Source organism: Actinokineospora sp. NBRC 105648 (assembly GCF_030269645.1).
Classification (GTDB): domain Bacteria; phylum Actinomycetota; class Actinomycetes; order Mycobacteriales; family Pseudonocardiaceae; genus Actinokineospora.
In genome coordinates this window covers 1-41,183 of record NZ_BSTR01000064.1, presented here as the reverse complement: position 1 = coordinate 41,183, position 41,183 = coordinate 1, and the positions used below count along the sequence as shown (strand labels likewise).

Annotated in this window: 41 protein-coding genes; 29 read left to right on the top strand and 12 right to left on the bottom strand. The window is 73.2% G+C overall.

All coding sequences use genetic code 11. The features are described 5' to 3' along the window. Positions 1 to 153 (bottom strand): helix-turn-helix domain-containing protein (locus QSK30_RS37055; RefSeq protein ID WP_352231662.1); only part of this gene is annotated, 153 nt, incomplete at its 3' end. A gap of 253 nt (positions 154 to 406) precedes the next feature. On the opposite strand from QSK30_RS37055, the gene aroC reads away from it, so the two are divergent. The 5 genes from aroC (at position 407) to QSK30_RS33380 (ending at position 6,411) form a co-directional block, all read left to right on the top strand. Then, the gene (gene aroC / locus QSK30_RS33400; RefSeq protein WP_285509126.1) at positions 407 to 1,597 is read left to right on the top strand and encodes a chorismate synthase; all 1,191 of its coding nucleotides are present in this window, start codon (positions 407 to 409) and stop codon (positions 1,595 to 1,597) included. Beyond that, entirely contained in the window at positions 1,594 to 2,124 is a 531-nt protein-coding gene (locus QSK30_RS33395; protein ID WP_285509125.1) for a shikimate kinase, read from the top strand. Before aroC ends, QSK30_RS33395 begins: the two co-directional genes overlap by 4 nt. Next, the gene (gene aroB / locus QSK30_RS33390; RefSeq protein WP_285509123.1) at positions 2,121 to 3,230 is read left to right on the top strand and encodes a 3-dehydroquinate synthase; all 1,110 of its coding nucleotides are present in this window, start codon (positions 2,121 to 2,123) and stop codon (positions 3,228 to 3,230) included. The genes QSK30_RS33395 and aroB overlap by 4 nt, the downstream gene beginning before the upstream one ends. Beyond that, positions 3,227 to 3,658, top strand: coding sequence for a type II 3-dehydroquinate dehydratase (aroQ, locus tag QSK30_RS33385; RefSeq protein ID WP_285509121.1), 432 nt, complete (start codon positions 3,227 to 3,229; stop codon positions 3,656 to 3,658). Before aroB ends, aroQ begins: the two co-directional genes overlap by 4 nt. A 1,247-nt stretch (positions 3,659 to 4,905) precedes the next feature. Continuing rightward, entirely contained in the window at positions 4,906 to 6,411 is a 1,506-nt protein-coding gene (locus QSK30_RS33380; protein WP_285509119.1) for a glycoside hydrolase family protein, read from the top strand. 2 nt (positions 6,412 to 6,413) lie between these two features. On the opposite strand, the gene QSK30_RS33375 is transcribed toward QSK30_RS33380, so the two are convergent. Continuing rightward, positions 6,414 to 6,845: a B-4DMT family transporter gene (locus tag QSK30_RS33375; protein ID WP_285509117.1), complete on the bottom strand. Its 432-nt coding sequence runs from the start codon at positions 6,843 to 6,845 to the stop codon at positions 6,414 to 6,416. A 64-nt stretch (positions 6,846 to 6,909) separates the two neighbouring features. Between QSK30_RS33375 and QSK30_RS33370 the strand changes: the two genes are divergently transcribed. Genes QSK30_RS33370 through nusB form a run of 3 tightly spaced genes read left to right on the top strand, consistent with a single transcriptional unit; the run spans position 6,910 to position 9,036 of the window. After that, complete coding sequence (locus QSK30_RS33370; protein ID WP_285509115.1) at positions 6,910 to 7,995, top strand: M24 family metallopeptidase; 1,086 nt, start codon at positions 6,910 to 6,912, stop codon at positions 7,993 to 7,995. A gap of 56 nt (positions 7,996 to 8,051) precedes the next feature. Continuing rightward, positions 8,052 to 8,615 (top strand): elongation factor P, encoded by a 564-nt coding sequence (gene efp / locus QSK30_RS33365; RefSeq protein WP_285509114.1) that lies wholly within the window; start codon positions 8,052 to 8,054, stop codon positions 8,613 to 8,615. 1 nt (position 8,616) lies between these two features. Continuing rightward, positions 8,617 to 9,036 carry a transcription antitermination factor NusB gene (gene nusB / locus QSK30_RS33360; RefSeq protein ID WP_285509112.1) on the top strand — a complete coding sequence of 140 codons (420 nt, stop codon included), beginning with the start codon at positions 8,617 to 8,619 and terminating at the stop codon, positions 9,034 to 9,036. A 975-nt stretch (positions 9,037 to 10,011) separates the two neighbouring features. Here the strand turns inward: nusB and bldD are convergent. Further along, on the bottom strand, positions 10,012 to 10,500 hold the full coding sequence (gene bldD / locus QSK30_RS33355; RefSeq protein WP_018686187.1) for a transcriptional regulator BldD: 489 nt from the start codon (positions 10,498 to 10,500) through the stop codon (positions 10,012 to 10,014). 252 nt (positions 10,501 to 10,752) lie between these two features. Here bldD and pyrR point away from each other — a divergent pair, with 252 nt between their 5' ends. The 14 genes from pyrR (at position 10,753) to QSK30_RS33285 (ending at position 26,046) form a co-directional block, all read left to right on the top strand. Beyond that, the gene (pyrR, locus tag QSK30_RS33350; RefSeq protein ID WP_285509111.1) at positions 10,753 to 11,343 is read left to right on the top strand and encodes a bifunctional pyr operon transcriptional regulator/uracil phosphoribosyltransferase PyrR; all 591 of its coding nucleotides are present in this window, start codon (positions 10,753 to 10,755) and stop codon (positions 11,341 to 11,343) included. Then, a complete protein-coding gene (locus tag QSK30_RS33345) occupies positions 11,340 to 12,290 on the top strand; it encodes an aspartate carbamoyltransferase catalytic subunit (RefSeq protein ID WP_285509109.1) in 951 nt (316 codons plus the stop codon). Before pyrR ends, QSK30_RS33345 begins: the two co-directional genes overlap by 4 nt. After that, positions 12,287 to 13,579, top strand: coding sequence for a dihydroorotase (locus QSK30_RS33340; RefSeq protein ID WP_285509108.1), 1,293 nt, complete (start codon positions 12,287 to 12,289; stop codon positions 13,577 to 13,579). Before QSK30_RS33345 ends, QSK30_RS33340 begins: the two co-directional genes overlap by 4 nt. Next, complete coding sequence (locus tag QSK30_RS33335; RefSeq protein WP_285509106.1) at positions 13,576 to 14,118, top strand: PH-like domain-containing protein; 543 nt, start codon at positions 13,576 to 13,578, stop codon at positions 14,116 to 14,118. Before QSK30_RS33340 ends, QSK30_RS33335 begins: the two co-directional genes overlap by 4 nt. Next, positions 14,111 to 15,244 (top strand): glutamine-hydrolyzing carbamoyl-phosphate synthase small subunit, encoded by a 1,134-nt coding sequence (gene carA, locus QSK30_RS33330; protein ID WP_502871927.1) that lies wholly within the window; start codon positions 14,111 to 14,113, stop codon positions 15,242 to 15,244. The genes QSK30_RS33335 and carA overlap by 8 nt, the downstream gene beginning before the upstream one ends. Further along, a complete protein-coding gene (gene carB / locus QSK30_RS33325; RefSeq protein ID WP_285509104.1) occupies positions 15,237 to 18,566 on the top strand; it encodes a carbamoyl-phosphate synthase large subunit in 3,330 nt (1,109 codons plus the stop codon). Before carA ends, carB begins: the two co-directional genes overlap by 8 nt. Beyond that, positions 18,563 to 19,393, top strand: coding sequence for an orotidine-5'-phosphate decarboxylase (gene pyrF / locus QSK30_RS33320; RefSeq protein ID WP_285509103.1), 831 nt, complete (start codon positions 18,563 to 18,565; stop codon positions 19,391 to 19,393). Before carB ends, pyrF begins: the two co-directional genes overlap by 4 nt. A 364-nt stretch (positions 19,394 to 19,757) precedes the next feature. Further along, positions 19,758 to 20,075: an integration host factor, actinobacterial type gene (gene mihF, locus QSK30_RS33315; protein WP_018686179.1), complete on the top strand. Its 318-nt coding sequence runs from the start codon at positions 19,758 to 19,760 to the stop codon at positions 20,073 to 20,075. Further along, entirely contained in the window at positions 20,072 to 20,692 is a 621-nt protein-coding gene (gmk, locus tag QSK30_RS33310) for a guanylate kinase (protein ID WP_285509101.1), read from the top strand. Before mihF ends, gmk begins: the two co-directional genes overlap by 4 nt. Beyond that, on the top strand, positions 20,689 to 20,976 hold the full coding sequence (gene rpoZ / locus QSK30_RS33305) for a DNA-directed RNA polymerase subunit omega (RefSeq protein WP_285509099.1): 288 nt from the start codon (positions 20,689 to 20,691) through the stop codon (positions 20,974 to 20,976). Before gmk ends, rpoZ begins: the two co-directional genes overlap by 4 nt. After that, positions 20,973 to 22,205 carry a bifunctional phosphopantothenoylcysteine decarboxylase/phosphopantothenate--cysteine ligase CoaBC gene (coaBC, locus tag QSK30_RS33300; RefSeq protein ID WP_285509098.1) on the top strand — a complete coding sequence of 411 codons (1,233 nt, stop codon included), beginning with the start codon at positions 20,973 to 20,975 and terminating at the stop codon, positions 22,203 to 22,205. The genes rpoZ and coaBC overlap by 4 nt, the downstream gene beginning before the upstream one ends. 88 nt (positions 22,206 to 22,293) lie before the next feature. Next, a complete protein-coding gene (gene metK, locus QSK30_RS33295) occupies positions 22,294 to 23,475 on the top strand; it encodes a methionine adenosyltransferase (RefSeq protein WP_285509129.1) in 1,182 nt (393 codons plus the stop codon). Positions 23,476 to 23,563: 88 nt separating this feature from the next. Beyond that, the gene (locus QSK30_RS33290) at positions 23,564 to 23,956 is read left to right on the top strand and encodes a DUF5313 family protein (protein WP_285509097.1); all 393 of its coding nucleotides are present in this window, start codon (positions 23,564 to 23,566) and stop codon (positions 23,954 to 23,956) included. A gap of 20 nt (positions 23,957 to 23,976) precedes the next feature. Then, complete coding sequence (locus QSK30_RS33285) at positions 23,977 to 26,046, top strand: primosomal protein N' (protein WP_285509095.1); 2,070 nt, start codon at positions 23,977 to 23,979, stop codon at positions 26,044 to 26,046. Positions 26,047 to 26,052: 6 nt separating this feature from the next. Here QSK30_RS33285 and QSK30_RS33280 read toward each other — a convergent pair whose 3' ends face one another. Together QSK30_RS33280 and QSK30_RS33275 are read right to left on the bottom strand one after the other, a co-directional pair. Further along, the gene (locus QSK30_RS33280) at positions 26,053 to 27,282 is read right to left on the bottom strand and encodes a hypothetical protein (protein ID WP_285509094.1); all 1,230 of its coding nucleotides are present in this window, start codon (positions 27,280 to 27,282) and stop codon (positions 26,053 to 26,055) included. Further along, entirely contained in the window at positions 27,279 to 27,878 is a 600-nt protein-coding gene (locus tag QSK30_RS33275) for an RNA polymerase sigma factor (protein ID WP_285509128.1), read from the bottom strand. The genes QSK30_RS33280 and QSK30_RS33275 overlap by 4 nt, the downstream gene beginning before the upstream one ends. 103 nt (positions 27,879 to 27,981) lie before the next feature. On the opposite strand from QSK30_RS33275, the gene def reads away from it, so the two are divergent. The 6 genes from def to QSK30_RS33245 are packed head-to-tail and all read left to right on the top strand — an operon-like array spanning position 27,982 to position 33,045. Further along, entirely contained in the window at positions 27,982 to 28,527 is a 546-nt protein-coding gene (gene def, locus QSK30_RS33270) for a peptide deformylase (RefSeq protein WP_285509092.1), read from the top strand. Further along, on the top strand, positions 28,527 to 29,453 hold the full coding sequence (gene fmt / locus QSK30_RS33265) for a methionyl-tRNA formyltransferase (RefSeq protein ID WP_285509091.1): 927 nt from the start codon (positions 28,527 to 28,529) through the stop codon (positions 29,451 to 29,453). Before def ends, fmt begins: the two co-directional genes overlap by 1 nt. Continuing rightward, complete coding sequence (locus QSK30_RS33260) at positions 29,450 to 30,877, top strand: RsmB/NOP family class I SAM-dependent RNA methyltransferase (protein ID WP_285509090.1); 1,428 nt, start codon at positions 29,450 to 29,452, stop codon at positions 30,875 to 30,877. Before fmt ends, QSK30_RS33260 begins: the two co-directional genes overlap by 4 nt. Beyond that, complete coding sequence (locus tag QSK30_RS33255) at positions 30,874 to 31,380, top strand: flavoprotein (protein WP_285509089.1); 507 nt, start codon at positions 30,874 to 30,876, stop codon at positions 31,378 to 31,380. Before QSK30_RS33260 ends, QSK30_RS33255 begins: the two co-directional genes overlap by 4 nt. A gap of 4 nt (positions 31,381 to 31,384) precedes the next feature. Next, positions 31,385 to 32,365: an asparaginase gene (locus QSK30_RS33250; RefSeq protein WP_285509088.1), complete on the top strand. Its 981-nt coding sequence runs from the start codon at positions 31,385 to 31,387 to the stop codon at positions 32,363 to 32,365. A 32-nt stretch (positions 32,366 to 32,397) separates the two neighbouring features. Further along, the gene (locus QSK30_RS33245) at positions 32,398 to 33,045 is read left to right on the top strand and encodes an O-methyltransferase (RefSeq protein ID WP_285509086.1); all 648 of its coding nucleotides are present in this window, start codon (positions 32,398 to 32,400) and stop codon (positions 33,043 to 33,045) included. On the opposite strand, the gene QSK30_RS33240 is transcribed toward QSK30_RS33245, so the two are convergent. From QSK30_RS33240 to QSK30_RS33210, 7 genes are all read right to left on the bottom strand, one after another. Next, positions 33,028 to 33,774 (bottom strand): HNH endonuclease family protein, encoded by a 747-nt coding sequence (locus tag QSK30_RS33240; protein WP_285509084.1) that lies wholly within the window; start codon positions 33,772 to 33,774, stop codon positions 33,028 to 33,030. The genes QSK30_RS33245 and QSK30_RS33240 overlap by 18 nt on opposite strands. Then, positions 33,771 to 35,138, bottom strand: coding sequence for an AAA family ATPase (locus QSK30_RS33235; RefSeq protein ID WP_285509082.1), 1,368 nt, complete (start codon positions 35,136 to 35,138; stop codon positions 33,771 to 33,773). Before QSK30_RS33235 ends, QSK30_RS33240 begins: the two co-directional genes overlap by 4 nt. Before the next feature lie 10 nt (positions 35,139 to 35,148). Then, positions 35,149 to 36,000, bottom strand: coding sequence for a phosphotransferase (locus QSK30_RS33230; RefSeq protein ID WP_285509080.1), 852 nt, complete (start codon positions 35,998 to 36,000; stop codon positions 35,149 to 35,151). 93 nt (positions 36,001 to 36,093) lie between these two features. Further along, the gene (locus QSK30_RS33225; protein WP_285509078.1) at positions 36,094 to 36,591 is read right to left on the bottom strand and encodes a DUF2690 domain-containing protein; all 498 of its coding nucleotides are present in this window, start codon (positions 36,589 to 36,591) and stop codon (positions 36,094 to 36,096) included. Positions 36,592 to 36,750: 159 nt separating this feature from the next. Next, positions 36,751 to 37,683 carry a phosphotransferase family protein gene (locus tag QSK30_RS33220; RefSeq protein ID WP_285509077.1) on the bottom strand — a complete coding sequence of 311 codons (933 nt, stop codon included), beginning with the start codon at positions 37,681 to 37,683 and terminating at the stop codon, positions 36,751 to 36,753. Positions 37,684 to 37,718: 35 nt separating this feature from the next. After that, on the bottom strand, positions 37,719 to 39,017 hold the full coding sequence (locus QSK30_RS33215; RefSeq protein ID WP_285509075.1) for an LLM class flavin-dependent oxidoreductase: 1,299 nt from the start codon (positions 39,015 to 39,017) through the stop codon (positions 37,719 to 37,721). Next, on the bottom strand, positions 39,014 to 39,985 hold the full coding sequence (locus QSK30_RS33210) for an LLM class flavin-dependent oxidoreductase (RefSeq protein WP_285509074.1): 972 nt from the start codon (positions 39,983 to 39,985) through the stop codon (positions 39,014 to 39,016). Before QSK30_RS33210 ends, QSK30_RS33215 begins: the two co-directional genes overlap by 4 nt. Before the next feature lie 157 nt (positions 39,986 to 40,142). Here QSK30_RS33210 and QSK30_RS33205 point away from each other — a divergent pair, with 157 nt between their 5' ends. Next, the gene (locus QSK30_RS33205; RefSeq protein WP_285509072.1) at positions 40,143 to 40,829 is read left to right on the top strand and encodes a GNAT family N-acetyltransferase; all 687 of its coding nucleotides are present in this window, start codon (positions 40,143 to 40,145) and stop codon (positions 40,827 to 40,829) included. Positions 40,830 to 41,183 lie beyond the last annotated feature (354 nt).

Below are 41,183 nucleotides of genomic sequence, written 5' to 3'. Positions count from 1 at the left end.
CACCACCGCCCGATACCCCTCACGACCACCGTGTCGGGCCACCTCCCGCGACACGACCGAGGGACCACGCCCGATCAGGACGGCGATCTCCCTGTACTCCAACGACTCCGCCAGACCACGCGAGATCTCCTCCCGCTCGGCCAAGGTCAACATCCTGCGCACGACAGGGAATCCTTCCCCACCGAACATCAAGATCAGATGCTACGACCGCCTGAACCTGCCAGGTTCTGCGGCTGCGCGGTGCGGGCGTCGAGGGCGAGAATGCCCAGGTGCCCTCACAGCGGCGGCTTGGGATCCGAGTCGAGCAGCCGCGCGGTACCGGTGCCGCTCAAGTGTGCCGAGGCCGACAAGGGTTTCGCCTTGGGCGGGGAGCGGCCGTCCACCCCGACATGACAGGATCGATACCGTGCTGCGCTGGATAACCGCTGGAGAGTCACACGGACCCGCCCTGGTCGCCGTCCTGGAGGGCATGGTGGCCGGCGTCGAGGTCACCACCGCCGACCTCGGCGACCAGCTCGCCCGGCGCAGGCTGGGCTTCGGCCGCAGCCCGCGGATGGGCTTCGAGACCGATGCCGTCGAGTTCCTCGGTGGTGTCCGGCACGGGCTCACCCAGGGCGGCCCGATCGCCGTGCGGATCGACAACGCCGAGTGGCCCAAGTGGGAGAAGGTCATGTCCGCCGACCCGGTGGACCCGGCCGAGCTCGCCGAACTCAGCCGCAACGAGCCGCTCACCCGCCCGCGCCCCGGCCACGCCGACCTGCCCGGGATGCAGAAGTACGGCTTCGACGAGGCCCGGCCCGTCCTCGAGCGGGCCAGCGCCCGGGAGACCGCGGGCCGCACCGCGCTGGGCACCGTCGCGCGCGCGTTCCTGCGCCAGGTGCTCGGCGTCGACATCATCAGCCACGTCGTCTCCATCGGACAGGCCGCGGCCCCCGAGGGCCCGCTGCCCGGTCCACAGGACCTCGCGGCGATCGACGAGAGCCCGGTCCGCGCGTTCGACCAAGCGGGCACCGACGCCATGGTCGCCGAGGTCGAGGCGGTCAAGAAGGCCGGTGACACCGTCGGCGGCGTCATCGAGGTCATCGCCTACGGGCTGCCCCCGGGTCTGGGCTCGCACGTGCACTGGGACCGCCGCCTCGACGCGCGGCTCTCCGGCGCGCTGATGGGCGTGCAGGCCATGAAGGGCGTCGAGATCGGCGACGGGTTCACCACCGCCCGCCGCTGGGGCAGCCAGGCCCACGACGAGATCGACCGCGCCGAGGGCACCGTCGCCGGGGTCAGCAGGCGGTCCAACCGCGCGGGCGGGCTGGAGGGCGGCATCACCAACGGCGAGCCGCTGCGCGTCCGGGTCGCCATGAAGCCGATCTCCACCGTGCCCCGCGCGCTGTCCACAGTGGACGTCACCACCGGCGAGGCGGCGGTGGCCATCCACCAGCGCTCCGACGTCTGCGCCGTGCCGCGCGCGGGCGTGGTGCTCGAGTCCGTGGTCGCCCTGGTGCTGGCCGAGACCGCGCTGGAGAAGTTCGGCGGCGACTCGCTGGCCGAGACCAAGCGCAACGTCGAGGGCTACCTCGACGCGCTGCGGAACCGCTGGTGAGGCCGGTCGCGGTGGTCGTCGGCCCGCCCGGTGCGGGCAAGACAACCATCGGTGCGGCCCTGGCCGCCGCGCTCGACGTCGAGTTCCGCGACACCGACGCCGACATCGAGGCCGCGGCGGGCAAGCCGATCACCGACATCTTCACCCAGGACGGCGAGCCCGCGTTCCGCGCCGCCGAGGCGGCGGCCGTGGCCACCGCACTGGCTGAACACCCGGGCGTCCTTGCCCTTGGCGGCGGCGCCGTCCTGGCCGCCGACACCCGTGCCCTGCTCGCCGAGCACACCGTTGTCTTCCTCAACGTCGGCCCGAGCGAGGGCCTGCGCCGCACCGGGCTGTCCACCGCCCGGCCGCTGCTCGCCGGGGTCAACCCGCGGGCCACCTTCAAGGGGCTCCTCGACGCCCGGCTTCCGCTCTACCGCGAGGTCGCCACCGTCGAGGTCGCCACCGACACCGCCTCGCCCGAGCAGATCGTCGCCGACCTGGTCGAGGCGCTGAGCCCGTCCGCACCACCGAGGGGGAGCGAGTGACCGCCCAGCCCCAGCGCATCCGCGTCGCCAGCGACCGGCCCTACGACGTCGTCATCGGCACCGGCTTGCTCGACGAGCTGGTCGACACCGTGCGGGACGCGTCCAAGGTCGCGATCATCCACCAGCCCACCCTCGCCGCCACCGCCGAGGCCACCCGCGAGGAGCTCGTCAAGGCGGGTGTCGACGCCCACCGGGTGGAGATCCCCGACGCCGAGGACGGCAAGGCCCTCTCCGTCGCCGCGTTCTGCTGGGAGGTCCTGGGCCGCATCGGCCTGGACCGCCAGGGCGTCGTGCTGGCCATCGGCGGCGGCGCGGTCACCGACGTCGCCGGGTTCGTCGCCGCCACCTGGATGCGCGGCGTGCGGCTGGTCAACGTCCCGACCACACTGCTCGGCATGGTCGACGCCGCTGTCGGCGGCAAGACCGGCATCAACACCGACGCGGGCAAGAACCTGGTCGGCGCCTTCCACGAGCCGTCGGCGGTCCTGGTCGACCTGGCCACCCTGACCACCCTGCCGCGCAACGAACTGGTCGCGGGCATGGCCGAGGTGATCAAGGGCGGTTTCATCGCCGACCCGGTGATCCTCGACCTGATCGAGGCCGACCCCCAGGCCGCGCTCGACCCGACCGGCCCGGTGCTCGCCGAGCTGGTCCGCCGCAAGATCCAGGTCAAGGCCGACGTGGTCGCCGCCGACCTGCGCGAGTCCAGCCTGCGCGAGGTCCTCAACTACGGCCACACCCTCGCCCACGCGATCGAGCGCCGCGAGCGCTACCGCTGGCGCCACGGCGCCGCGGTGAGCGTGGGCCTGGTCTTCGCCGCCGAACTCGCCCGCCTCGCCGGTCGCCTCGACGACGCCACCGCCGACCGGCACCGCGCGGTCCTCACCGCCGTCGGCCTCCCGGTCGCCTACGACGCCGACGCGCTCCCGCAGCTGGTCGAGTACATGCTCGGCGACAAGAAGACCAAGTCCGGCATCCTGCGCTTCGTGGTCCTCGACGGCCTCGCCAAGCCTGCCCGTCTCGAGGGCCCGGACCCGTCCCTGCTCGCCGCGGCCTACTCGGCGGTCGCCACGACCGCCCCCTCCACCGGAGGAGTACTGCTGTGAAGGTCCTCGTCCTCAACGGCCCCAACCTCGGCAGGCTGGGCACCCGCGAACCCACCGTCTACGGCAACACCACCTACGCGGACCTGGTCACCCTGTGTGAGGAAGCCGGTCGCACCCTGGACCTCGACGTCGAAGTCCGCCAAACCGACCACGAGGGCGAAATGCTCGGCTGGCTACACGAGGCAGCCGACCACAACACCCCAGTAGTACTGAATGCGGGCGCCTGGACGCACTACTCCATCGCCGTCCGCGACGCCGTCGCACAACTGCGCGCACCACTGGTCGAGGTGCACATCTCCAACGTGCACAAGCGCGAGCAGTTCCGCCACCACAGCTACATCTCCGAACTCGCCGCAGGCGTCATAGTCGGCCTAGGCGTCGACGGATACCCCCTCGCCCTGCGCTGGCTCGCCACCAACGCCCGCTAACCCTCCTCAACACTCGACGGTCACGGCCAACCACACGACCCAGCGGTCGTTCACCTGGCGCTCGCCCCAGTGGATGCGCCCGCCCATCCACGGCCGACCGCGTGTGCGACACCTCCGGCCCCCTCGGCCGACCAGGCGACCAGGTTTCCGTTCTCCAGCAAGAGAACCACCACTCACCACACAGACATCGGCGACCCACACAGACCTCGGCGACCCGAGACCAAGCCGCCGAAGAAGCAGCGCCCGTTCTGGCGTGCTCACCCGACGGTCTCCGCCCATCCATGTCCACGATCCACACCAGAGCCGCCAACAAGCCCGCTTCCGGACACCCGACACGGCTTCCCCACAACCCGGCACGGTGACTTCCCGACAACCCGGCACGGTGACCTGACAAACTCGGCAAGGCTGCTCGACATCCCGAACACGACTGCCCGACAACCTGGCACGGCTGCCCGACCTGATCCCGGCACATCTGCCCGCCACAGCCGCTGCCCATACCGGCCGCCCGCCACCGCCGCTGCCCATACCGCCGCCGGACCTGCCAGCTACCCGAATGTCCCCACGAAGCGCTCTCCAGCCCGCAGGACGCATCCGCTCCAGTTGGTCGCTTCAGCTGGTGTCGCCGTCACCACCACCCTGCCGCCAGCCGTACGGATTTGACCGGAGGCGGCCTGGCGGAAGGCGGGCCGTATGGGTCCGGCTACTCCCAGCGTGGCGCTCCCTTGCCAACCCGGCGCCCGCTCCTCAGCCCGGGCGACCCCTCCCCAGCCCGGCGACCTGCCCTCGGCGACTTGCCCGCAGGGACACAGGCCTTCCAGCAAGGGGCGGGCCGCCGTGGGGCCACGACGGGTGCGCGTGGTTACGGCAACGGGGGACCGGGGCGGATGTGGTGGTGGGGCTTGGAGCGGGGAATGCGGTACTGCTGCTCGTCTGCTGGGCTCCTCTGGTGCTGGACCGGCCACTCGCGGTCTTGTGGTGTTGCCTGTCCCCGCCGCGCGCACTGCATATATGGCGAACGTTCGAACTAGTGTTCGAAGTTCCCGATTTCGACCACTCGACCAGGTGTATCTCCGGTAACTCTGTGGAGTCGGTCGGAGCGGTCTTCGGAACCGACAACGTCGGTTCGCTGTTGTCGGTTCCTCGGACTGTGGTGCAAGCCTCAGGTTCACTCGACTCCGGGATGTGTGGCGGTCGGATACCTACACTGTGTCCACCGCTTCACCGGTAGGGGAGGTTCCCGCGTAGTCATGGTCACCCGGGCTCGGCGTGCCGCTGTGGCGATCTTCCTCGGGATCGTCGTGGCAGGGTGCTCGGCGCCCACGCCCCCGCCGGTGCCCTCGCCCGCCGCGCGGGTCGAGACCTCGCCTGCCTCGCCGGGGCCGGTGCCGCCGCCCAGTCAGGAGCCTTCGCCCGATCAGGTGGGGTTGGGCACGGACCGTCCTCGGCGCAGTGCCGAGGTTGTCGCCGCGGGGGCGGCGGACGCTGTCTACAACTACGCGCCCACTCTGATGGTTGATGAGGGGCGTTATCGGATGTGGTGGTGCAGTCAGCTCGGTGGGGCGGGGCCGCCGGGGGACGACATCCTGCTCGGCGACGCGCCCTCGCCCGACGGGCCGTACGGGAATCCGCTTTCCGCTGTGTTCAGCGGAAACCCAGGCTCGTTCGACGGCATGCACACCTGCGACCCGTCCGTGATCCGGGTCGGCGGGACCTACTACCTCTACTACACCGGCGCCGCGGGCAACCACGCCAACGGCAACGCCATCGGGCTCGCGACCAGTCCGGACGGTCGCACCTGGACCAGGGCCAACGACGGCAAGCCGATCGTCACCTCGTCCCGCGACGTCATCCGGGCGAACACCTACGGTGCCGGACAGCCCGCCGTGGTGCACCTCGATGGTTGGTTCTACCTGATGTTCACCGACACCACCGGGAAGGCGGCGGGGTGGAACGGTGCGGGGCAGTTCGTGATCCGCGCCAAGGACCCCACGTTCGTCACCGGTGTCGAGTTGCTCAGTCCCGGCGGTTTCCGCAAGGCCAACGGCACCGCCGACCGCCTGCGCTCGGTTGTCGACGCCTTCAGCGTCGACTTCATGTGGGTCGACGCCCTCGACGCGTTCGCCATCGCCCACGAGACCCAGGACGGCACCACGATCACCTTCTGGGACCGGGACTTCCGCCGCGCCCCCTACCTCCCGGTGTTGATCCCCGGACCGTGGCAGGAGGGGCCCGGACTGGTCCGCGACCCCGAGGGCCACAGCCCGCGCTCGGTCGAGGCGCCCTGCGACCGGGTGCCCGTCGACCTGGTGCGCGCCACCCGCACTCTCGACGCGCCGACCGACTTGACCCACTTCGGCGCCGACCTCACCGGCACCCGCGCCTGCGCCGACCCCGACCGCGCCCTGCGCGCCCTGGAGGGCTACGCCGTCCCGTCGCCGCAGCGCACCATCGACCTCATCCGCGATGGGCGTGTCGTGCGCGTGGAGAGGCGGTCGGTCGCGGAGCGGCTCGCGGTGCGCGTCCTCGACGAACGGGTCGTCGCGCTGGACACCGTCCCGGTCGCCGCCCGGCTCAGCGCCGCCGCGACCGCCGTGCGCGCCGGGGCCCGGGTCGGGTTCGTGCTCGACGACGACCGGCTGTGGACGATCCCCGACCCGGCGGTCGCCACCCTCAACTCCTCGACCATCGCCACGGTCACCCAGGGCCAGTTCGACTCCTACGAACGCGGCCCCGACCTCGCCGCCGCCCGCTGAGGTCAGGGGGACGGCGCCGGGGTCTCCTCGTCCTCGTCCCGCCGGTCGCCCGCCAAGCGCGGCCCGACGACCAAGCCGAGGGCCGCCGGCACCAGCACCAGCAGCGCGGTGAACGCCGCGCCGCCGGTCAAGGCCTGTCCCAGCGCTCTGACGCCGGTCTGGTCCACGAACACCGCGCGCCCGATGACGCTGAGCACCGCCGAGCCCCACCCCGCGACGAGCGCCGCGATCACCCACGCGCGGCCCCGGTCGGGCACGTCGAGCCACCCGTCCACCGCCGCCCACACCGCCGCGACCGCTACCAGCGCGGCCAGCGCCAACGCCTCGACCGTGCCGGTGCCGGTGGGGTCGCCCGCCCGCACCGCGGCGACACCGACTGCGACCGCCGCGTGCACGACCGCCAACACCACGCCCCGCACCAGCCAGGTTCGCATTACCCAAGAGTAGGGCCCGGATGACCTGGCGACGCACCGGCGCGCTGCCCCTAAGCTCGACCCCATGCCCGAGTCGCACCTCCGGCGCCGCGCGGCGCTGCGCACCAGCCTCCGCGAGCGCGGTCTGGACGCCCTGCTCGTCACCGACCTGCGAAACCTCCGCTACCTGACCGGTTTCACCGGTTCCAACGGCGCCCTCCTGCTCGACGCCGAGGACGAGGCGGGCAGCACGTTCTGCACCGACGGCCGCTACCAGCAGCAAGCGGGCGAGCAGGTGCCCGAGTTGGCCCTGGTGGTCGACCGCGCCAGTGCCCTCGCCCTCGCCGCGGGCGCGGGCACCCGGCGCCGGGTGGGGTTCGAGAGCCAGCACGTCACCGTCGACGCCTTGGACGCGCTCGCCGAGACAGCGCGACCCGCCGAGTTCGTCCGGGCGCCGCACCTGGTCGAGGCGTTGCGGCTGATCAAGGACGACACCGAGGTCGAGGCGCTGCGGATGGCCTGCGCCGCGGCCGACCGAGCGCTCGCCGACCTGGTCGAGCAGGGCGGTCTGCGCCCCGGGCGCACCGAGCGCGAGGTCGCCCGCGACCTGGAGGGCCGGATGCTCGACCACGGCGCGAGCGGCCCGGCGTTCGCCTCGATCGTCGCCGCCGGCGCCAACTCGGCGGTGCCGCACCACCGGCCCACCGACGCCGTGCTCGCCGCGGGCGACCTGGTGAAGCTCGACTTCGGCGCGCTGGTCGAGGGCTACCACTCCGACATGACCCGCACCCTGGTCCTGGGCAACCCGGCCGACTGGCAGCGCGAGGTGTACGACCTGGTCGCCGCCGCCCAGGCCGCGGGCCGCGCCGCGCTGCGCCCGGGTGCCCAGGTGCGCGCGGTCGACGCCGCCGCGCGCGGGGTCATCGAGGACGCCGGGCGGGGCGAGCAGTTCGTGCACGGCCTCGGCCACGGCGTCGGGCTGGAGATCCACGAGGCACCCAGCCTCGCCAAAACCGGCGAAGGTACACTTTCGGCCGGAATGGCGGTCACCGTCGAGCCGGGCGTGTACCTGCCCGGGCTGGGCGGGGTCCGCATCGAGGACACGCTCGTCGTGCGGGACACCGGTCCCGAGCTCCTCACGCTGACCACCAAGCAGCTCGTGGTCGTCTGAGAGTCGAGTCTTGCAGGCTCAGGACGGCCGCGCGCGGACAACAGGAGATCCATCCAGTGGCCTCGACCAACGACCTGAAGAACGGCCTGGTGCTCAACCTCGAGGGCCAGCTGTGGACCGTCACCGAGTTCCAGCACGTCAAGCCCGGCAAGGGCCCGGCGTTCGTGCGGACCAAGCTCAAGCACGTGCTGACGGGCAAGGTCGTCGACAAGACGTTCAACGCCGGCGTCAAGGTCGAGACCGCCACCGTGGACCGCCGCGAGATGACCTACCTCTACAACGACGGCTCCGACTTCGTCTTCATGGACGGCGACACCTTCGAGCAGATCTCGATCAACGCCGAGACCGTCTCCGAGCAGTCCCGCTTCCTGCTGGAGAACGGCACCGCGATCGTCTCCTCGCACGAGGGCGTGCCGCTGTTCATCGAGCTGCCCACCTCGGTCGAGCTGATCATCGAGCACACCGACCCCGGTCTGCAGGGCGACCGCTCCACCGGCGGCACCAAGCCCGCGCGGCTGGAGACCGGTGCCGAGATCCAGGTGCCGCTGTTCGTCACCACCGGCGAGAAGGTCAAGGTCGACACCCGCGACGGGCGCTACCTCGGCCGGGTCAGCAACTGACGTGGGTGCCCGCAGCAAGGCGCGAAAACGCGCGGTCGACCTCCTGTTCGAGGCGGCCGTGCGCGGCGACGACCCGGTCACCCTGCTCGCCGACCGGGTCGGCTCGCCGGACGTGCCACCGGTCAGCGACTACACGATCACCCTCATCGAGGGGGTGACCGCGCACCGGGCGCGGATCGACGAACTGCTCACCGAGCACGCCGAGGGCTGGACGCTGGCCCGGATGCCCGCCGTCGACCTGGCGGTGCTGCGGCTGGGCCTCTACGAACTGCTCTGGGCCACCGACGTGCCCGACGCGGTGGCCATCGACGAGGCCGTCCAACTGGCGAAGTCCCTCTCGACTGACGACTCGCCGCGGTTCGTCAACGGCCTGCTGGGCCGGATCGCCGGAATCGCCGACCGCCTCCGCGCGACGCTCTGAACCGGTTGCCCCTGCGCGGCCTCTCTGAGCGGCTCGGCTCTGAACTGCGTGCCCTCTCTGACTGAACTGCTTGATGCGCGGCTGCCGCCCCCGGCAGCCGCGCTTCCGGCTGCGGCCGGAAGGCAGTGCGCACGCGGGATCCCCGGCGGTTCCGAATCGGCTGTCGGCGCCGTGATCGCCGGATGCTCACGTCGGCAGTCCGCAAGGAGTGACTCCCGGCAGCCGGATCGGGCCGCTGGGTCGCGAGCTCGGCCTTGGTCGACATGGGTTCGCGTGAGCGTGACAGTCGAATGTGGACGGTCGGAGGTCGGGACCGGCTCGGCTCGGCGGCCCCCTTGGGGCGCCCGGGTGCACATGCCTGTCCTGTCTGGCACCTGCCCGTTGATGCCTCGATTATTGCTCTGCCCGCGTGACCGGTCCGGCACCTGCCCGTGGGTGCCCCGGTCATTGCTCTGCCCGCGTGACCAGAGAGTGCTCTCGGCACCGCTGGCTCAGCGCGATGGCAGCCCCGAGGCGCGGACACCGACCGGCATCGCGGAACGCGCCACCCGCTGGAGCCGCTCGAGCCACTTCCCGAACCACGGCCCGAGCCCCAGCCCGAAGCCGAACCCAGAACGCCCCGCACGCCAACCCCCACGCGACGCACACCGGCGACCCCACGCGAAGCACACCGACCCCACGCGAAGACTTGCCGACCCCCACGCGAAGATCGCCGGCTCGCCGACAACCCCCTCAGAAAACGAGCCCCCACCCGACCCCGGGGGCCGTGCCCTGCGCCAGTCTATCGGGGGTGGGCGGCGGGGGGAGGGGGTGCCGCGGGGGTGTGGACAGGTTGGGGGATTGAGGAAAGCGGGGCGGGGGTGGGGAATGGGGGGTGAGCTGGGGGAGTGGCCGTGGGTGTGGCGGGGGTGGTGCGAGGATCACCCGACTGCGCAGCATCCCCGTCTGCGCGGTCGGGTGTCTCGACCGGCGAATCTAGTCCTCCTTGGACGGACGGGCCTCGGGCGGCAGCACGCCCCAGTCGATGAGCTGCTCGGTGAGCTCGCCGGGGGTCATGTCGTAGATGATCGCCAGCGACCGCAGGTCCTCGGTCCGGATGGAGAGCACCTTGCCGTTGTAGTCGCCGCGCTGGCTCTGGATGGTGGCGGCGTAGCGGGCCAGCGGGCCGACCTTCTCCGCCGGTAGCTGCTGCAGCCGCTCCAGGTTGATGACGATCTTGGTGGCGGGCTCGGCGCCGGAGGGCACGCGGCCCTCGGGCAGGAGTTCCACCACCGGTACGCCGTAGAAGTCGGCCAGCTCGGCGAGCTTCTGGACGGTGACGGCGCGGTCTCCTCGCTCGTACGAGCCGACCACGACGGCCTTCCAGCGGCCACCGGACTTCTGCTCGACGCCGTGCAGCGACAGCCCCTGCTGCTGGCGGATGGCGCGGAGCTTGGCCCCTAGCGCCTTGGCGTAGTCGCCCATGCGGCGGTTCTCCATTCGTTCGCCCCGTCGGCGCTAAGGACTGCCGCGGGTAGCTTCAAATCAACACGCAGAGTAATGGTTACCCAGAGTTGTCACCAGGTCAAGCCGTTCGCCCAGGACAGTCGTCGGAAGCGACGCAGACCACCCGGTCGGTGGGCCGCGCGCGCCTGATACCGTCGCGTCGATCCCAGGTCAGAGGGGTCGATAGACACCTTTAATGACCCGTCCAGAGAGGCGGGGAAGGAGTCCGCCGTGCCGCCGCGTCCCCGTGGCGCGCCGGAACCGGCCGGGCAGCGGGAGCTGCTCTCAGCCGGTGACGTCGCGCGCACCATCGCCCGAATGGCCCATCAGGTCATCGAGAAGACCTCGCTCGGCGCGTCCGGCGCACGCCCGGTCGTGTTGCTGGGGATCCCCACCCGGGGCGCGCCGCTGGCCCACCGGCTGGCCGCGCGGGTCGCTGAGTTCAGCGGGGTCGAGGTTCCGGTCGGCACGCTCGACGTCACCCTCTACCGCGACGACCTGCGGCGCAGGCCCACCCGCCCGCTCGGGCAGACCGCGCTGCCGCCCGGCGGCGTCGAGGACGCCCTGGTCGTGCTGGTCGACGACGTGCTGTTCTCCGGCCGCACCATCCGCGCCGCCCTCGACGCGCTGCGCGACGTGGGCAGGCCGCGCGCGGTCCAGCTGGCCGTGCTGGTCGACCGCGGTCACCGCGAGCTGCCCATCCGCGCGGACTACGTGGGCAAGAACGTGCCCACAGCGCGCACCGAGGAGGTCCACGTCCTGTTCACCGAGACCGACGGCCGCGACGCGGTCCGGCTGCACCGGGCGGGTGATCCGGAGTGAGGCACCTGCTGGGCACCGACGGGCTCGACCCGGCCACCGCACTGGCCATCCTGGACACCGCCGACGGTCTCAAGCGGACACTGCTCGGCCGCGAGGTGCGCAAGCTGCCCACGCTGCGCGGCCGCACCGTGATCACCATGTTCTTCGAGGACTCCACCCGGACCAGGGTCTCCTTCGAGATCGCCGGGAAGTGGATGAGCGCGGACGTGGTCAACGTCTCCTCGAGCGGGTCGTCGGTGAAGAAGGGCGAGTCCCTGCGCGACACCGCGCTGACGCTGGCCGCCGCGGGCGCCGACTGCGTGATCGTGCGCCACCCCGCCTCCGGCGCCGCCCACCGGCTCGCCTCCTGGCTGGGCCACACCGGCACCAGCGTGGTCAACGCCGGTGACGGCACGCACGAGCACCCCACGCAGGCGCTGCTGGACATGGCCACGCTGCGGGACCGGCTCGGCGGGGTCGAGGGCAGGCGGATCGGCATCGTCGGTGATGTGCTGCACAGCCGGGTCGCCCGGTCCAACGTGCACCTGCTCACCTCGTTCGGCGCCCAGGTCGTGCTGGTCGCCCCGCCGACCCTGCTGCCCACCCGGATCGCCGACTGGCCGGTCGGCGCGGCGGGTTCGCTGACCGTCGCGCACGACCTCGACCCCGAGTTGCCGACGCTGGACGCGGTCATGATGCTGCGGGTGCAGGCCGAGCGGATGCACGGCGGCTTCTTCCCCTCGGCGCGGGAGTACGCGATCACCTACGGCTTGAGCGAGGCGCGGGCGGCGATGCTGCCCGAGCACGCGGTCGTGCTGCACCCGGGGCCGATGCTGCGCGGGATGGAGATCTCGGCCGCGGTGGCCGACTCCCCGCGCGCGGCGATCACCGAACAGGTCGCCAACGGCGTGCACGTGCGGATGGCCGTGCTCTACCACCTGCTCGCCGGAGAGGAAGAAGCTGTATGAGCGCACTGGTCATCAGGGGCGCCACGCCCTACGGCGAGGGCGCGCCGGTGGACATCGCCGTCCGGGACGGCGTGATCACCGCCATCGGGTCCGCTGTGGACGCCGACGGCGCCCAGGTGCTCGACGCGGGCGGGCTGGTCGCGCTGCCCGGCTTCGTCGACCTGCACACGCACCTGCGCGAGCCCGGCCGCGAGGACACCGAGACGATCGAGACCGGCTCGCGGGCCGCGGCGCTGGGCGGCTTCACCGCCGTGTTCGCCATGGCCAACACCGACCCGGTCGCCGACAACGCCGTGGTCGTCGAGCACGTGTGGCGGCGCGGCCGGGAGGTTGGCCTGGTCGACGTGCACCCGGTCGGCGCGGTCACCGTGGGGCTCAAGGGCGAGCGGCTCGCCGAGCTGGGCACCATGGCCCGGTCCGCGGCCCAGGTCCGGGTGTTCTCCGACGACGGGCTCTGCGTCGCCGACCCGCTGATCATGCGCCGCGCGCTGGAGTACACCCGCGCGCTCGACGCGGTGATCGCCCAGCACGCCGAGGAGCCCCGGCTCACCGTCGGCGCCCAGGCGCACGAGGGTGAGCTGGCCGCGCGGCTCGGGCTGGCGGGCTGGCCGTCGGTGGCCGAGGAGGCCATCGTGGCCCGCGACTGCCTGCTGGCCCGGCACGTCGGCGCCCGGCTGCACGTCTGCCACGTCTCCACCGAGGGCACCGCCGAGGTGCTGCGCTGGGCCAAGGCCCGCGGCACCCGGGTCTCGGCCGAGGTCACCCCGCACCACCTGCTGCTCGACGACGAGCGGCTGAGCAGCTACGACCCGGTCAACAAGGTCAACCCGCCACTGCGCACCGCGGCCGACGCCAAGGCGCTGCGCCAGGCGCTGGCCGAGGGCACGATCGACTGCGTGGCCACCGACCACGCCCCGCACGCGAGCCAGGACAAGGACTGCGAGTGGTCCGCGGCCCGGCCGGGCATGCTGGGCCTGCAGACCGCGCTGCCGATCGTGGTGCGCACCATGGTCGAGCCGGGCCTGCTGGACTGGCGCGGGGTGGCGCGGGTGCTGAGCGAGCGACCCGCCGAGATCGGCGGGCTGCCCGACCAGGGCCGCCCGATCGCGGTCGGCGAGCCCGCCACGCTGGCGCTGGTCGACCCGGCCGGGCGCTGGACCGTGCGCGGCGCCGAGCTGGCCAGCATCGCGGCCAACACCCCGTACGAGGGCATGGAGTTGCCCGGCGCGGTGGTGGCCACCCTGCTCCGCGGCAAGATCACCGCACGCGACGGGAAGGCGACCGCGTGAACCGGCTGACGCTGACACTGATCTTCCTCGCGGCCTTCCTGCTGCTGGTCGCCCTGATGTGGTGGGGCTACCGGGCCAGGGGCCGCAGACAGGCCAAGGTGCTCCCGGGGTTCCCGGTGGTGCCCGCCGAGCTGCTGGCGGGGGTGCGCGAGGGCACGGTCGAACCGCTGCTGCCACCGAGCACCGGCGTCTACGCCAGCACCGTCACCGACGCGAGCTGGCAGGACCGGGTCGCGGTCGGCGACGTCGGGTTCCGCGCCGAGGCCACCGCCCACCTGCTCGCCGACGGCCTGCTGTTCGACCGGGTCGGGGCCACCCCGGTGTGGATCCCGGCCGGGTCGGTGCGCGCGGCGCGCACCGAGGCCGGGATCGCGGGCAAGGTGATGGGCCGCGACGGCCTGCTGGTCGTGCGCTGGGCGGTGGAAGACCACGAGTTCGACACCGGCTTCCGAGCCGACGACAAGGACGACTACGAGCTGTGGGTGCCCGCCCTGCGCGCCCTCGGCGATGTGCAGACCCAGGAGCGCCACGGTGAGTGAGACGAACGAGCGGACGGCGGCGGCGCTGGTCCTCGAAGACGGCAGGGTGTTCCGCGGCGAGGCGTTCGGCGCCACCGGGGAGACCTTCGGCGAGATCGTGTTCTGCACGGCCATGACCGGGTACCAGGAGACCCTGACCGACCCCTCCTACCACCGCCAGATCGTGGTGGCCACGGCCCCGCAGATCGGCAACACCGGCTGGAACGACGAGGACGACGAGTCCGGTCGGGTCTGGGTGTCGGGCTACGTGGTGCGCGACCCGGCCCGGATCACCTCCAACTGGCGGGCCACCGGCTCGCTGGCCGGGGCGCTGGTCGAGCAGGGCGTGGTCGGCATCAGCGGGGTCGACACCCGCTCGCTGACCCGGCACCTGCGCGAGCGCGGCGCGATGCGCGCCGGGGTGTTCTCCGGCGCCGCGCTGGCCGCGCCGGACGCGATGCTGGTCCGGGTGCTGGAGAGCCCGCGGATGCTCGGCGCCGACCTCGCGGGCCAGGTCACCACCGCCGAGCCCTACGTGGTGCCCGCCGAGGGCGAGCGGCGGTTCCGGGTGGCCGCGCTGGACCTGGGCATCAAGTCCAACACGCCCCGGATGCTGGCCGCCCGCGGCATCGAGACGCACGTGCTGCCCAGCACCACCACCCTCGACGAGCTGCTGGCCGTCGAGGCCGACGGGGTGTTCCTGTCCAACGGTCCGGGCGACCCGGCCACCGCCGACCACGCGGTCGCGCTGACCAGGGGCGTGCTGGAGCGCCGGGTGCCGCTGTTCGGCATCTGCTTCGGCAACCAGATCCTCGGCCGCGCGCTGGGCCTGGGCACCTACAAGCTGCGCTACGGCCACCGGGGGATCAACATCCCGGTGATCGACGTGGCCACCGGCACGGTCGCGATCACCGCGCAGAACCACGGGTTCGCGCTCGAGGGCGAGCCGGGCAAGGACTTCGACACCCCGTTCGGCAAGGCCGCGGTGAGCCACTACTGCCCCAACGACGGCTGCGTCGAGGGCGTGCGCGCGCTCGAGGTGCCCGCGTTCTCCGTGCAGTACCACCCGGAGGCCGCCGCCGGGCCGCACGACGCGGCCACCCTGTTCGACCGGTTCGCGACGATGATGGAGGCCCGCGGTGCCTAAGCGCGAGGACATCAGGCACGTGCTGGTGATCGGGTCCGGCCCGATCGTCATCGGCCAGGCCTGCGAGTTCGACTACTCCGGCACCCAGGCCTGCCGGGTGCTGCGCGAGGAGGGCCTGCGGGTCAGCCTGGTCAACTCCAACCCGGCCACGATCATGACCGACCCGGAGTTCGCCGACGCCACCTACATCGAGCCGATCACCGCCGAGTTCGTCGAGAAGGTGATCGCCGCCGAGGCGGCCGCCGGGTTCCCGATCGACTCGATCCTGGCCACCCTGGGCGGGCAGACCGCGCTCAACACCGCGGTCTCGCTGCACGAGCTCGGGGTGCTCGACAAGTACGGCGTGGAGCTGATCGGCGCCGACATCGACGCCATCCAGCGCGGCGAGGACCGGCAGAAGTTCAAGGACATCGTCGCCGACATCGGCGCCGAGACCCCGCGCAGCCGGGTCTGCCACTCGATGGACGAGGTCCGCGACACCGTCGCCGAGCTCGGCCTGCCGGTGGTCATCCGGCCCTCGTTCACCATGGGCGGCCTCGGTTCCGGCATGGCGCACACGCCCGAGCAGCTCGAGCGGCTGGCCTCCACCGGGCTCACCGAGAGCCCGGTCACCGAGGTGCTCATCGAGGAGAGCGTGCTCGGCTGGAAGGAGTACGAGCTCGAGCTGATGCGCGACCGGCACGACAACGTGGTGGTCATCTGCTCGATCGAGAACATCGACGCGATGGGCGTGCACACCGGCGACTCGGTGACCGTGGCGCCCGCGATGACGCTGACCGACCGCGAGTACCAGCACATGCGCGACGTCGGCATCGACGTGCTGCGCGCGGTCGGGGTGGACACCGGCGGCTGCAACATCCAGTTCGCGGTGAACCCGGCGAACGGCCGGATGGTCGTCATCGAGATGAACCCGCGGGTGTCCCGCTCGAGCGCGCTGGCCTCGAAGGCCACCGGCTTCCCGATCGCCAAGATCGCCGCCAAGCTGGCCATCGGCTACACCCTCGACGAGATCACCAACGACATCACCGGCGAGACCCCGGCGTCCTTCGAGCCGACGCTGGACTACGTCGTGGTCAAGGTGCCGCGGTTCGCCTTCGAGAAGTTCCCCGGTGCCGACCCGACGCTGACCACCACCATGAAGAGCGTCGGCGAGGCGATGTCGATCGGCCGCAACTTCGTCGAGGCGCTGGGCAAGGCGCTGCGCTCGATGGAGACCAAGGCGGGCGGCTTCTGGACCACGCCGGACCCGGCGGGCGCCACCGTCGAGTCCACTGTGGACGCGCTGCGCACCCCGCACGACGGCAGGCTCTACACCCTCGAGCGGGCGCTGCGGCTGGGCGCCACCGTCGAGCAGGTGCACGAGGCCTCCGGCATCGACCCGTGGTTCATCGACCAGGTCGTCTCCCTGGTGGAGCTGCGCGACGAGGTCGAGCGGGCCCCGGTGCTCGACGAGCGGCTGCTGCGCCGCGCCAAGCGCTCGGGCTTCTCCGACCGGCAGGTCGCCGCGCTGCGCCCGGAGCTGGCGGGCGAGGACGGCGTGCGCTCGCTGCGCCACCGGCTCGGCGTGCGGCCGGTGTTCAAGACCGTGGACACCTGCGCCGCGGAGTTCGCCGCGCTCACCCCGTACCACTACTCCGCCTACGAGCTCGACCCCGAGGCCGAGACCGAGGTGCTGCCGCAGCCGGACCGGCCCAAGGTGCTGATCCTGGGCTCGGGCCCGAACCGGATCGGGCAGGGCATCGAGTTCGACTACTCCTGCGTGCACGCGGCGATGGCGCTGCGCGCGGCCGGGTACGAGACGGTGATGGTCAACTGCAACCCGGAGACCGTCTCCACCGACTACGACACCTCCGACCGGCTCTACTTCGAGCCGCTGACCTTCGAGGACGTGCTCGAGGTCGTGCACTCCGAGCAGGCCTCCGGCACCGTCGTGGGCGTGATCGTGCAGCTCGGTGGGCAGACCCCGCTGGGTCTGGCGCAGCGGCTGGCGGACGTGGGCGTGCCGATCGTGGGCACCTCGCCGGAGGCCATCCACCTGGCCGAGGACCGCGGCTCCTTCGGCGACCTGCTCACCGGGGCGGGCCTGCCCGCGCCGAAGTACGGCACCGCCACCTCCTTCGCCGGGGCCAAGCGGATCGCCGACGAGATCGGCTACCCGGTGCTGGTGCGGCCGTCGTACGTGCTCGGCGGGCGCGGCATGGAGATCGTCTACGACGAGGCCACGCTGGCCGGCTACATCGAGCGGGCCACCGAGGTCAGCCCGGAGCACCCGGTGCTGGTCGACCGGTTCCTCGACGACGCGATCGAGATCGACGTCGACGCGCTGTGCGACGGCGACGAGGTCTACCTCGGCGGGGTCATGGAGCACATCGAGGAGGCGGGCATCCACTCCGGCGACTCCTCCTGCGCGCTGCCGCCGATCACCCTGGGCCGCACCGACCTGGAGGCGGTCCGCCGCTCCACCGAGGCGATCGCCAAGGGCGTGGGCGTGCTCGGCCTGCTCAACGTGCAGTACGCGCTCAAGGACGACGTGCTCTACGTGCTGGAGGCCAACCCGCGCGCCAGCCGCACGGTGCCGTTCGTGTCCAAGGCCACCGCGGCGCCGCTGGCCAAGGCCGCGGCCCGGATCATGCTCGGCGCCACCATCGCCGAGCTGCGCGAGGAGGGCATGCTGCCCGCCGTCGGCGACGGCGCCGAGCTGCCCGCGGGCGCGCCGGTCGCGGTCAAGGAGGCGGTGCTGCCGTTCCACCGGTTCCGCACCCCCGACGGCCACGGCGTCGACTCGCTGCTCGGCCCGGAGATGAAGTCGACCGGCGAGGTCATGGGCATCGACACCTCGTTCGGCAAGGCGTTCGCCAAGTCGCAGACCGCCTCCTACGGCTCGCTGCCCACCTCGGGCCGGGTGTTCGTCTCGGTGGCCAACCGGGACAAGCGGGCGATGGTGTTCCCGGTGAAGCGGCTGGCCGACCTGGGCTTCGAGGTGCTGGCCACCTCCGGCACCGCGGAGGTGCTGCGCCGCAACGGGATCCCGTGCACGGTGGTGCGCAAGCACTTCGAGGGCGAGGACAACATCGTCGACCTGATCCGCGAGGGCGGGGTGGAGATGGTGATCAACACCCCGTACGGCAACCACGGGCCCCGCGTCGACGGCTACGAGATCCGCACCGCCGCGGTGTCGCGGGACATCCCGTGCGTCACCACGATCCAGGGCGCCGCCGCCGCGGTGCACGGGATCGAGGCGCTGATCCGCGACGACATCGGTGTGCAACCGCTGCAGGCCCTGCAGGCCTCGCTGCGCGCGAGCTGGGAGACCAAGGCGTGAGCGCGGCGTTCGGTGTCCGGCTGGCCGAGGCGGTGGCCGCGCGCGGTCCGCTGTGCGTGGGCATCGACCCGCACCCCGGTCTGCTCGACGACTGGGGCCTGCCGCGCGACGTCGAGGGGCTGGAGCGGTTCGCGCTCACCTGCGTCGAGGCGCTGGCGGGCCAGGTGGCGATCGTCAAGCCGCAGTCGGCGTTCTTCGAGGCGCACGGTTCGCGCGGTGTCGCCGTCCTGGAACGGGTGATCTCCGGGTTCGCGGGCAGCGGCACGCTGGTGCTGCTCGACGTCAAGCGCGGCGACATCGGCTCGACCATGACCGCCTACGCCCAGGCGTACCTCGCCGACGGCTCACCGCTGGCCGCCGACGCGGTCACGCTCTCGCCCTACCTCGGGTTCGACTCGCTCGAGCCGGCGCTGGCCGAGGCCGAGCGCACCGGCCGGGGCGCGTTCGTGCTCGCGCTGACCTCCAACCCCGAGGGCGCGAGCGTGCAGCGGGCCAGGGCGGGGGAGCGGTCGGTGGCGCAGTCCGTGGTCGACGCGGCCGCCGCGCGCAACGCGGGAGCGGCCCCACAGGGCTCTGTGGGCGTCGTGGTGGGCGCGACCGTGGACCGTACGGATCTTGACCTCGCGGGCCTCAACGGGCCCATCCTGGCCCCGGGACTGGGTGCCCAGGGCGCGGGACCGCGGGACCTCGCCCGGCTCTTCGGCGACGCGCTCCCGTTCGTCCTGCCGACCAGCTCCCGGGACGTGCTGCGGCACGGCCCGGACGGCGCGGCGGTGCGCTCCGCCGCGCTGCGCGTGCGCGACTCGCTGGCGGCCGCCGCTCGCTGACCGACCCCGCCGAACCACCCCCGGACGCCCGATTTGCCGCCTCCGGGGGTGTTCGGCGTGCCCGCGTCAAGTCTGCCCAGGTAAACGCCTATGGGCTGACCGGGTGTGCTCGGCGGTCCGCGAAGAGTGGCGGAGGCGACACTTTCGCCGCGCGTGGACAATCGATCGCGCTCCGTGACGCCAATAGTGACCACTACCACAGCGGCATAGACGCAGGTCACACCCTCGAAATCACGCGTTGTTGATCAACTTCTCGGTACCGGTCACCCTGCGCACAGGGGAGCCCCGCGTTGTCCTCGCAGGCCAGAGGTCGGTAACGTCGCGGCACCGATCCGGAAGAAATCCCACCCCCACGGAGGAAATCGTGGCCCTTCCCCAGCTGACCGAGGAGCAGCGGGCCGCAGCGCTGGAGAAGGCGGCTGCCGCCCGTCGCGCACGAGCCGAGCTCAAGGAGCGCCTCAAGCGAGGTGGCACGACCCTCAAGGACGTGCTGGCTCAGTCCGACAACGACGAGGTCCTGGGCAAGATGAAGGTCACCGCGCTGCTTGAGGCCCTCCCGGGCGTCGGCAAGGTGCGTGCCCAGCAGATCATCGAGCGTCTCGAGATCGCCCCCAGCAGGCGACTGCGCGGCCTCGGCGACCGCCAGCGCAAGGCCTTGCTCGCCGAGTTCAGCGGCGAGTGACCGACAGATCTCACGGCCGTGGGCCGGGACCGGGCGTCGCTGCCCGGGCCCGGCTCACTGTCGTGTCGGGCCCCTCCGGGGTCGGCAAGTCCAGCGTGGTCACCGAACTGCGCGGGCTGCACCCGGACATCTACTTCAGCGTCTCGGTCACCACCAGGACCCCCCGTCCCGGCGAGGTCGACGGCGCGCACTACCACTTCGTCGACGCCGCCGAGTTCGCTCGGCTGGCGGCCGCGGGGGAGCTGCTGGAGCACGCCGAGTACGCGGGCAACTGCTACGGCACCCCGCGCGGCCCGGTCGAGGCCGCGCTGGCCGCCGGCAGGCCCGCGGTCCTGGAGATCGAGCTCCAAGGGGCCCGCCAGGTGCGCCGGGCCATGCCGGAGGCGCTGCTGGTGATGCTGGTGCCGCCGTCCTGGGACGCGCTGGTGTCCCGGCTGACCGGCCGCGGCACCGAGGACGACGCCGTGGTGGCCCGCAGGCTGGCCGTGGCCAAGGACGAACTGGCCGCCGAGGCCGAGTTCGACGTGGTCGTGGTGAACGCCGAGGTGCGGACCACCGCGAAGGAGTTGCTAACCTTGGTCTTTCCGGACACCTCAAGCCAGGAGCATCGCGAGTGATCACTCCCACCGAGCTGGGCGCCCTGGGCGAGCCGACCACCGTCCTCGAGGGCATCACCAACCCGCCGATCGACGACCTGCTCGACAAGGTCAGCTCGAAGTACGCGCTGGTCATCTACGCCGCCAAGCGCGCCCGCCAGATCAACGACTACTACGCCCAGCTGGGCGAGGGCCTGCTCGAGTACGTCGGTCCGCTGGTCGAGCCGGGACCGCGCGAGAAGCCGCTGTCCATCGCCCTGCGCGAGATCCACGCCGGCCTGCTCGAGCACACCGAGGGCGAGTGACCCCCCGCCCGCGCGTCGTCCTCGGCGTCGGCGGCGGGATCGCCGCCTACAAGGCGTGCGAGGTCCTGCGCGGGCTCACCGAGACCGGCCACGACGTGCGGGTCGTGCCGACCGAGGCCGCGCTGCGGTTCGTCGGCGCGGCCACGTTCGAGGCCCTCTCGGGCAACAAGGTGCACACCGGCGTGTTCTCCGACGTGCCGGAGGTGCCGCACGTGCGGCTGGGCCAGCAGGCCGACCTGGTGCTGGTGGTGCCGGCCACCGCCGACCTGCTCGCCAGGGCCGCGCACGGCCTGGCCGACGACCTGCTCACCGGCACGCTGCTCACCGCGCGCTGCCCGGTGCTGATGGTCCCGGCCATGCACACCGAGATGTGGGAGCACCCGGCCACCCGGGCCAACGTCGCCACGCTGCGGGCGCGGGGCACCGTCGTCACCGAGCCCGCCAGCGGCAGGCTCACCGGCGCGGACACCGGCAAGGGCAGGCTCGCCGAGCCCGCCGAGATCCTCGACCTCGCCCGGTTGCTGCTGCACCGGTCCGACGCGCTGCCCCGCGACCTCGAGGGCGTGCGGGTCGTGGTGTCCGCCGGCGGCACCCGTGAGCCGCTCGACCCGGTGCGCTACCTGGGCAACCGCTCCTCCGGCAAGCAGGGCTACGCGCTGGCCCGCACGGCCGCGCAGCGCGGCGCGCTGGTGACGTTGGTCTCCGCGCACACCCTCGCGCTGCCCGAGCCCGCCGGGGTCGAGGTGGTCAAGGTGGGCACCGCCGCCGAGCTGCGCGACGCCGTGCACAAGGCCGCCGCCGACGCCGACGTGGTGGTCATGGCCGCCGCGGTCGCCGACTTCCGGCCGGTCAGCAGCGCCGCGTACAAGATCAAGAAGACCGCGCGGGACCCGGACCCGATCGCGCTGACCCGCAACGCCGACGTGCTCGCCGAGCTGGTCGAGGCACGCCGCGGCGTCCCCGGCTCCGAACAGGTCATCGTGGGCTTCGCCGCCGAGACCGGGGACACCGGTGCCGACGTGCTCGACCACGCGCGGGCCAAGCTGGCCCGCAAGGGCTGCGACCTGCTCGTGGTGAACGCCGTCGGCGAGGGCAAGGCCTTCGAGGTGGAGGACAACGCGGGCTGGCTGCTGGCCGCCGACGGGTCCGAACGGCCCATCGAGCTGGGGTCCAAGTCGCAACTGGCGACCGAAGTCTGGGACGCCGTCGCCCGCTTGCGCGATCGTTGAGCGGTTCCTCAGCGCGCTTCAGTAAGGTCCCGGAGGGATATTCACCGATGATGTGGGGTACGTCGTGAGCGAGACTGGCAGCCGCAGGCTGTTCACATCTGAGTCAGTGACCGAGGGCCACCCGGACAAGATCTGCGACGCGATCAGCGACTCGGTGCTGGACGCGCTGCTGTCGAAGGACCCCCGCTCCCGGGTGGCGGTGGAGACCTTGGTCACCACCGGCCAGGTGCACGTCGCCGGTGAGGTGACGACCGAGGCCTACGCGGACATCCCGAGCATCGTGCGCGAGGTGATCCTGCGCATCGGTTACGACTCGTCGGCCAAGGGATTCGACGGCAACTCCTGCGGGGTCAACGTCGCGATCGGCGCGCAGTCGCCGGACATCGCCCAGGGCGTGGACACCGCGCACGAGACCCGGGTGGAGAACGCCTCGGATGAGATCGACCGCCAGGGCGCGGGCGACCAGGGCCTGATGTTCGGTTACGCCTGCACCGACACCCCCGAGTTGATGCCGTTGCCGATCGCGCTGGCGCACCGGCTCGCCCGCAGGCTGACCAAGGTCCGCAAGGACGGCGTGCTGCCCTACCTGCGCCCCGACGGCAAGACCCAGGTGACCATCGAGTACGACGGTGACAAGGCCGTCCGGCTCGACACGGTGGTCGTCTCCAGCCAGCACGCCGAGGGCGTCGACCTGGAGAAGCTGCTGGGCGTGGACGTGCGCGAGCAGGTGGTGCTGCCCGAGATCGCCGAGCTGGGCATCGACACCTCCGACGTGCGGCTGCTGGTGAACCCGACCGGTCGGTTCGTCATCGGCGGTCCGATGGGCGACGCCGGGCTGACCGGTCGCAAGATCATCGTCGACACCTACGGCGGGATGGCCCGGCACGGCGGTGGCGCGTTCTCGGGCAAGGACCCGTCGAAGGTCGACCGTTCGGCCGCCTACGCGATGCGCTGGGTCGCCAAGAACGCGGTCGCCGCGGGCCTGGCCGCGCGGATCGAGGTGCAGGTGGCCTACGCGATCGGCAAGGCCGCCCCGGTGGGCCTGTTCGTGGAGACCTTCGGTACCGAGAACGTGGACCCGGCGAAGATCCAGGCCGCGATCCGCGAGGTGTTCGACCTGCGGCCCGCCGCGATCATCCGCGACCTGGACCTGCTGCGCCCGATCTACGCCCAGACCGCCGCCTACGGGCACTTCGGCCGCCCGGAGCTGGACCTGCCGTGGGAGACCACGGACCGGGCCGACGCGCTCAAGAGCGCCGTCAACGCCTGACGCACCGCGCTTATCACCTCCCCTCCCGGGTACCCGGGAGGGGAGGTGATTCGTTGTGCGACCTGAGACTGTGCCTAGCATTCCCGGCATGCGTCCCCGACGGCCCGGCCCACTGCGTTGGCTCCGCTACGCGGTGGGCGGCACGCTGCCGGACCAGTACCGGCACTGGGTGCTGCACGACCTGACCGCGCGCACCTGGGTGCTGCGCCACTTCGCCCGGGTGATGGTGCTGTTCCTGCCACTCTGGCTGATCCTGTTCGTGCCCGGCCCCCTGTCGCTGCGGCTGTCGATGATCGCCGGGGGCTACCTCACCGGCCTGTACTTCTCGCTGTCGTTCATGGAGGACGCGAGCGAGCGCAGGCTGATCAAGCACGGCTACCCGGTCGGGCTGAACCGGCGGATCCGCGAGGAGGCGCGCGGCGGCGACCGGGACGAGATCGTCGCCATGTACGCGGCCTACCACTCGGACGACCCGCGCTGAGGTCTGGTAGACCAGCGGCCATGTCCGCACCCGACCCCGACGCGCTCTTCGACGTCGAGGTCGCCCCCGCACCCGTCGAGGCCGCCCCCGCGCCACCGCGACCCGCCAAGGGCAGGCCAGTACCCGCGGCGACCCTCCCGGTGGCCCGCGTGCAGGTCGACGCGCCCTTGGCGCACCTGGACCGGACCTTCGACTACCTGGTGCCGGACAAGGTCGACGCCGAGGCGGTGGTCGGCTGCCGGGTCCGGGTGCGGTTCAGCCGACAGCTCGTGGACGGGTTCCTGATCGAGCGCGTGGAGCGCTCCGACGTCGACCCGCAGAAGCTGCTGTTCCTCGATCGGGTGGTCTCGGCGGAACCGGTGCTGGCCCCGGAGGTCGCCGAGCTGTGCCGGGCGGTCGCCGACCGCTACGGCGGGACCATGATCGACGTCCTCCGGCTCGCCATCCCGCCCCGGCACGCCCGCGTCGAGGCCGAGGAGCCGCCGGAACGCGCACCCGTGCCGGAACCGCCCGATCCGGCGGGCTGGGCGCGTTACCCGCGTGGCAGCGCCTTCTTGGACGCGTTGCGCGCCGGCAGGCAGGCACACGCTGTGTGGCAGGCGTTGCCGGGGGAGGACTGGCCCGCGCGGCTCGCCGAGGTCGCCGCCACCGCGGCGGCGGCGGGCCGGGGCGCGGTACTGGTGGTGCCCGACCACCGTGACGTCGCCCGGGTGCACGCGGCGTGCGTCGCGTTGGCGGGGGCGGACGCGGTCGTAGCGCTGTCCGCGGATTTGGGGCCAGCCAAGCGATATCGGGGCTGGCTCGCGGTGTGCCGGGGTGTCGCGCGGATCGTGGTGGGCACCCGGGCCACCGCGTACGCGCCGGTCGCCGACCCGGGCGTGCTGGTGGTCTGGGACGACGGCGACGACCAGCACTCCGACCCCCGTTCGCCCTACCCGCACGTGCGCGACGTGCTCATCCAGCGGGCCACCCTCAGCGGTGCCGCGCTGCTCGTGGCCGGGTTCGCCCGCACGGCCGAGGCCCAGCTGCTCTCGGAATCGGGGTGGGCGCCGCAGATCGTGGCGACCAGGGACCAGGTGCGGGCCGCGGCGCCCCGGGTGACCGCGATCGGCGAGCACGACTCGCAGCTCGCGCGCGACCCGGCCGCGCGCACGGCCCGGATCCCGTCGGTGGCGTTCGAGGCGGCCCGGGCATCGCTGACCGCGGGCCACCCGGTGCTGGTGCAGGTACCGCGCCGGGGTTATGTGCCGTCGTTGACCTGCCAGGACTGTCGCACGCCTGCGCGGTGCAGGCGGTGCGCGGGTCCACTCGGTCTCCCTGCGGGCGACGCGAAACCCCCGGCCTGCCGGTGGTGCGCGGCGACCGACGCCAACTTCCGTTGCCAGCACTGCGGTTCCCGCAAACTGCGCGCGGCCGTCATCGGCGCGCGGCGGACCGCCGAGGAGCTGGGCCGGGCGTTCAGCGGCTTCCCGGTCCGGACCTCCGGTGCCGCCGAGGTGTTGTCCACAGTGGACTCAAAACCCGCGCTGGTGGTGGCCACCCCCGGCGCGGAACCGGTCGCCGACGGCGGCTACGGCGCCGCGCTGCTGCTCGACGGCTGGGCCCTCCTCGGCCGCGCCGACCTGCGCGCGTCCGAGGAGGGCCTGCGCCGCTGGATGACCGCCGCGGCCCTCGTGCGCCCCGGCGGCCAGGGCGGCCGCGTCGTCGTGCTGGCCGAGTCGGCCACCACGCCGGTGCAGGCCCTGGTCCGCTGGGACCCGGTGTGGCACGCGGGCGTGGAGCTCGCGGCCCGTGCGGAGCTCGGCTTCCCCCCGGCCGTCCGCATGGCCTCGGTCGACGGTCCCCCCAGCGCCGTCGACCGGCTCCTCGCCGACCTGCCGCTCCCCCCGAGCGGCGAGGTCCTGGGCCCGGTGCCACTCGGCGAACCCGACGCCGACGGCCAGGCGGTCCGCGAGCGCGCCCTGATCCGGGTCGACCGCGCGCACGGCCGCGCGCTGGCGGCGGCCCTGGCCCACGCCCAGGCCGTGCGCACCGCCCGCAAGGACCCCGACCCCCTGCGCGTCCAGCTCGACCCCCTCGAGCTGATCTGACCGGGCTCACGACGCCGCCAACTCCCCCTCGTAGGGGCCTTCCAGCGCGCCCAGCAGCCGCACCCGCAGTCCGCGCGGGAGGGTGCCCGGGCCACCGTCGCCGGTCTCGTCGGAGATCCGCAGCGCGAACGTCCCGCCGGACAGCGGCACCTCGGTGGCGGTCCCGCCGCCCGGCGGCCCGACCGTCATCGTGGCGTACACCCCGCGCACCACCCCGACCACCCAGGTGCCCTCGCGGCACCGGTAGGTCCGCAGGTAGCGGACCGGTCGGTCGTGCACCACCGACGGGCTCACGACGCGGAACTCGTAGGTGCTGCGGCCGTCCCGCTCGCGCGCCGCGCACTCGGCCAGCGCCGTTCCGCTGCGCGCCAGCACGAGCGTGTCGCCCGTGCTCGGGGTCATCGCCCCGGCCGTCCAGCTCAGCGGGTCGGGCACCGGCCGCGTCGACTGGGCGATGCACGTGCCGAGGAACCGGCCCTCCGGGCTGGTCCGCTGCCCGGTCGCCGCGGGCCGGTCGACCACCGCGACCCCCGGGCCGAGCACCGAGACCGGCTCGTCCTGGGTCACCGGCGGCGTGGTGCTCGCCTCCCGCCGCGGCCCGATGAGCTGGGCCGAGGGGAGCTCCCTGGCCCGGGCGACCGGGGTGGGGACGAGCCACACGCCGTCGACGACCGCGAACGGCCGCACCGGCGCCTGGTCCGCGGTGCGGACGGTCATCGCGGCCCACCGGCTGCCCACGACCCCGCCCAGCGACCCGGCCGAGGTGGCCAGCAGCGCCAGCGGCGCCCCGTCGCCCCCGGGGTCGGGAGCCGTCGGGTCCGACACGGTCACCGCGGTCAGCGTCGTCTCGCACAGCACCGGGCGCCCCGACGTGCGGATGGCGACCACGATCGGTGCCACCTCGCCGAAGCGCGCGCCGATCCGCCAGCTCGCCCGCGGCGGGTAGTCCGCGGTGCGGCCCGCGGCGACCACCGCGGCCCAGCAGCGGTCCAGTGGTGACTCCTCCTGCCGCAGCGACACCCCCGCCCCGGGCTGGACGGTCCGCCCGATCGGCATCAGCACCGCCGCGCAGGCCACCAGCAGGGCCACGGCGGCGGCCACCGCGAGCGGCGTGCCCGACCCCAGCCAGGAGGGCGCGCGGTGGTCCGGTCCCAGCACCCGTGCGCGCAGTCGGGCGCGCACGGCGTCGGGCAGCTCGCGCCGCGGTGGGAGCGGTGGGGTCCAGTCCTCGGTCACGGGGTCACCTCCAGGAGCGTCCGCAGCCGTCCGCGGGCGCGGCTGAGCCGGGCGCGCACGCTGGCCTCGGCGATCCCCAGCAGCGTCGCGGCGTCGACCGTCGACAGCTCGCCGAGCAGGCACAGCTCGACCGCCTCCCGCTCGGCGCGGGGCAGGCGGGCGACCGCGGTGGCGACCTCCCGGGTGCGGCGGTCCACGTCCACCCGGTGCGCCACCGCCTCGGCGTGGTCCTCGGCGGTGCCGTCCTCGGGGAGCCTGCGCACGGCGCGCGCGAACCGCGCCGTGCGGCGGTTCTCGGTGCGGACGATGTTGCCCGCCACGGCGTAGAGCCAGGGCAGCGCGCTTTCGCGCACCAGGGTGATGCCGCCGACCTTGGCCCAGGCCGTAAGGAACGTCGCCGAGGTGATGTCCTCGGCCAGCGCCCAGGAACCGGTGAGCCGGTAGCAGTGGTTCCACAGCGCCTCGGCGTGCCGTTCGAACAGCGCCCCGAACGCCTCCCGCTCGCCCGCGGCCGCCCGCCGCCACAGCGACGTGTCCGGGTCGGCGGTCCGGCTCGCGTCCAGCTCGCTCGCCCCCCGGGTCGACGGGTCGGTGATGGTCACGACAGGAGGTGTCCGCACCACGCTCCCGCGTTGCGGCCCTGCGCCATCGGGGTGAATAGACTGGCCGGACCGCACCGCGCGCTCGAAGGGGAGTCCCGTGACCGTCCAGCAGATCCGGCTATTCGGCGACCCGGTGCTGCGCACGCCCGCCGCCGAGGTGGTCGACTTCGACCGGGAGCTGCGCAACCTGGTGCGCGACCTGTGGGACACGATGAGCGACCAGGGCGGCGCCGGGCTGGCCGCGCCGCAGCTCGGGGTGGGCCTGCGGGTGTTCACCTACCACTGCGACGGCGCCGAGGGGCACCTGGTCAACCCGGTGTGGACCGCGCTGGACGAACAGACCCAGGACGGGCAGGAGGGCTGCCTGTCGATCCCCGGTCTGTACTGGGACTGCGTGCGCCACCGCAACGTCGTGGCCCGCGGCTGGGACATGCACGGCGAGCCGGTGGAGATCCAGGGGAGCGACCTGCTGGCCCGCTGCGTCCAGCACGAGACCGACCACCTCGACGGCGTGCTCTTCCTCGACCGCCTCGACGAGCAGACCCGCAAGCAGGCGATGGCCGAGATCCGGCAGGCGTCCTGGTTCGACGGTGCCGTGCCGACGGTGAAGCAGAGCCCGCACCCGCTGTTCGGGACCCGTTGATGCGCCTGGTGTTCGCGGGCACGCCCGAGGTCGCGCTGCCGTCGCTGCGCGCGCTGATCGCCTCCGGCCACGAGGTCGCCGCCGTGGTCACCCGGCCCGACGCACCCGCCGGGCGCGGTCGGCAGGTGCTGCGCTCGCCGGTCGGCGCGCTGGCCGACGAGCACGGCATCGAGGTGCTCACCCCGGTGAAGGCGTCCGACAAGGACTTCCAGGCGCGGCTGCGCGAGATCGCCCCGGACTGCTGCCCGGTGGTCGCCTACGGCGGTTTGCTGCCGCAGTCCGCGCTCGACATCCCGCCGCACGGCTGGGTGAACCTGCACTTCTCGCTGCTGCCCGCGTGGCGCGGCGCCGCCCCCGTGCAGGCCGCGGTGTGGCACGGCGACGAGATCACCGGGGCCAGCACGTTCCGCATCGTCAAGGCGCTCGACGCGGGCCCGGTGTTCGGCGTGCTCACCGAGCCGGTGCGCCCGACCGACACCGCGGGCGAGCTGCTCGAGCGGCTCGCCGCGGCGGGCGCCGGGCTACTGTTGTCCACTGTGGACGGTATCGCCGACGGCTCGCTCACCCCGGTCGAGCAGCCCGCCGACGGGGTCAGCCACGCCCCCAAGATCAGCGTGGACGACGCGCGCGCCGACTTCAGCCGGCCCGGCCAGGCGGTCGACCGGCGCATCCGCGCGGTCACCCCGGAACCGGGTGCCTGGGCGGGGTTCCGCGGCGAACGGCTCAAGCTCGGCCCGGTCACCCGGGCCGAGTCCGACATCGAACTACAGGCGGGCGAGATCCTGGTGGAACGCAAGCGGGTCCTGGTGGGCACGGCTACCTGGCCGGTCAGCCTGGGCGAGGTCCAAGCCCAGGGCAAGAAGCGGATGCGGGCGCCCGACTGGGCCCGCGGCTCGCGCGTCGAGGCCGGGGAGCGGCTCACGTGACCCAGCCCGGCAGGCGGCCGCACCGCCCGTCCCGACCGCAGCGCGCGCACCCGCCGAAGCGGCCGGACACCCCGGCCCGACCGCCGAGCGACGACCCGGCCCGCCGCGCCGCGCTGGACACGCTGCGCGCGGTGCGCCACGACGACGCCTACGCCAACCTGGTGCTGCCCAAGATGCTGCGCGACCGCCGGATCACCGGTCGGGACGCGGCGCTGGCCACCGAGCTGACCTACGGCACCTCCCGCGCGCTCGGGCTGCTCGACGAGATCCTCACCGAGTGCTGCGACCGGCCGCTGGCCAAGGTGGAGCCGGTGCTGCTCGACGCCCTGCGGCTGGGCGCCTACCAGCTGCTGCGCACCCGCATCCCCTCGCACGCCGCGGTCGCCTCGACCGTCGACCTGGTGCGCAACGAGCTGGGGTCGCGGGTCACCGGCTTCGCCAACGCGGTGCTGCGCAAGGTCGCCGAGCTCGACGAGCCGGGCTGGCTGGACCGGATCGCCCCGGACGCGACCACCGACCCGGTGGGCAACCTGGCCGTGCGCACCGCGCACCCGCGCTGGGTCGCCCGCGCGTTCGCCGACGCGCTGGGCAGCACCGGCGAGGAGCTCGCCGACGCGCTGCGTGCCGACGACGAGCGGCCCGCCGTGCACCTGGTCGCCCGGCCCGGCGAGGTCAGCGCGGACGAGCTGGCCGCGATGACCGGCGGCGACCCCGCGCCCTACTCGCCGTACGGGGTCCGGCTGGAGGCCGGCGCGGGCGACCCGGGCGACCTGGAGCCGATCCGCGAGCGGATGGCGGGTGTGCAGGACGAGGGCAGCCAGCTGTGCGCGGTCGCGCTGACCCGCCCGGAGGTCGAGGGCGCCGACACCCGCTGGCTCGACCTGTGCGCGGGCCCCGGCGGCAAGGCCGCGCTGCTCGGTGCGCTCGTCGGGATCAACGGCGGCACCCTGGACGCGGTCGAGCAGGCGCCGCACCGGGCCAAGCTGGTCGAGCAGATCACCAAGGGCCTCCCGGTCACCGTGCACGTCGGCGACGGCCGCGAGCCGGGCCTGTCGGGCACCTTCGACCGGGTCCTGGTCGACGCGCCGTGCACCGGTCTGGGCGCGCTGCGGCGCAGGCCCGAGGCGCGGTGGCGGCGGCGCCCGGAGGACGTCGGCGACCTGACCAAGCTGCAGCGCGAGCTGCTACTCAGCGCGCTCGACCTGGTGCGCCCGGGCGGCGTGGTGGCCTACGTGGTCTGCTCGCCGCACCTGGCCGAGACCGAGGGCGTGCTGGCCGACGTGATCCGCAAGACCGGGGTCACCGTCCTCGACGCGCGCGAGTCGTTCCCGGAGATGCCCGGTCTCGGCGACGGGCCGTACGTGCAGCTCTGGCCGCACCGGCACGGCACCGACGCCATGTTCTGCGCCCTGCTGCGCAAGTGAGCGGGCGCGTCCTCGGCCTGGTGTCCGCGGCGGGCGGCGGGCTCGACCGCAGGCTGCGCGCCGAGGTCGCCGAGCCCGCGGTGGCGAGGGGGTGGCGGTTGGCGATCACCTTCACCCCCACCGCGGGCCGCTGGATGGACGCGACGGGGGAGACCGGGCGGCTGCAGGCCCTGACCGACCTGCCGGTGCGCAGCGAGTCCCGGCTGTCCACCGAGCCCAAGCCCTACCGGATGCCCGACGCGTTCCTGTTCGTCCCGGCGACCGCGAACTCGGTCGCCAAGCTCGCCCTGGGCGTCGTGGACAACCAGGCGCTCACCGCGCTCGGCGAGGCCCTCGGCACCCCCGGGGTCCGCGTCGTGGTGCACCCGCAGGCGGGTCCGGCGCAGCGGGCCCACCCACTGTTCACCTCCCACCTGGAGACTCTTCGCGCGGCGGGCGTGCTCATCGCCGACGGCGCGCCGGACGACCCGTGGGAACCGCTGCTCGACCTGCTGGAGGCTTGACGTGGTGCGACGGATCGCGGTCATCGGCATGGGCGGCACCATCGCCATGGCCCCGGGCGCGGGCGGCGGGGTGGTGCCCGCGCTGGACGCCGCCGACCTGGTGGTGGCCGTGCCCGGGCTGGCCGAGCTGGACCTGGAGATCACCGCGCGCGGGCTGCGCTCGCTGCCCAGCCCGTCGCTGGGCTTCGGCGACCTGGTGGCGCTCTCGGCCGCGGTGCGCGCGGAGATCGATGCCGGGGCGACCGGGGTGGTGGTCACGCACGGCACCGACACCATCGAGGAGACCGCGATCTTCCTCGACCTGACCGTGGACAGCCCGGTGCCGGTCGTGGTCACCGGTGCCATGCGCGCGCCGACCTCGGCGGGCGCCGACGGCCCGGCCAACCTGTTCGCCGCGATCAACGTCGCCGCCGCCGAGTCCGCCCGCGGGCTGGGCACCCTGGTGGTCATGTCCGACGAGGTGCACGGCGCCCGGTTCGTCCGCAAGGGGCACACGAGCAGCACCGCCGCGTTCGTCTCGCCCGGCTTCGGGCCGCTCGGCCTGGTAGTCGAGGGCGAGCCGCGGCTGCGCGGCACGCCCCGGGTGCCGCTGCGGCTGCCCGCGGGCCCGAACGTCGACCAGCTGCGCGTCGGCCTGGTCACCGTCGCCCTCGGCGACGACGGCGAACTCCTGCGCCGGGGCGGCGACGCCTTCGACGGCATCGTGCTCGCCGGCCTGGGCGCGGGCCACGTGCCCGCCGGGATGGTGCCGCTGGTCGCCGGGCTGGCCGCCCGGGTGCCGGTCGTGCTCGCCTCCCGCACCGGCTCCGGCCCGGTGCTGCGGCACACCTACGGCTACCCGGGCTCCGAACGCGACCTGCTCGACCGCGGCCTGCTGCACGCGGGTTTCCTCGACCCGGCCAAGGCGCGGGTCCTGCTGCTCCTGCTGCTCGCCGACGGCGCCGACCGCGACCGCATCGCCAGTGCGTTCGAGCACTACCGGTGACGTGGTCACCCGGCTCCGTTTAGATGTCGACCATGGACCTCCTCACCCCTGAGCTCGACGCCTACCTCGTGGCGCACTCCGACCCCGCCGACGACCTGCTGCGCGACCTGGCCGCCGAGACCGCGGCCGCGTTCCCGGACGCCGCGCGGATGCAGATCTCGCACGACGAGGGCGAGTTCCTGACCATGCTGGTGCGGCTGGTCGGCGCGCGCTCCGCGGTGGAGGTCGGGGTGTTCACCGGGTACTCCTCGATCTGCCTCGCCCGCGGCCTGGCCGACGGCGGCACGCTGCTGGCCTGCGACGTCAGCGAGGAGTGGACCGACATCGCCCGCAAGTACTGGGACCGCGCGGGTCTGGCCGACCGGATCGAGCTGCGCGTCGCGCCCGCGCTGGAGACGCTGCGCGCGCTGCCCACCGACCCGGTGATCGACTTCGCGTTCATCGACGCGGACAAGGTCGGCTACGCGGGCTACTACGGCGAGCTCGTGCCGCGGCTGCGACCCGGCGGACTCATCGTGCTGGACAACGTGCTGCAGGGCGGGCGCGTGGTGGACCCGGCCGAGCAGGGCGACGCCGTGCGGGCGATCCGCGAGGTCAACGACCTCGTCGTCGCCGACGAGCGGGTGGACGCGGTGATGCTGCCGGTGCGCGACGGCGTGACGCTAGCGCGCAAGCGCTAGCCGGGCCCGGAACTCCTCGTCCAGCAGCACCCGCAGCACCCCCGGCGGCAGGTCGGCGAACACCTCGGCCGCGCCGGGGCGGGTGCTGTAGCGCAGCATCGCCTGCACCACGTCGGCGAAGGGCTGCTCGTGCACCGTGCGCACGACCTGCTCCATCGTCGAGGTGTCGGCGACCGAGCGGGCCGACTGCCAGCTGCCGATCAGGAAACCCAGGGTGGTGCGGGCGTTCTGCCTGCCGCGGGTCAGGATGTCGCGGTTGAGCCCGCAGACCCGCTCGGTGACCTCGCCGCGCTCGGTCAGCGGGAGGTAGCGGCCCAGGGTCAGCGACAGCGCGAGGTGCTCGAACGGGTCGTCGCGGGTCGGGTCGAGCAGCAGCGGCCTGCCCCGGTCGTCGCGCGGGAACTGGTCGCGCTTGTGGTGGCTGTTGCACACCGAGCACGCCAGCAGGTGGTTCTCCCAGGCGAAGGTCAGCAGCGGGGTGAGCGCGACCGGGGAGAAGTGGTCGATGTCGGTGCCCTGGTTGTCCCCGCAGTACATGCACCGCTCACGGCCCGGCGCGAACTCCCGCAGCCGGGCCCCGACGGCCTGGCGCAGCGTCGACCGGGACCGCCACAGGGTGCGCGCCCTCGCGCCCTGTTCCTTGCGGCTCAACGACTTGAGCCCGTCCGTCGCGCGCTGCAGGTTGTCCGCCAGCTCCCCGGGGAGCGGCGGGCGGGTCAGCCTGATCACCGGTGCTCGTCGCCCGCGATCATCCGCGCCGCCACCTCGGTGACCCGCGACGACGGTGAGCTGGTCAGGGTGCCCTTGAGCGCGTGGTAGCGGGCCCGCTGCCGCTCGTCGGCGGTGCCGTCGAGCACCCGCAGCTCCAGCTCCACCAGCTCGTGGCGCAGCACGATCGCCCGCGCCGAGTAGGCGGTGTCCAGGCCGAACAGGTCGGAGAGCACCGCGTCGTCGCCGGTGCCGTAGACGATCCGCTCCCACAGGTCGTCGTCCACCGTCTGCGGGCTGGTGTCCTGGTCCGGGCCGGGCAGCCGGATCAGGCCCGCCGGGTCGGCCGACTGGCAGATGTAGGGGCTGTGCGTGGTGACGATGAACTGGATCGCCGGGAAGTGCCGCTTGAGCCACTCGCCGATCCGCTTCTGCCAGGAAACGTGCAGGTGCGCGTCGATCTCGTCGATGATCACCACGCCGGGCACGCCGACCACCGCGCCGCCGCTGTCGGTGGACTCCAGGTACAGGTCGCCGAAGCTCTCGTAGAGCTGCTTGAGCAGGTCGACCACCAGCGCCACCACGGTGCGGTAGCCGTCGCTCATCTCGCGCAGCGGGAACCGGTGGCCGCCGTCGGAGACCCACAGGCCCTCGGAGTCGACCTCGTTGATCCGGTAGTCGTCGGGCAGCAGGCCGTCGCCGAGGATGCGCAGCGCGGACTCCTTGAGGTAGCGGGCCCCCTCGCGCCGCTCCAGCGCCCGCAGGTGCTGCTCGATCAGCCAGGCCACGCCCTCGGCCAGCGAGGCGTCCTCGTGGAACAGGCTCGCCATCCGGGCCACGCTGCCCGAGCCGAGCATCAGCCGCTGCACGTCGCCGGTGCCGCCGACCAGCCTGCGGAACGGGCCGTAGGCGGCGCAGAACCAGCCGGATGGGTTGTCGTGCCACGGTCCGTTGCGCGGCGCGGTCTTGGCCCGGCCGTCCTCGCTGTGCTCCTCCAGCGAGGGCTGCACCGGGCGGCGGGCACGCGCGGTGTCCTCGGCGTCGGCGGCGGTCCAGCGCAGGCCCGCCCAGAACGGGCGCTCCGGCGGCCTGCCCTTCTTGAACCGCTCGAAGTTCGGGTCGAAGGTCAGCTGGACGGCGGCGGTCGCGTCGGGCTTGCCGACCGAGATCCAGTTGTCGAAGTCGGCGACCAGGGTGCGCGCCGCCGCCGGGCCGCCGACCGCGAGCGCGATGCCGCGCAGCAGCGAGGTCTTGCCCGACCCGTTGCGACCCGCGAGCACCGTCCAGCCCGCGTAGCTGCCGTCCGGCCTGCGCAGGTCCAGGTCGACGGCCCGGCCGTCGTGGAAGCCGCGGACGTTGGCGAGCCGGACCCGCGAGACGTACATGGTCCGAACACTATCGCCCGAGGGCGACGATCGCGGTCCGCAGGAACGCGTCCCGGCGCGCGGTCGCGGTGGGTCCGTCGAGGTCGGTGCGGCCCTGGTCGTGCAGCACCGGCAACCAGTCCGCCATGTCCGCCGGCGTGCTCAGACCGGCCATGACGTCCCAGTAGGCGACTTCCGCGGCGGGGCCGCCGGCCTCGGCTTCCCAGCCCGCGAGGACCTCGTCGACCGCCTCGACCCCGACCGAGGTGGCCACGTCGCAGCGCAGCGAACCCAGGTCGACCCCGTGCGGTCCGACCCCGGCGTACTCCCAGTCGACGATGCCCAGGCAGGTGTCGCCGTCCCAGACGGTGTTGCCCTGCCACAGGTCGCCGTGCACCAGGACCGGGCGCGCGGGCGCCGGTTCGTAGTCCGCCACGGCGGCCAGCGCCTCGACCTGTGCGGGCGAGCGGGCGGTGAACTCCTCGCTGTCCAAGGGTTTCGCGCGCAGCGGCAGCGCGTCCGTCGGTGTCATCGGGGCGGTCAGCCTCGCGGTGACCGCGCCCAGCGCGCGCAGGCGAGACGTCGAAGGTGGACCGGTGAGCTTGCTGGTGCCCGCGAGCGCGGTCATGGCCATGGCGGGCAGCAGCGGGTTGAAGGCGATCAGGCGCGGCGCGGGCAGCCCGTGCTCCTCGGCCGCGGCGAGTGCGGCGACCTCGACGCCGAACCGGTCGTGGTCGCCGTCGGCGGTGCGCAGCACCACCGCGGGCGCGTCTGCGAAGCGCACGATCCACGGCGTGCCGCCAGCGCGCAGCCCGGTGACCCCGGTGACCACCGCACCCGCCACTTCGGACACCCAGGCCAGCACCTCGTCGGAAGGTCTCATGCGGACAACGCTAGATCGCATCCCGCCCGCCGCGCCTGCGGATTCCACGGGGACCGGCCCGGCAGACCCCCTGAACCGCCGGGCCGGTCCTGGTCAGCGGTACGAACCGGTCTGCGCGTACGCGGTGTGCGCGCCGACGTCAGCCCACCCGAACGCGTACGAGGTCACGCGGTTGTCGTTGAGCTGCGCGGTGTAGCAGCCGTGCGCTCGGGCCGGGATGGCGCAGTGCTGCTCCCGCCCGTCGCTGTCGCGGTGCACGATGGCCTGACCGCAGAAGTCCGAACCGGGCACGCAGTCCGGTATGCCGAGCGTGGTGACCCGCGCCCACGCGGTCTTGCAGCGTGGGCTGTAGCGCAGCTCCACCAGCACCCGGTCGACCCCGCCGAGCGCGCCGCGGGCCTCCCGTGCGGTGAACGCGTCGTTCGCGCAGCCGGTGCGGATCGGGTCGGTCCCGTCCGCCACCTGGCGCGCGTCGGCGCTCGCGGTGCCCGCGCCCAGCCCGATCACCGCGATGGTCGTCGCCACCAGGACTGAGACGCTGCCGACCTTGCCGAACTTGCCGACTTTGCCGATCTTGCCGATGAGCCCCATCGCTCCCCCTCGGGTCCGGGCGAGCGGCCCCCATGACCCGCTCGCCACACCAGGAGAAGAGCGCGGGGAGCGGCCCCGGATACCGCGCCGCCGCGGCGGCGTCGGGAGTTCCCCCGATGGGGGCCGAGCCCGACCGTCCAGTCCGGACCGCCGGCGGGCTCAGAGGCGCGACCGCAGCCAGGCCAGGGCCGGGCTGGCCTGGGCGCGCTGGAAGTCGCGCAGCCGGGGCAGGCCCCGCGGGGCGGGCAGCAGCGCGGAGTGGGCGAAGTAGCCGGTGACCGCGGCCAGGACGGCGTTCACCGCGTCCGGGTCGGCGCCGCGCGCCAGCGGCGAGGTCCGCCAGGTCTCGGCCGGGTCGGGACCGCCCTGCATGGCGACGCTGGGCAGCATGCACAGCAGGTCGACCCAGCGGGCCCCGACGGCGGCCTGCGGCCAGTCGACGAACACCACGCCCTCGGCGGTGAGCAGCAGGTTGTCCGCGCGCGGGTCGCCGTGCAGCAGCGTCTCGCCCGCCGCCGCGGCCGGCCAGCGGCGCTCCAGCTCGGCGAGCCGGTCGAGGTTGGCCCGCGACCACGGGTCCAGCCGGGCGGCCAGCGCCGGGTCGGCGGCCAGGCTGCGCCAGCCGGAGAAGTCGTCGCCGTCGGCGTTGATCGGGTTCGCCTCGACCGGGCTCGGGGTGAGCACCTCGGCCAGGCCCACCAGCGCGGCGTGCACCCGGTGCCAGTCGGCGCGCTGCCAGGGCAGGGTCGGCTGGTGGCCCGCGACCTCCTCGAAGACCAGCACCACCCAGTCGCCGTCGTCGTGCCACCACAGCAGCCGGGGCGCGGGCACGGTCGCGGGCAGCCGGGCGGCGACGTAGGCCTCCCGGCGGTGCAGGTCGGTGGTGACCGGGTTGAGCGCCCGACCCGCGGCCTTGACGAACACACCCCGGCCGTCGGCCAGCCGGACCCGGGCGGCCAGCCCGGGGGAGAAGCCGCCCCGCTGGTTCACCGCCCGCACCACGCCCGATCCCAGCGCCGCCTCGACGACCGCGCGCACGCCCACCGGGACCGCCTGCCACTCCAGGCGGTTGCCGCCCACCCCATCCACCATGCCCTGAGTATCCCCAGTGGGCGAACCGGGTTTCGCTAGCCCAGGTTCAGGTGCTCGCGCAGCGTTGTGCCTTCGTAGGCGGTCCGGTACACGCCGCGCTCCTGCAGCTGCGGGACCAGCCGGTCCACGATCTCGTCCACAGTGGAGGGGACCAGGTAGGGCGTGATGTTGAACCCGTCCACCGCGCGGGTGCGCACGTAGCGAGCCCACTCGTCGGCGATGCCCGAGGGCGTGCCGATGAAGACCCGCTCCCGCGGCTGCACCTCGAGCACCAGCTGCCGGATGGAGAGCTGCTTGTCCTCGGCCAGCTGCCGCCACTGCCGGATCCGGTCGAGCTTGCCGGAGCGGTCCGCGATCGAGATCGTGCCGCGCGAGGGGTCCAGCTCGGCCGCGGAGGGCTCGATGTCGGGCAACGGGCCATCCGGGTCGTAACCGGACAGATCGGCGTCCCAGTACTGCTCCAGGAACGCGATCGCCCGCTGCGGGTTGATCTGCTGCCCGCGCACCCACTCGGCGCGCTCCTGCGCCTCGGCGACGGTGTCGCCCAGGATCACCGCCGCGCCGGGCAGGATGCGCAGCGAGTCCGGCGACCGCCCGTGCGCGGCCAGCCGGGCGCGCAGGTCGGCGGCGTAGGCCAGGGCCTTCTGGTAGTCGGTGTTGGCGGTGAACACCACGTCGGCGTGCCGCGCGGCCAGCTCCCGGCCGCCGGGGGAGTCGCCCGCCTGGAACAGCACCGGCCTGCCCTGCGGGCTGCGCGGCACGGTCGCCGCGGCGCGCAGGTCGACCAGGTCGGTGTGCCGCTCGACCTGGGTGTCGGTGCCCCAGGCGTCCCAGATCGCCTTGGCGGCCTCGACGAACTGGGTGGCGCGCTCGTAGCGGCGCTCGTGCGGCAGCCAGCCGCCGCGCCGGAAGTTGGCCCCGGTCCAGGCGTTGTCGGTGGTGACCACGTTCCAGCCCGCCCGTCCCTCGGACAAGTAGTCCAAAGTGGCCAGTCGACGGGCCAGGTCGGCGGGGAAGTTGTAGGTGGTGTTCTGGGTGGCCACCAGACCGATCCGCTCGGTGGCCCCGGCCAGCGCGGACAGGTGGGTGATGGCGTCCGGCCGACCGGCCACGTCAAGCGCGAGGATCTCGCCCCGGTTCTCCCGCACGCGCAGGCCCTCGCCGAAGAAGAAGGCGTCGAAGAGGCCCCGCTCCAGGGTGCGGGCGACCTCGACGATGGTGTCGATGTCGTTGTGCTCCCCGGCGGACGGGTCCGCCCACAGGTAGTGCGGTCCGACCCCGGTGTAGAAGACGCCGAGGTGCACCTGCGCGTTCTCGTCGTAGGGCGCGCTCATCGCGAACCTCCCCCTGTCGCGGCGAACCGGTTGGCGGGCTTGCCGAGCCCGAGCGTGGCCCGCAAGGTCTCCCGCTGTGGCGGGAGGTCCAGCGCGGGCAGGACGTGCTCGGCGAGCACGGGCAGGTCCAGCGCGAGCTCGGCCAGGTGCAACCGGACACCGTCGACCGCCCCGCGCAGCTCGTCGAGCAGCCGCACCAGACCGGCGGCCGACCCCACGTGCCGGATCCTGGTGGAGTGCCACGGTTCCGCGTCGTCGAGCCGCCCCAACCGGTCCGCGGCGGGCTCGTCGGTGTCCAGGACGACGTCGAGCTCGGCGAAGACCAAGCCGGGGCCCGCCTTGGGCGCGGTGACGAGGGTGATGTCGGCGTCCACACCGAGACCCTCGGCCGCGACGACGACCGGCTGGCCCTGCGGCGGACGGGGGGTGATCAGCGGTCCCTTCACGCTGAAGGTGGCACCCTCGAAGTCGACGTGGTGCACCTTGGCCGGGTCGAGGAAGCGCCCGGTGGCGACGTCCTTGATGATCGCGTCGTCCTCCCAGGAGTCCCACAGCGCGCGCACGACCCGGACGACGTCAGCGGCCTCACCCGGCGGACCGGTGGTCCCGACCGTGGCCAACTCCTCAGCGGTGGACCCGGTCACCACCCACGCGGCGCGCCCCCGCGACGCGTGGTCGAGACTCGCGAGCTGCGCGGCCACGTGGAACGGTTCGGTGGTCGCGGTCGGCACCGCGGGCCCCAACCCGATCCGCTTCGTCCGGGTGCTCAGGAACGCGGCCCGCCCCACAGCTTCCAGCCGGCCGGGGAACCCTCCCGGCGGGACGGGTGAGTCGGCGAAGGTCACCAACGCGATCCCGGCCGCCTCCGCCACCTTGACCCCGGCGGGCCGGAGGACCTCCGCCGAGAACCGCCAGGCCGCCGGATGGGCCCCGGCCCCATCGGCCTCCAACGCGAGATACAACGACATCCCAGCCTCCCCAGCGCCGTTCCGATCCCGACACTAGTGATCGGGCCGGGGCGCCCGGGCGCCAACCAGAATGTGAGAACCATGCCAAGTGGATGGACGCGACGGACGCCGGAACGCATGCTGGACAGCAGGTGTGCCGTGCTGGACGGGAGTTGTGGTGGCTGACGAACGTGTCTTGGACAACCCGATCTGGGCAGCCCTGACCGGCCCCCACGCCCACTTCGCCGAACGCCACGGCGACGCCGCCCGCTATCCGTTGGACGTCGCCCCATTCCTGGCCCTCGCCGACGACGCACCCACCTCGGCCTGGGCCGACGTCGCCACCCTGGCAGGCCCCGGAGCCGAGGTGACCGTGCCAGGCACCGCCGTCCCACCGGCCGACTGGGAGATCACCTTCTCGATCGACGGCGTACAACTGGTGGACGAGTCCCTCAGGACGGCCCCCGACCCGGAGGCGATCCTCCTCACCAAGGCAGACGTACCGGAGATGCTCGCCCTGGTGCAGCGCACCCAGCCGGGTCCGTTCCTACCCAGGACCATCGAACTGGGCACCTACCTGGGAATCCGCCGCGAGGGCGCCCTGATCGCGATGGCAGGCGAACGACTCCACCCACCGGGCTGGACCGAGATCAGCGCTGTCTGCACTGACGAGGACCACCGGGGCCAAGGCCTGGCAACAAGGCTGGTGCGAGCGATAGCCCACGGCATCAGGGCAAGAGGCGAAACCCCGTTCCTGCACACCGGTGCCGCGAACACCAACGCCATCAACCTCTACGAGAACCTGGGCTTCCGCTTGCGCCGCAAGGTCGAGTTCAAAGCCGCCCGAGTCCCCACAAACCCCTGACAGGGCCCCACCCCCTGCGCCCCTGCCCTTGCCCTTGCCCTTGCCCTAAATCTTTCACTCTCTAAAAGCCGAGCCCGCTGGTACGCAACACCCGTTACGTTTGTGCTCGATTGGGTGGACTGCCTTCGTGTGGGGGGAGAGCACCGCTAAACTTGCCTGGTGGTGGGGATGCCCTTCACCCCACGCTTTTTCCCCACCGCGGTGCTCTAGGGGCCCCGCACGAAGGCAGTCCAGCCAATCGAGCCCCGCTCTTACTCGGGCAGCTCGTGGGGTGTGCCGCACGCCGACCTACGGTCGACCTTGTTGGCGGCTCATCGCATGGGCTGCCCGATTTACAAGCAGGGCTCGATCTAG

Excerpts from the sequence above, each read along its gene's own strand:
- QSK30_RS33380 (WP_285509119.1), top strand. The coding sequence starts at position 4,906 with ATGGTCACCCGGGCTCGGCGTGCCGCTGTGGCGATCTTCCTCGGGATC.
- QSK30_RS33375 (WP_285509117.1), bottom strand. The coding sequence starts at position 6,845 with ATGCGAACCTGGCTGGTGCGGGGCGTGGTGTTGGCGGTCGTGCACGCG.
- QSK30_RS33370 (WP_285509115.1), top strand. The coding sequence starts at position 6,910 with ATGCCCGAGTCGCACCTCCGGCGCCGCGCGGCGCTGCGCACCAGCCTC.
- bldD (WP_018686187.1), bottom strand. The coding sequence starts at position 10,500 with ATGGGCGACTACGCCAAGGCGCTAGGGGCCAAGCTCCGCGCCATCCGC.
- QSK30_RS33340 (WP_285509108.1), top strand. The coding sequence starts at position 12,287 with ATGAGCGCACTGGTCATCAGGGGCGCCACGCCCTACGGCGAGGGCGCG.
- QSK30_RS33290 (WP_285509097.1), top strand. The coding sequence starts at position 23,564 with ATGCGTCCCCGACGGCCCGGCCCACTGCGTTGGCTCCGCTACGCGGTG.
- QSK30_RS33285 (WP_285509095.1), top strand. The coding sequence starts at position 23,977 with ATGTCCGCACCCGACCCCGACGCGCTCTTCGACGTCGAGGTCGCCCCC.
- fmt (WP_285509091.1), top strand. The coding sequence starts at position 28,527 with ATGCGCCTGGTGTTCGCGGGCACGCCCGAGGTCGCGCTGCCGTCGCTG.
- QSK30_RS33245 (WP_285509086.1), top strand. The coding sequence starts at position 32,398 with ATGGACCTCCTCACCCCTGAGCTCGACGCCTACCTCGTGGCGCACTCC.
- QSK30_RS33235 (WP_285509082.1), bottom strand. The coding sequence starts at position 35,138 with ATGTACGTCTCGCGGGTCCGGCTCGCCAACGTCCGCGGCTTCCACGAC.
- QSK30_RS33230 (WP_285509080.1), bottom strand. The coding sequence starts at position 36,000 with ATGAGACCTTCCGACGAGGTGCTGGCCTGGGTGTCCGAAGTGGCGGGT.
- QSK30_RS33225 (WP_285509078.1), bottom strand. The coding sequence starts at position 36,591 with ATGGGGCTCATCGGCAAGATCGGCAAAGTCGGCAAGTTCGGCAAGGTC.
- QSK30_RS33220 (WP_285509077.1), bottom strand. The coding sequence starts at position 37,683 with ATGGTGGATGGGGTGGGCGGCAACCGCCTGGAGTGGCAGGCGGTCCCG.
- QSK30_RS33215 (WP_285509075.1), bottom strand. The coding sequence starts at position 39,017 with ATGAGCGCGCCCTACGACGAGAACGCGCAGGTGCACCTCGGCGTCTTC.
- QSK30_RS33210 (WP_285509074.1), bottom strand. The coding sequence starts at position 39,985 with ATGTCGTTGTATCTCGCGTTGGAGGCCGATGGGGCCGGGGCCCATCCG.